Annotated in this window: 39 protein-coding genes; 12 read left to right on the forward strand and 27 right to left on the reverse strand. The window is 72.5% G+C overall.

Going from position 1 to position 44,244, the window contains the following annotated elements; genetic code table 11:
• The 3 genes from KBX37_RS18735 to KBX37_RS18745 all read right to left on the reverse strand — a co-directional run.
• On the reverse strand, window positions 1-933 hold a 933-nt coding region (locus KBX37_RS18735), incomplete at its 3' end, for an acyl-ACP desaturase (protein WP_210777238.1).
• A gap of 69 nt (window positions 934-1,002) precedes the next feature.
• Window positions 1,003-2,331: a histidine--tRNA ligase gene (gene hisS, locus KBX37_RS18740; protein WP_210777239.1), complete on the reverse strand. Its 1,329-nt coding sequence runs from the start codon at window positions 2,329-2,331 to the stop codon at window positions 1,003-1,005.
• A gap of 52 nt (window positions 2,332-2,383) precedes the next feature.
• A complete protein-coding gene (locus tag KBX37_RS18745; RefSeq protein WP_210777240.1) occupies window positions 2,384-3,103 on the reverse strand; it encodes an MBL fold metallo-hydrolase in 720 nt (239 codons plus the stop codon).
• Window positions 3,104-3,361: 258 nt separating this feature from the next.
• Between KBX37_RS18745 and KBX37_RS18750 the strand changes: the two genes are divergently transcribed.
• Window positions 3,362-4,249 carry a peptidylprolyl isomerase gene (locus KBX37_RS18750; RefSeq protein WP_210777241.1) on the forward strand — a complete coding sequence of 296 codons (888 nt, stop codon included), beginning with the start codon at window positions 3,362-3,364 and terminating at the stop codon, window positions 4,247-4,249.
• 60 nt (window positions 4,250-4,309) lie between these two features.
• Complete coding sequence (locus KBX37_RS18755; RefSeq protein WP_210777242.1) at window positions 4,310-5,149, forward strand: peptidylprolyl isomerase; 840 nt, start codon at window positions 4,310-4,312, stop codon at window positions 5,147-5,149.
• A gap of 62 nt (window positions 5,150-5,211) precedes the next feature.
• Here the strand turns inward: KBX37_RS18755 and KBX37_RS18760 are convergent, their stop codons facing one another.
• The 10 genes from KBX37_RS18760 to KBX37_RS18805 form a co-directional block, all read right to left on the reverse strand.
• The gene (locus KBX37_RS18760) at window positions 5,212-7,653 is read right to left on the reverse strand and encodes a bifunctional (p)ppGpp synthetase/guanosine-3',5'-bis(diphosphate) 3'-pyrophosphohydrolase (RefSeq protein WP_210777270.1); all 2,442 of its coding nucleotides are present in this window, start codon (window positions 7,651-7,653) and stop codon (window positions 5,212-5,214) included.
• Between the two features lie 193 nt (window positions 7,654-7,846).
• The gene (locus KBX37_RS18765; protein ID WP_210777243.1) at window positions 7,847-8,413 is read right to left on the reverse strand and encodes an adenine phosphoribosyltransferase; all 567 of its coding nucleotides are present in this window, start codon (window positions 8,411-8,413) and stop codon (window positions 7,847-7,849) included.
• Window positions 8,414-8,507: 94 nt separating this feature from the next.
• A complete protein-coding gene (secF, locus tag KBX37_RS18770; RefSeq protein WP_210777244.1) occupies window positions 8,508-9,698 on the reverse strand; it encodes a protein translocase subunit SecF in 1,191 nt (396 codons plus the stop codon).
• A gap of 1 nt (window position 9,699) precedes the next feature.
• Window positions 9,700-11,616 (reverse strand): protein translocase subunit SecD, encoded by a 1,917-nt coding sequence (secD, locus tag KBX37_RS18775; protein WP_210777245.1) that lies wholly within the window; start codon window positions 11,614-11,616, stop codon window positions 9,700-9,702.
• 226 nt (window positions 11,617-11,842) lie between these two features.
• Window positions 11,843-12,139, reverse strand: coding sequence for a preprotein translocase subunit YajC (yajC, locus tag KBX37_RS18780; RefSeq protein WP_374103793.1), 297 nt, complete (start codon window positions 12,137-12,139; stop codon window positions 11,843-11,845).
• A 193-nt stretch (window positions 12,140-12,332) separates the two neighbouring features.
• Window positions 12,333-13,397: a Holliday junction branch migration DNA helicase RuvB gene (gene ruvB / locus KBX37_RS18785; protein ID WP_088962775.1), complete on the reverse strand. Its 1,065-nt coding sequence runs from the start codon at window positions 13,395-13,397 to the stop codon at window positions 12,333-12,335.
• Between the two features lie 40 nt (window positions 13,398-13,437).
• Entirely contained in the window at window positions 13,438-14,040 is a 603-nt protein-coding gene (gene ruvA / locus KBX37_RS18790) for a Holliday junction branch migration protein RuvA (protein WP_210777247.1), read from the reverse strand.
• 17 nt (window positions 14,041-14,057) lie between these two features.
• Window positions 14,058-15,473 (reverse strand): RNA-guided endonuclease TnpB family protein, encoded by a 1,416-nt coding sequence (locus KBX37_RS18795; protein ID WP_210777248.1) that lies wholly within the window; start codon window positions 15,471-15,473, stop codon window positions 14,058-14,060.
• On the reverse strand, window positions 15,470-16,000 hold the full coding sequence (gene ruvC / locus KBX37_RS18800; RefSeq protein WP_210777249.1) for a crossover junction endodeoxyribonuclease RuvC: 531 nt from the start codon (window positions 15,998-16,000) through the stop codon (window positions 15,470-15,472). The genes KBX37_RS18795 and ruvC overlap by 4 nt, the downstream gene beginning before the upstream one ends.
• A 121-nt stretch (window positions 16,001-16,121) precedes the next feature.
• Window positions 16,122-16,493, reverse strand: a complete 372-nt coding sequence (locus KBX37_RS18805) for a DUF1905 domain-containing protein (protein ID WP_210777250.1) — start codon at window positions 16,491-16,493, stop codon at window positions 16,122-16,124.
• Between the two features lie 160 nt (window positions 16,494-16,653).
• Here KBX37_RS18805 and KBX37_RS18810 point away from each other — a divergent pair, with 160 nt between their 5' ends.
• From KBX37_RS18810 to KBX37_RS18820, 3 genes are read left to right on the forward strand one after another with little or no spacing between them, the layout of a single operon-like run.
• Window positions 16,654-17,436: a 3-hydroxybutyrate dehydrogenase gene (locus KBX37_RS18810; protein ID WP_154938166.1), complete on the forward strand. Its 783-nt coding sequence runs from the start codon at window positions 16,654-16,656 to the stop codon at window positions 17,434-17,436.
• 14 nt (window positions 17,437-17,450) lie between these two features.
• A complete protein-coding gene (locus KBX37_RS18815; protein WP_210777251.1) occupies window positions 17,451-19,367 on the forward strand; it encodes a helix-turn-helix domain-containing protein in 1,917 nt (638 codons plus the stop codon).
• Window positions 19,368-19,423: 56 nt separating this feature from the next.
• Complete coding sequence (locus tag KBX37_RS18820) at window positions 19,424-21,181, forward strand: hypothetical protein (RefSeq protein ID WP_210777252.1); 1,758 nt, start codon at window positions 19,424-19,426, stop codon at window positions 21,179-21,181.
• Between the two features lie 4 nt (window positions 21,182-21,185).
• Here the strand turns inward: KBX37_RS18820 and KBX37_RS18825 are convergent, their stop codons facing one another.
• Window positions 21,186-21,794: a TetR/AcrR family transcriptional regulator gene (locus tag KBX37_RS18825; protein WP_210777253.1), complete on the reverse strand. Its 609-nt coding sequence runs from the start codon at window positions 21,792-21,794 to the stop codon at window positions 21,186-21,188.
• Window positions 21,795-21,805: 11 nt separating this feature from the next.
• Window positions 21,806-23,374, reverse strand: coding sequence for an MFS transporter (locus KBX37_RS18830; protein ID WP_210777254.1), 1,569 nt, complete (start codon window positions 23,372-23,374; stop codon window positions 21,806-21,808).
• Window positions 23,375-23,990: 616 nt separating this feature from the next.
• Between KBX37_RS18830 and KBX37_RS18835 the strand changes: the two genes are divergently transcribed.
• Window positions 23,991-24,581, forward strand: coding sequence for a hypothetical protein (locus KBX37_RS18835; RefSeq protein ID WP_210777255.1), 591 nt, complete (start codon window positions 23,991-23,993; stop codon window positions 24,579-24,581).
• Window positions 24,582-24,641: 60 nt separating this feature from the next.
• Here the strand turns inward: KBX37_RS18835 and KBX37_RS18840 are convergent, their stop codons facing one another.
• The 9 genes from KBX37_RS18840 to KBX37_RS18880 all read right to left on the reverse strand — a co-directional run bounded on the left by KBX37_RS18840 (window position 24,642) and on the right by KBX37_RS18880 (window position 33,527).
• The gene (locus KBX37_RS18840) at window positions 24,642-25,271 is read right to left on the reverse strand and encodes a transcriptional regulator (protein ID WP_307849120.1); all 630 of its coding nucleotides are present in this window, start codon (window positions 25,269-25,271) and stop codon (window positions 24,642-24,644) included.
• 78 nt (window positions 25,272-25,349) lie between these two features.
• A complete protein-coding gene (locus tag KBX37_RS18845; RefSeq protein WP_210777256.1) occupies window positions 25,350-26,366 on the reverse strand; it encodes a branched-chain amino acid ABC transporter permease in 1,017 nt (338 codons plus the stop codon).
• On the reverse strand, window positions 26,363-27,244 hold the full coding sequence (locus tag KBX37_RS18850; RefSeq protein ID WP_154938178.1) for a branched-chain amino acid ABC transporter permease: 882 nt from the start codon (window positions 27,242-27,244) through the stop codon (window positions 26,363-26,365). Before KBX37_RS18850 ends, KBX37_RS18845 begins: the two co-directional genes overlap by 4 nt.
• A complete protein-coding gene (locus tag KBX37_RS18855; RefSeq protein WP_210777257.1) occupies window positions 27,241-28,491 on the reverse strand; it encodes an ABC transporter substrate-binding protein in 1,251 nt (416 codons plus the stop codon). Before KBX37_RS18855 ends, KBX37_RS18850 begins: the two co-directional genes overlap by 4 nt.
• 51 nt (window positions 28,492-28,542) lie before the next feature.
• Window positions 28,543-29,235 (reverse strand): ABC transporter ATP-binding protein, encoded by a 693-nt coding sequence (locus KBX37_RS18860; RefSeq protein WP_210777258.1) that lies wholly within the window; start codon window positions 29,233-29,235, stop codon window positions 28,543-28,545.
• Window positions 29,222-29,983: an ABC transporter ATP-binding protein gene (locus tag KBX37_RS18865; RefSeq protein WP_210777259.1), complete on the reverse strand. Its 762-nt coding sequence runs from the start codon at window positions 29,981-29,983 to the stop codon at window positions 29,222-29,224. The genes KBX37_RS18860 and KBX37_RS18865 overlap by 14 nt, the downstream gene beginning before the upstream one ends.
• A 330-nt stretch (window positions 29,984-30,313) precedes the next feature.
• On the reverse strand, window positions 30,314-31,390 hold the full coding sequence (locus KBX37_RS18870) for an alcohol dehydrogenase catalytic domain-containing protein (protein ID WP_210777260.1): 1,077 nt from the start codon (window positions 31,388-31,390) through the stop codon (window positions 30,314-30,316).
• A complete protein-coding gene (locus KBX37_RS18875) occupies window positions 31,387-32,829 on the reverse strand; it encodes an aldehyde dehydrogenase family protein (protein ID WP_210777261.1) in 1,443 nt (480 codons plus the stop codon). Before KBX37_RS18875 ends, KBX37_RS18870 begins: the two co-directional genes overlap by 4 nt.
• Before the next feature lie 44 nt (window positions 32,830-32,873).
• Window positions 32,874-33,527: a TetR/AcrR family transcriptional regulator gene (locus tag KBX37_RS18880; RefSeq protein ID WP_088962792.1), complete on the reverse strand. Its 654-nt coding sequence runs from the start codon at window positions 33,525-33,527 to the stop codon at window positions 32,874-32,876.
• A gap of 84 nt (window positions 33,528-33,611) precedes the next feature.
• Between KBX37_RS18880 and KBX37_RS18885 the strand changes: the two genes are divergently transcribed.
• Window positions 33,612-34,784, forward strand: coding sequence for an acyl-CoA dehydrogenase family protein (locus tag KBX37_RS18885; RefSeq protein ID WP_210777262.1), 1,173 nt, complete (start codon window positions 33,612-33,614; stop codon window positions 34,782-34,784).
• A 166-nt stretch (window positions 34,785-34,950) separates the two neighbouring features.
• Here KBX37_RS18885 and KBX37_RS18890 read toward each other — a convergent pair whose 3' ends face one another.
• Together KBX37_RS18890 and KBX37_RS18895 are read right to left on the reverse strand one after the other, a co-directional pair.
• Window positions 34,951-35,988 (reverse strand): aminotransferase class V-fold PLP-dependent enzyme, encoded by a 1,038-nt coding sequence (locus KBX37_RS18890; RefSeq protein ID WP_210777263.1) that lies wholly within the window; start codon window positions 35,986-35,988, stop codon window positions 34,951-34,953.
• 97 nt (window positions 35,989-36,085) lie between these two features.
• Window positions 36,086-37,528 carry an NAD(P)/FAD-dependent oxidoreductase gene (locus KBX37_RS18895; protein WP_210777264.1) on the reverse strand — a complete coding sequence of 481 codons (1,443 nt, stop codon included), beginning with the start codon at window positions 37,526-37,528 and terminating at the stop codon, window positions 36,086-36,088.
• Between the two features lie 241 nt (window positions 37,529-37,769).
• Here KBX37_RS18895 and KBX37_RS18900 point away from each other — a divergent pair, with 241 nt between their 5' ends.
• The 3 genes from KBX37_RS18900 to KBX37_RS18910 are packed head-to-tail and all read left to right on the forward strand — an operon-like array spanning window position 37,770 to window position 39,063.
• A complete protein-coding gene (locus KBX37_RS18900; RefSeq protein WP_210777265.1) occupies window positions 37,770-38,222 on the forward strand; it encodes an SRPBCC family protein in 453 nt (150 codons plus the stop codon).
• Window positions 38,219-38,572, forward strand: a complete 354-nt coding sequence (locus KBX37_RS18905) for a metalloregulator ArsR/SmtB family transcription factor (protein ID WP_210777266.1) — start codon at window positions 38,219-38,221, stop codon at window positions 38,570-38,572. The genes KBX37_RS18900 and KBX37_RS18905 overlap by 4 nt, the downstream gene beginning before the upstream one ends.
• A 47-nt stretch (window positions 38,573-38,619) precedes the next feature.
• A complete protein-coding gene (locus tag KBX37_RS18910; protein ID WP_210777267.1) occupies window positions 38,620-39,063 on the forward strand; it encodes an SRPBCC domain-containing protein in 444 nt (147 codons plus the stop codon).
• Between the two features lie 147 nt (window positions 39,064-39,210).
• On the opposite strand, the gene dnaE is transcribed toward KBX37_RS18910, so the two are convergent.
• Entirely contained in the window at window positions 39,211-42,744 is a 3,534-nt protein-coding gene (gene dnaE / locus KBX37_RS18915) for a DNA polymerase III subunit alpha (protein ID WP_210777268.1), read from the reverse strand.
• A 243-nt stretch (window positions 42,745-42,987) separates the two neighbouring features.
• Here dnaE and KBX37_RS18920 point away from each other — a divergent pair, with 243 nt between their 5' ends.
• Complete coding sequence (locus KBX37_RS18920; RefSeq protein WP_210777269.1) at window positions 42,988-43,527, forward strand: RNA polymerase sigma factor; 540 nt, start codon at window positions 42,988-42,990, stop codon at window positions 43,525-43,527.
• Window positions 43,520-44,083 carry a hypothetical protein gene (locus KBX37_RS18925; RefSeq protein WP_307849121.1) on the forward strand — a complete coding sequence of 188 codons (564 nt, stop codon included), beginning with the start codon at window positions 43,520-43,522 and terminating at the stop codon, window positions 44,081-44,083. The genes KBX37_RS18920 and KBX37_RS18925 overlap by 8 nt, the downstream gene beginning before the upstream one ends.
• The last annotated feature ends 161 nt before the right edge of the window (window positions 44,084-44,244 follow it).

Consider the following 44,244-nt stretch of genomic DNA (forward strand, 5'->3'; position numbering starts at 1 on the left):
GGTGGCGAGGCGGGCCTCGCGGGCGGCGCGCGTCTCCTCGTAGCGGGACGCGGCCCGCTCCAGGTCGTCGAGGTGGCCGGCGATCTGGTCGCGGGCGGCCTCGCCGTCGGCGTCCAGGCCGGTGACGTTGAAGACGTCCCACTGGCGCAGCACCGGCTGCACCACGTCGTCGCGGTGCTGGCGCAGGTCGTAGATGCCGGCCAGGGCGATCGCCACCGACTTTCGGGCGAAGCCCTCGATGCCGACGCCGGGCATCTGGAAGTCGGCCACCACGTCGGCGACCGCGCGCATCGCCTGGCTCGGGGCCAGCTCGAAGGCCGCGCCGAGCAGGTTGCGGTAGAAGACCATGTGCAGGTTCTCGTCGGCGGCCACCCGGGCCAGCAACGCCTCGCAGGCCGGGTCGCCGGTGACCCGGCCGGTGTTGCGGTGCGAGATCCGGGTGGCCAGCTCCTGGAACGACACGTACGCCAGCGAGTGCAGCACCTCGTCGCCGTGCACGTTCTCGTAGCCGGCCGACATGTGCGTCATCCGGGCCCGTTCCAGGGCGACCGGGTCCACCGCCCGGGTCACCGTCAGGTAGTCCCGGATCGCGGTGCCGTGCCGACCCTCCTCGGCGGTCCACCGGTGCACCCAGGTGCCCCAGGCCCCGTCCCGGCCGAAGAGGGTGGCGATCTCGTGGTGGTACGAGGGCAGGTTGTCCTCGGTCAGCAGGTTGACGATCAGCGCGGTGCGGGCCACGTCGGGAATCGTCGAGTCCGACTCCGACCAGGGCTCGCCGCCGAGCGGCCCGTCGAACGTGCGTCCCTCGCTCCACGGGACGTACTCGTGCGGGAACCACTCCTTGGCGATCGACAGGTGGCGGTCGAGGTTCTTCTCCACCACGGCTTCGAGTTCGAGGAGCAGGGCGGTCTGACTCAGCGGGGCGGTGCTCATGCGGATCTCCCTACGGTGGCGTAACTTACGCTACCGTAGGGCCCCGCGAGCGTACGCGCGAGTAGTACCTCAGCTGACCAGCGGTTTGAGGTCCTCCCGGGGCGGCGTCCACTCCCCCGCCGCGGCGGCGATCTGCTCGCCGGACCGGATGTCCTTCACCTCGTCCGCCGCCCCCTCCGCGCCGGGGAACCAGACGTACGGGATGCCGCGCCGCTCGGCGTACCGGATCTGCTTGCCGAACTTCGCCGCGCTCGGCGACACCTCGGTCGGCACCCCGCGGGAGCGCAGCGCCTCGGCGACCCGGTTGCTGGCCGGCCGCGCGTCCTCGCTGATGACAGCGACCAGGACGCAGGTTGGCACGGCCCGGGAGACCGAGAGCGCATCGGCGCCGAAGAGCAGCCCGAGCAGCCGGGTCACCCCGATCGAGATGCCCACCCCGGGGAACCGGACGGCCCCGGAGCTGGCCAGGTTGTCGTAGCGACCGCCGGAGCAGATCGAACCGAACCGCTCGTAGCCGATCATCTGCGTCTCGTAGACGGTGCCGGTGTAGTAGTCGAGGCCGCGGGCGATGCGCAGGTCGGCCACGCAGAGCCCCGGCGAGTGCGCGGCGGCGGTCTCCACCACCGCGACCAGCTCCTCGATCCCCTCGTCGAGCAGCGGGTCGGTGACCCCGAGGGCGCGCACCGCGTCGGCGAACGAGGCGTCCGGCGCGGAGATCTCGGCCAGCGCCAGGCACGCCTTGGCCTGCGCCTCGCTCGCCCCGGCCGTCTCGGCCAGCAGCTCGGCGACCCGGGCCGGCCCGATCTTGTCGAGCTTGTCGACCGCGCGCAGCGCCGCCTCCGGGTCGGTCAGCCCGACACCCCGGTAGAAGCCCTCGCAGATCTTGCGGTTGTTGACCTGGATGCGCACCGGCGGGATCGGCAGCGAGCGCAGCGCGTCGCCGATGACCAGCGGCATCTCCGCCTCGTAGTGCGCGGGCAGGGTGTCCCGGTCGACGATGTCGATGTCGGCCTGGAGGAACTCGCGGTAGCGGCCCTCCTGCGGGCGCTCACCCCGCCACACCTTCTGGATCTGGTAGCGGCGGAACGGGAACTGCAGCTTGCCGGCGTTCTCCAGCACGTACCGGGCGAACGGCACGGTCAGGTCGAAGTGCAGGCCGAGCGCGTCGTCGCCGGCCGGGTCGTCGACCGCGGCCTGCAACCGGCGCAGCACGTAGACCTCCTTCGAGGTCTCCCCCTTGCGCAGCAGCTGGTCCAGCGGCTCGACCGAGCGGGTCTCCAGCGGCGCGAAGCCGTACAGCTCGAAGGTGGCGCGGATCCGGTCGAGCACGAACTGCTCGATCATCCGCTGGCCGGGCGTCCACTCCGGGAAGCCGGAGATGGGCGTGGGCTTACTCATGGCGTACTCCTTGCGTCCCGCGCGCAGCGGCGCGCGGAGGTCGTGGGCGCGGCTACAGGCCGCGGGCGGGCGCGGCCGGGCGCGCGGCACCGTCCCCCGCCACCTCGGCGAGGTACGGGTTGGTCGCGCGCTCGCGGCCGATGGTGGTCGCGGGGCCGTGGCCGGGCAGGACGACCGTGTCGTCCGCCAGCGGAAGGACCTTCTCCCGCAGGCTGGTCAGCATCCGGGGCATGCTGCCGCCCGGCAGGTCGGTGCGGCCGATCGAGCCGGCGAAGAGCACGTCACCGGAGAGGCAGATCTGCTCGGCCTCCCAGGGCGAGCCGGCGCCGGGCAGCCGGAACAGCACCGACCCGCCGGTATGGCCGGGGGCGTGGTCGACGGTGATCTCCAACCCGGCCAGCGCCAGCGTCGCGCCGCCGGTCAGCTCGGCCACGTCGTCCGGCTCCGTGTACGGCAGCCGGCCGCCGAAGAGTTGGGCGAGGTCCGCGGAGAGCCCCTTGGCCGGGTCGGCGAGCAGCTCCCGGTCGTCCGGGTGGACGTACGCGGGGATGCCCCGCGCGCCGCAGACCGGCGCCACCGAGAAGGTGTGGTCGAGGTGGCCGTGGGTGAGCAGCACCGCGGCCGGGTGCAGGCGGTGTTCGGCGAGCACGGCGTCGAGCCGGTCGAGCACCCCGATGCCGGGGTCGACCACCACGCACTGCTCCCCCGGAGCGGTCGCCACCACGTAGCAGTTGGTGCCGAAGGCGTCCGCGGGAAAGCCGGCCACGAGCACGTCCGCTCCCCTTCCGTCGGTACGTCGTTCCCTCCGCAGCCTAGCCGCCGCGGCGAACCGATATCCGTGACCCACCGGTCCCGCACACCCCGTCCGGCACAGTGACGCACTCCGATAAACCCAGCCCCGACCTCGTACACCACTTTCCCAGCGGCTACCCGTACACTCTGGCGGGCGTGTGGCGTGGCGCACCTGCTTCACGGGGACGCGAGCGGCCCGACCGCCGGTGACGACCAGGGCAGAGGAAGGAAAGCACGAGTGGCTTCCAGCAGGGACCGGCAGCGCAAGCTGGCACGGGAGAAGCTCGACCGGCAGCTGGCCCGGCGGGCCGCCGCGACCCGGCGGCGCCGGCAGATCCAGGCCGGCGTGGGCGTCGCGGTCGTGCTGGCGCTGATCGTGGTCGGCTCCGCCTGGGCGCTGGGCGCCTTCGACCGCGACCCGAAGCAGCAGGCCGCCCAGGACGTCTGCCTCTGGACGCCGCAGGACGCCACCGCGAACACCAACCTCAAGGACGTCGGCACCCCGGCCACCAGCGGCCTGCCCACCTCGGGCAGCCGGCCGATGACGATCAACACCAACCAGGGCGGCCCGATCACGGCCGAGCTCGACCTCGCCGGCGCGCCGTGCGCCGGGGCGAGCATCGCCCACCTGGCGACCCGGTCGTTCTACGACAACACCACGTGCCACGAGATCACCACCGAGGGGGCGCTGCGCTGCGGCGACCCCAGCGGCACCGGCCTGGGCGGCCCGACGTACTCGTTCTACGACGAGAACGTCCCCACCGTGCCCGAGGCGAGCCCCTCGGCCAGCCCGGCCCCCGGCGAGCCGCCGGCGTACCCGAAGGGCACGATCGCCATGATCGGGAACCCGCCGGGCAACAACGGCAGCCAGTTCCTCGTCTTCTTCAAGGACTTCAACCCGGCCAAGCCGACCTACCCGGTCATCGGCCGGGTCACCGGCGGGCTCGACGTGATCGAGAAGATCGGCGCCCTGCCGACCGTGGACAATGGGACCGGGGCCAAGGTCAAGCCGAAGACCGACGTGCTGCTGCAGAAGCTCACCGTCGGCGAGCCGAGCACGGCGGCGGCCCCGGCCCCGACGAGCCCGGCTTCCGGCGCCCCGTCGGCCAGCCCCAGCGCCGGCTGAGCCGGACCACACCACCCGTACGCGGCGGCGACCGCGCCACATAGTCCAGGAGGAGTGACCGTGACGTCCACGAGAGAGCGGCAGCGCGCGGCGGCGCGGGCCCGGCTCGAGCGGGAGATGGCCGAGCGCGCGGCCAGGGCCCGCAAGCGCCGGCAGACGCAGGCGATCGTCGGGGCCGCTGCGGTCCTGCTGCTCGTGGTCGCCGGCAGCGTCTGGCTGGCGACGACCCTCGGCGGTGACGACGACCAGAAGCAGGACACCGCGGGCGCCCCGGGCTTCACGCAGTGCGCGTACACCGAGGCGCCGAAGGAGGGTCGGACCGCGCAGATCAAGGACGTCGGACTGCCGCCGGCCCAGCAGAAGAACATCGGCACCCAGACGATGACGATCGACACCAACCTGGGCCCGATCACCGCCAAGATCGACCGCGCGGCGGTGCCCTGCACCGCGGGCAGCTTCACCCACCTGGCCAGCAAGGGCTTCTTCGACAACAGCAAGTGCCACCGGCTGGTCACCGAGGGCATCAAGGTGCTCCAGTGCGGCGACCCGAGCGCGGCCGGCAAGGGCTGGCGGGAGACCGACGGCACCGGCGGCCCGGCGTACAACCTGGCCGAGGAGAACCTGCCGACCGACAAGCGCCCCGCGTACCCGGACGGCGTCATCGCGATGGCCAACTCGGGCCAGCCGGGCAGCACCGGCAGCCAGTTCTTCATCGTCTACGGCGACTCGCAGCTCGACCCGAACTACACCGTGCTGGGCACCGTCACCGGCGGCATGGACCTGGTCAAGCAGGTCGCGGCGGCCGGCGACGACAAGGCCTTCGCCCAGCAGGCCGGCGGCGGCCACCCCAAGAAGGAGGTCGTCATCACCAAGCTGGCGATGAGCGACATCCAGGGCTGACCCACCCGTACGACGAAGCGCCCGCCCGCCGGCCGAGCCGGCGGGCGCTTGTCGTTGCTGCCTCAGGCCCCCGAGGTGACCCGGTACGCGTCGAAGACGCCGTCGACCTTGCGCACCGCGGCCAGCAGGTGGCCCAGGTGCTTCGGGTCGGCCATTTCGAAGCTGAACCGGCTCACCGCCACCCGGTCGCGGGTGGTGGTGACGGTGGCGGAGAGGATGTTGACCCGCTCGTCGGAGAGCACCCGGGTGACGTCGGCGAGCAGCTTGTGCCGGTCCAGCGCCTCGACCTGGATGGCGACCAGGAACGTCGAGGCGGAGGTGAGTTTCCAGCTGACCTCGACCACCCGCTCGCTCTGCGCCCGCAGGTCCTCGGCGTTGGCGCAGTCGTCGCGGTGCACGCTCACCCCGCCGGAGCGGGTGACGAAGCCGAAGACCGCGTCCGGCGGCACCGGGGTGCAGCAGCGGGCCAGCTTGATCCAGACGTCGCTGACGCCCCGGACCACGACGCCCGGGTCCGCACTGCTCTGCCGGCTGGGCGGCGGCCGGGTGGCGACCGCGGTCTCGGCGATGTCCTCCGCCGCGCCCTCCTCGCCCCCGTAGGTGGCCATCAGCTTCTGCACCACCGACTGGGCGGAGACCTGGCTGTCGCCGACCGCCGCGTAGAGCGAGGCGACGTCGGCGAGGTGCAGGTCCCGGGCGATCGCCATCAGCGCGTCCGAGGTGAGCATCCGCTGCAACGGCATGCCCTGCTTGCGCATCGCCTTGACGATCGCGTCCTTGCCGGCCTCGATCGCCTCCTCGCGCCGCTCCTTGTTGAAGTACTGGCGGATCTTGGTGCGGGCCCGGGGGCTCTTGACGAAGCCCAGCCAGTCCTGCGTCGGGCCGGCCGTGTCGGACTTCGAGGTGAAGATCTCGATCACGTCGCCGTTGGACAGCGTCGACTCCAGCGGCACCAGCTTGCCGTTGACCCGCGCCCCGATGCACTTGTGCCCGACCTCGGTGTGCACCGCGTACGCGAAGTCCACCGGCGTCGAGCCGGTCGGCAGCGGGATGACGTCACCCTTCGGGGTGAAGACGTACACCTCCTGGCTGGACAGGTCGAAGCGCAGCGCGTCGAGGAACTCGCTCGGGTCCGCCGCCTCCCGCTGCCAGTCCAGCAGCTGGCGCAGCCAGGTCATCTCGTCGATGTGCGCCGGCGGGCCGACGATCTGGGTGCCCTTGTGCTCCTTGTACTTCCAGTGCGCGGCGATGCCGAACTCGGCGGTGCGGTGCATCGCGTAGGTGCGGATCTGCATCTCCACCGGCTTGCCGGTGGGCCCGATGACCGTCGTGTGCAGCGACTGGTACATGTTGAACTTGGGCATGGCGATGTAGTCCTTGAACCGGCCCGGCACCGGCTGCCAGTTGGCGTGGATGACCCCCAGCGCCGCGTAGCAGTCCCGCACCGTGTCGACCAGAATCCGCACACCCACCAGGTCGTAGATGTCGTTGAAGTCGCGACCCCGCACGATCATCTTCTGGTAGATCGAGTAGAGGTGCTTCGGCCGGCCGGTGGTCTCCGCCTTGATCTTGGCGGCCTTCAGGTCGGTCTGCACCTTCTGGGTCACCTGGCGCAGCAGCGCCTCGCGCTGCGGCTGGTGCTCCCCGATCAGGCGGTTGATCTCCTCGAACCGCTTCGGGAACAGCGTGCCGAAGGCGAGGTCCTCCAGCTCCCACTTGATCGTGTTCATACCGAGTCGGTGCGCCAGCGGGGCGAGGATCTCCAGCGTCTCCTTGGCCTTCTGCTCCTGCTTGGGGCGGGGCAGGAAGGTCAGGGTACGCATGTTGTGCAGCCGGTCGGCCAGCTTGATCACCAGGACCCGCGGGTCCTTGGCCATCGCCACGACCATCTTGCGGATGGTCTCCGCCTTGGCCGCGTCGCCGAGCTTGACCTTGTCGAGCTTGGTCACCCCGTCGACCAGCAGGGTGACCTCCGGGCCGAAGTCCGCGCGCATCTGGTCGAGGGTGTACTCGGTGTCCTCGATCGTGTCGTGCAGCAGCGCGGCGACCAGGGTGGTGGTGTCCATGCCCAGGTTGCCCAGGATGGTGGCCACGGCCAGCGGGTGGGTGATGTACGGGTCGCCGGACTTGCGGTACTGACCGGAGTGCCAGCGGGCAGCGGTGTCGAAGGCGCGCTGCAGCAGCCGCGCGTCGGCCTTGGGGTGGTTCTCCCGGTGGGTGGAGATCAGCGGCTCCAGCACCTCGCTGACCTGCGAACTCTGCCAGGGCGCGTTGAACCGGGCCAGCCGGGCCCGCACCCGACGGCCGGTCGGCGCGTTGGAGAGGGCGAAACCTCCGGTCGGCGAAGCTTCGCCGACGGTCGGCAGCGGCGCCACGGGCGCGCCGGCGTCGACGGCCTCGGCAACGGCGCCGTCAACGGCACCCGTCACACGGGCCGGCGGGTTGCTCTTCCGGTCGGTCACCGAGCCGTCAGCGTCGCCTGTCGGGTGCACCGTGCCCTCCACCGGAGGGACGACATCGTGGGACACCGGCCTCCTCACCGCTCGCCGGAAAACACCGGCCGTGGCTCCGGCCGGTCTGGTCCTTCGCCGCCGGACGGGGAACCGCCCGGTCAGCAAAGGGCAATGCTACCCGCACGGTGGGTGCGGTGCCGCTCCGCCGGACGGTCCGCACCGGGTCCGTCCGACGGCATGGGGGTCAAACGGTCAGCAGGGCATGGACCGGGCGCCCGGCGAGCTTCTTGCGGCCCTCCAGGAAGCCCAGCTCCAGCAGAACGGTGAAACCGGCCACCGTGCCGCCGGCCCGCTCGACCAGGTCGAGGGTGGCCTCGGCGGTGCCGCCGGTGGCCAGCACGTCGTCGACCACCAGCACCCGGTGCCCGGCGGTGAAGGCGTCCTGGTGCACCTCCAGGGTCGCCTCACCGTACTCCAGCGCGTACGAGGCGGCGTACGCGGCGCGGGGCAGCTTGCCGGCCTTGCGCACCGGCACCACGCCCACCCCGGTGGCGTACGCGATGGCGGCGGCGATCACGAAGCCGCGGGCCTCGATGCCGACCACGATGTCGAACGAGTCACGCCCGTGGTACTCGACGATCCCGTCGATCACCTCGCGGAACACCGCACCGTCGGCGAAGAGCGGCATCAGGTCCTTGAACATGACGCCGGGCTTGGGGAAGTCCGGCACGTCCAACACCCGGCTGGCCACCAGCCGGGCGACCTGCGGGCCGCTGTCCCCCCGTACCACGGTGCTGTGGGTCTCCGTCACGGTGCTCCCTCCAACGATGACGGCGTCCTCCATGCCGCTCGCACAGCATGAAGGACGCCGTCGGGTCGATTCCTACCGGGTGTCCCCGCCCGGGTCAGCGCCGCTTGGCGCCACCCGGCCGGTTGCCGCCGCCCCCGCTGGGACGGCCGCCCCGGGCGCCGGTCGGGCGCTTGCCGGCGGGACGGGCGCCCACCTTCGGCGCCGTGCCGGCCAGAGCCGCCGCGTCGGAGTCGATCGACTCGTCGGCGCCCTCGGCCGCGCGGGGCGCGCCCTTCGGGGCCAGCTCGCCCCGGGCGATCGCACCCCGCCGGGCCAGCACCCGCTTGTTGTGCGCCTGGATCCGCGGGTCGTAGTTCTTCAGCAGCACCAGCAGCGGGGTGGCCAGCAGGATCGAGGTCAGGAACGCCACCGCCATACCGACGAAGAGCACCAGGCCGAGGTCCTTCAGGGTGCCCGCGCCGAGCAGGCCGGCACCGATGAAGAGCAGGCCACCGACGGGGAGCAGGGCGACCACCGAGGTGTTCAGCGACCGCATCAGGCTCTGGTTGAGCGCCAGGTTGGCCGCATCGCCGTACGTCTGGTTGTTGTTCGCGGTGATGCCGCGAGTGTTCTCCTGCACCTTGTCGAAGACCACCACCACGTCGTAGAGCGCGAAGCCCAGGATCGTGAGGAAGCCGATGATGGTCGACGGGGTGACCTCGAAGCCGACCAGCGAGTAGATGCCCGCGGTGAGGAAGAGGTTCATGAACAGCGAGACGATCGCGGCGACCGCCATCCGCCACTCGAAACGCAGGATCAGGTAGATCGCCACCACCGCGACGAAGATGATCAGACCGAGCAGGGCGCGCGAGGTGACCTGCTCGCCCCACGCCTCGCTGACCTGGTTGCCGCTGATCTGGTCGGCGTTGATCCCGAACTCCCGGGCCATCTCGGCCTTGACCTCGGTGGCCTGCTCCGGGGTGAGCTGCGAGGTACGCAGCTCGTAGTACTCGCCGCTGGTGCTGCCGACCTTCTGCGCGGTCACCACCTCGGCGTCGCCGCCCTCGGCCGCGAGCGCGGCGCCGACCTTCTCCTCGGCCTGCTCCAGCGTGCCGACGCTGGCCGGCACCTGGAACGAGTTGCCGCCGGCGAACTCGATGCCGAGGCTGAACCCACGCACCGCGAAGCTGAGCACCGCGATCAGCACCAGCGCACCGGCCACGGCGAACCACAGCTTGCGCCGGCCGACGATGTCGAGCCCGGCCTCACCGCGGTAGAGCCGGCTCGCGAGACCACTCTTAGCCATCTCAGGCCTCCTTGACGCGCGGGGTGCGGGGCGAGTCCTGCTCGGCCGACCGGGCCGGCAGGGCCCGGCCGAGACCGCTGACCCGCGGGGACAGGAACGCCCGGGTACGGGCGAACATCGTCATGATCGGGTGCCGGAAGAGGAAGACCACGATCAGGTCCAGCACCGTCGCCAGGCCGAGGGCGAAGGCGAAGCCCTTCACCGTACCGACGGAGACGACGTAGAGCACCACGGCGGACATCAGGGTGATCGCGTTCGCCGAGATGATCGTCCGGCGGGCCCGGATCCAGGCGCGCGGCACCGCGCTGCGCGGGCTGCGCCCTTCCCGGATCTCGTCCTTGAGCCGCTCGAAGTAGATGACGAAGGAGTCCGCCGCCACACCGAGGGAGACGATCATGCCGGCGATGCCGGCGAGGGTCAGGGTGAAGCCGATCTGCCGGCCGAGCACCACCAGCGCGCCGAAGACCAGCGCCGCCGAGAGCACCAGGCTCAGGAAGATCACCGAGCCCAGCAGCCGGTAGTAGAAGAACGAGTAGACGATGACCAGCAGCATGCCGATACCCGCGGCGAGCAGGCCCGCGCGCAGGTGGCTGTCGCCCAGGGTGGCGGTGACGTTCTGCTGCTCCTGCGGCTCGAAGGTCACCGGCAGCGCGCCGTACCGCAGCTGGCTGGCCAGCTTGTTGGCATCGGTGCTGGTGAAGTTGCCGGTGATCTGCGAGTCACCGGTCAGCACGCCCTGGATCTCGGGCGAGGAGACGATCTCGTTGTCCAGCACGACCGCCACCCGGCACTTGCCGTCCTGGCCGAGCGCGGTCTGGTCGCAGGCGCCACCGGTGTTGTTGAACGCCTCGCGGGTCAGCTCGGTCCACTTGTCCTGGCCGTCGCCGGTGAAGTTCAGGCTGACCACCCAGGCGCTGGCCTCGTCGAGCACGGCGTTGGCGTCGTCGACGTCGGTGCCGACCACCTTCGCCACGTCGAGCAGGTACTTGGCCGCGCCGTCCTCACAGGCGACCGCCTGCTGCTTCTCGTCCTTGATCGACGCGGCCGGCCGCTTGTCCAGCTGGGCGCAGGTGATGGTCGGGACGTTGAACTGCATTTGCGGCGTCAGCACCGCGATCTCCTGCGGGGAGAGCGCGCCGAACGGCTTGAGCTTCTCCGCCAGGGACGGGTCGGCGGTGAGGTCGGCCGGGGCCTGCAGGGCGCTCGCGGCGGCCCAGGCCGCCGGTCCCACCTTCTTCTCGACGGCGTTGCGCTGCTCCTGGACGCTCTGCGGCACCGGGGCGGCGCTGGCGCTCGGCGAGGCGGCCGGAGCGCTCGGCGAGGCCGGGGCCGAGGGGGTGGCGCTGGCGCTCGGCGCGGGGGCGCCGCCGCCCTGGCCACCGGCGCTCGGCGAGGAGGTGACCTTCGGCGACGCACTGCCCGACGGCGCCGGCGACGCGCTGCCCGAGGGCGCCGGCGAGGCGCTGCCGGAGGGGGCGGGGGTCGGGGCCGCCGTCGGGGCGGTGGCCGCGCCGCTGCCGTCCGCGGCCTTGAGCACCTTGCGGAAGCGCAGCTCCGCCGCGCTGCCGACGTCGGTCAGCTCGCGGTTCTGACCGGGCAGGGAGATGACGATGTTCCGGTCGCCCTCGGTGACCACCTCGGCCTCGGCCACGCCGTAGGCGTTGACCCGGCTCTCGATGATCTGCCGCGCCTCTTCGAGGTTCTCCGAGGTCGGGGGCTTGCCGTCGATGCTGTTGGTGGCCTCGAGCGTCAGCCGGGTGCCGCCGATCAGGTCCAGGCCGAGCCGGGGCTCCAGCCGGTCCTTCCAGCCGCCGCTGGCGCCGCCCGAGAAGAACACCAAAAGATAGAGGACGACGAAGATGAACCCGAGTACGGCGAGCTGCCGCCCGGGGCGCATCTGTCCCTGAGGTGGTGCCACGGCTGTCCTGTCTCCCTGTAACGGTCGCGCCGCCGGTGGGGGCGGCGATGTCGGGCCGGGGGTCCGGGCCGACGTGCTCTGCGGGGTCGGCGCCCGGCGGTCGGCACGGCGTACCGCCACCGACGCGGGGGCGTCGGTCGGGGCGCGTGCCGGCGTCGGACGTCGACCCACCTGTTCAGTTGTCGCGGTCCGCCCGCCGCTCCGTCAGGAGGGCGGGCGGGGCGTTTCACTCCTTGACGGCGTCCGCCGGTTCCTCGGTGACCGGCTCGGTCGACTCGGTGCGCTCGGCCTGGTTGACGACCCGGGCGATGGCCGGCCGGGCGTAGCGGGTCTGGACGCCGGGGGCTACCTCGAGCAGCACGGTGTCGTCGTCCACACCGGTAACCGTGCCGTAGAGCCCGCCGATGGTGACGACCTCGTCGCCCGGGGCCAGCGCGGACTGCATGGCCTCGGCTTCGCGCCGCCGCTTCTGCTGCGGGCGGATCATCATGAAGTACATGACGCCGAAGAGCAGGGCGATCATGAGGATCGGCGTGAGACCGCCGACTCCCCCGCCGCCCGCTGCTGCGTAAACCACGGTGTGTGACCTTCCCATTGGCCTCCGGACCGGCACGAGGGGTGCCGGAGCGGAGGCGGATTCTCACGTCCTGTACAGACCGCGGCGAGTCTAATCCCTGCACCTGGGAACGCCGAATGCGGTACAGATCACGTTCACATCACGGCTGATCCGGTGCGGCGGAGAACAGATCGGGCACGGAAGGGGCCTCGGCACCAAATGTACCATTTGGCGGCGTGCGACCCAGATGGTGCCAGGCGGCCTCGGTGGCCACCCGCCCGCGGGGCGTCCGGGCGAGCAGACCGGCCCGGACCAGGAACGGCTCGCAGACCTCCTCGACCGTGTCCGGCTGCTCCCCCACCGCCACCGCGAGGGTGGAGAGCCCGACCGGGCCGCCCCGGAACGAGTCCACCAGCGCGGTCAGCACCGCCCGGTCCAGCCGGTCCAGGCCGAGGGCGTCCACGTCGTACACGGTCAGGGCGGCCCGGGCGGTCTCCAGGTTGACCACGCCCTCCGCCCGGACCTCGGCGAAGTCCCGCACCCGGCGCAGCAGCCGGTTGGCGATCCGGGGGGTGCCCCGGGAGCGGCCGGCGATCTCGGTCGCCCCGTCGTCGGTGATCGGCACGCCGAGGATCCGCGCCGAACGGTGCAGCAGCGCCTCCAGGTCGGCCGGGGCGTAGAAGTCCAGGTGCGCGACGAAGCCGAACCGGTCCCGCATCGGCCCGGTCAGCAGACCCGAGCGGGTGGTCGCGCCGACCAGGGTGAACGGCTCGACGTCCAGCGGGATCGCGGTGGCGCCGGGCCCCTTGCCCACCACCACGTCGACCCGGAAGTCCTCCATCGCGCTGTAGAGCAGTTCCTCCGCCGGCTTGGCGATCCGGTGGATCTCGTCGATGAAGAGCACGTCGCCCTCGGCGAGGCTGGTCAGGATGGCCGCCAGGTCGCCGGACCGCTCGATGGCCGGGCCGCTGGTCACCCGGATGCCGGCGCCCAGCTCGGCGGCGACGATATTGGCGAGCGTCGTTTTCCCGAGGCCGGGCGGCCCTGAGAGGAGGATGTGGTCCGGCGGGGAGCCGCGCCGCATCGCGCCCTGCAGCAGCAGGTCGAGCTGGTCGCGGACCCGGTGCTGGGCGATGAACTCCGCGAGCCGCTTCGGCCGGACGCTGGCCTCCGCGTCCAGCTCGGCGTCGTTGACGTACGCCGACACCAGGCCGTCGCCGGTCACCGGGTCACCTCCGCCCGCCGGGCCGGTGCGGTGGGCGCGCTCATCGGGTGCGGCCCAGCAGTCGGATCGCCTGCTTCAGCAGGACCGGCACCGGCGGGGTGTCCCCGTCGACGCTCTCCGCCACCGCCGCCACCGCCTGGTCGGCCTGCCCCGCCGTCCAGCCCAGCCCGACCAGCGCCTGGCGGACCTGCTCGGGCCAGGCCCCGCCGGTCACCCCGGCCGCGCCGTCGGCGCCGACCGGCACCGGGCCGATCCGGTCGCGCAGCTCCAGGACCAGGCGTTCGGCGCCCTTCTTGCCGATGCCCGGCACCCGGGTCAGCGCGGCGGTGTCGGCGTTGGCGATGGCCTTGCGGACCGCGTCCGGGGTGTGCACGGCGAGCACCGCCTGGGCCAGCCGGGGACCCACCCCGCTGGCCGTCTGGAGCAGCTCGAACAGCTGCTTGGCGTCGTCGTCGGGGAAGCCGTAGAGGGTGAGCGAGTCCTCCCGGACGACCAGGCTGGTGGCGAGTCGGGCCGGCTGGCCGACCCGCAGGTCGGCGAGGGTGCCCGGGGCACACTGCACCGCCAGGCCGATCCCGCCCACCTCCACCACCGCGTGGTCCGGACCGGTCGCGGTCACCGTGCCGCGCACGCTGGCGATCATCGCGTTCCTGCTTCCTACTAGTTGCTCGTCGCTGAGCGGTTCGGATTATTCGCTCTCCGCTCGGTGGTGGCCGGGCTGGAGTCCTGGACCGGCAGTCTGGTCCGGTGGCGATCGGTCCGGTCCTGCAAGATCTGCTTCACCCGGTGATGTGGGGTGTACAGGGCGATGTCGGGGTCGACTGCTCGTTGCAGGATGTTGATCGCGGCGTTCACGTCGGCCTGCCACACCACCCCACACGGGGTGCAGTGAAGCCGGTCCCCGTTGCGCCGGCCGAGCCGGCCGCAGCGGTGACAGGCTTGTGAGGTGTAGGCGGCGTTGACGTGTACGAGCGCAGAACCTCTGCGCTCCGACACGCTGGTCAGCGCCTCCGCGGTGACTCCTTTGGTCCACGCGGCGAGGCGCCGGTTGACGTTCTTGCCGAGCGTCTTGCGTCCGGCGAAGCGCTTGGTGAGGTCTTCGGCGACGACGGTGGCGGCCTTGTCGACGACCCGGTGCACGGCGGTGAAGATCTCCGTACGCACCCGCGCCCGGTGACGGGCAATCTGCCGGTCCCGTTTCACGGTCCCGAGGTTGTTGGCCGTGATCCGGTGCGCCTTCGCGTGGTCACCATGCAAGGCGGCGGTGTTCGCTATCGAGCGCAACTTCGCCCGGTGCCGGTTGCGCTCCTTCAGCCGGTCCGATTCGGCGGTCAGCAGCTCACCGAGGCGGGTGCCGTGGTGGGTACGGTCGGAGTCGGTCAGGACCTCCGTGTAGCCCTTGTCCACGCCGATCGCGCGGTCCCCGCACGGCCGCTGCGACGAGCGCATCCGAGACGCGTCGATCTGGTAGTGCACCTCGACCCGGCCGCCGCGCAGGATCAGCCGCAGCGTGCCGGTCGGGGCGACGGTCGTGGACAGCGGGATCTTGACCATCTTGCGGCGTTCGAGGCCCGGCACCGCCAGCCACAACAGGCCCCGCCCGTCGACGAACGTGTTGTGCTGGTCGGCGCGCACGACGATTTGATCGTGCGTGCGGTTCTTCCCACGCCCCCAGTGCTTGCGCATCTGCCGAGCCAGGAACGGGTCACTGGCCCACTGGTCAGCCTTCAGCGCGGTGAACATCCGCTTGCGCGCGCCCGTTTCGTTGGTGCGCCTCGTGATCGCCCGCCGGACCTCAACCTTGGCCGAGGCCAGGTTCGCCGCAATGTCGGCCATCGCGTCGCGGACGGTTTCCTTCCACGCATTCGCCAGCACGCCGAACTGGACGTGCGTGCCGTCAGCCAGCCAGCGGTCCCGCACCTGCCGGTCCGTCAGTCCGGACCCGACCCCGCCGATCGAGCCGTACCGCTGCCACACCTCGCTACGCACGCGACCCAACCGGCGGGCCTGCTCCGTTAGCGCGGCGCATTTGCCCGGGTTCAGTCGCCTGGAGTACGCGATCCGGGTGACCTTCACTGGTCACTCCTTCCTCGTCGTACCCGCTCGGCCGCAGCGGCCAGCTTCGACCGGGTGCCGCCGCGCCACACGTGACAGATGGCCAGGGCCAGGGCGTCGGCCGCGTCCGCCGGCTTCGGCGGCTCGGGCAGCCGCAGCAGCCGGGTCACCATCGTGGTCATCTGGCGCTTGTCGGCCTGACCGGAACCGGTCACGGCCGCCTTCACCTCGCTCGGGGTGTACGTCTGCACCGGCAGTCCGGCGCGCGCCCCGGCGAGCACGGCGATCCCGCTGGCCTGGGCGGTGCCCATCACGGTGCGGACGTTGTGCTGGCTGAAGACCCGTTCGACGGCGACGGCGTCCGGCCGGTGCTCGGCGACCAGGTCGGTCAGTGACCGGTCCAGGTGCAGCAGGCGCAGCGCCAGCTCGTCGGCCGGGTCGGTGTACACGACGTAGTAGGCAATCAGGGTGCAGGGCCGCCCCGGCACGCCCTCGACCACGCCGACTCCGCACCGGGTCAGCCCCGGGTCGACGCCGAGCACGCGCACGCCGCCTCCTCCCCCAGCCGCCAGCAGTACGTGTGTTCGACACCCTACTGGTCGGCGCGGCCCGGCATCCCGGGGGACACGCCGGCCGTACCGGCGCGTCGCGGTGGCCCGGAACACGCCGCTACAGCCGGGTGTGGTCGACCTCGACGGCGACGGTGACGACGTCCCCGTCGTCCTTGCCGGCGCGTATCCGCGCCGGCACCGCCAGCAGCCAGCCCGCCGCCCGGTCCCGCCAGACGCTGGTCGACCAGGTGCGGCCGTCCACGGTGGCGGTCACCGGCACCCGGCCGAACGGGCCGGCGGCGCCCGGCGCGTGGGCGTCGGGCACCGGGGCGAAGACCCACCCGCCCGCGCCCGGCCAGCGGACCAGCGTCGCCCGGAAGGCCGGCCGGCCCGTCGGGCCCTCGTCGGGGCCGCCCGGCGGCACGTGCCCCGCCATCTCCACCTCCCGTCCGCCGAGCCGGCCGAGGGGTGGCCGGCGCGGTGCTGTCACCCGGAGGCGAGGGTGCCACCCACCGCCGACAGTTCCGGCCCGCGACGGGGCCGGGTCGCCCGTTCCCGGGCAGGTGCCGGCACGCCCACACAGACCGACGGTCGAGTATGTGTCGCCGCCCCATGTGCCGGCGGCCACACAGCTCGTAACTTCTTGCGCCATGACGGCAGAACCCGTGGCGGTCCCCCACGTCGTACACGTCGACCTTTCCGGTCGTAGCGCCCTGGTGACCGGTGGTGGCAGTGGCATCGGGCGGGCCTGCGCCCTGCGCCTGGCGGAGGCCGGCGCGAAGGTGCTGGTGGTGGACCGCAACCTCGAGGCGGCCAAGGTGGTGGCCGCCGAGGCCGGCGCCCGCGCCGAGGGGGTCGACCTGTCGGACCTGGCGGCGGTGGACCGGCTCGACGCCGACGTCGACATCGTGGTCAACAACGCGGGGCTCCAGCACGTCGCGCCCGTGCAGGACTTCCCCCCCGAGCGCTTCTCCCACCTGCACCGGGTGATGGTGGAGGCGCCCTTCCAGATCATCCGGCGGGCGCTGCCACACATGTACGCCCGGGGCTGGGGCCGGATCGTCAACATCTCCTCGGTGCACGGGCTGCGCGCCTCGCCGTACAAGGCGGCGTACGTGTCGGCCAAGCACGCCCTGGAGGGGCTGTCCAAGGTCGTGGCCCTGGAGGGCGCGGCGCACGGCGTGACCGCCAACTGCATCAACCCGGCGTACGTCCGCACCGCGCTGGTGGAGAGCCAGATCGCCGACCAGGCGGCCAGCCACGGCATCGGCGAGGACGAGGTGATCGAGAAGATCATGCTGGCCCGGGCCGCGATCAAGCGGCTGATCGAGCCGGACGAGGTCGCCGAGCTGCTGGCGTACCTCTGCTCGCCGCCGGCGGCCTTCATCACCGGCGCCTCCATCGCCCTCGACGGGGGCTGGACGGCGAACTAGTGGCACCGCGCACAATGAGCGTCATGTCGTCGCCGGTCGAGTTCCTGGAGCTGCTCGCCCGGGAGGCGGCCGCGGTCGAGTTCGAGGGCCCGCTGGTCGCCGCCCGGGCCGCCGGGCTGCCCGCCGACCGGCTGGCCGAACTCGAACAGGCCAAGACGGTGGCGCTGCGCGTCCGCGCGCTGCTGGAACGCCGCCGCCGCCGGGAGACCGAACTCTCCGGCCTGTACGACACCGTCAGCGACCTGGCCGGCCTGCGCGACCTGGACGACGTGCTGCGGGCCATCGTGCACCGGGCCCGGCACCTGCTCGGCGCCGACGTCGCCTACATGACCCTCAACGACGACGAGCGCGGCGACACCTACATGCGGGTCACCGACGGCTCGGTCTCGGCCCGGTTCCAGCGGCTACGGCTCCCGATGGGCGCCGGCCTCGGCGGCCTGGTGGCCCAGTCCGGCGCCCCCTACGTCACCGCGAACTATCCGGAGGACGACCGCTTCCACCACACCGGCGAGATCGACGCCGGGGTGGGCGAGGAGGGGCTGGTGGCCATCCTCGGGGTGCCGCTGCGGCTCGGCTCGACCTCGATCGGCGTGCTCTACGCCGCGAACCGCTCGGCCCGCCCGTTCGTCCGCGAGGAGGTGGCCCTGCTGGTGTCGCTGGCCGCGCACGCCGCGGTGGCGATCGACACCGCGCGGCTGCTCGCCGAGACCCGCTCGGCGCTGGAGGAGCTGTCCGCGGCCAACACCACCATCCGGGCGCACAGCAGCTCGGTGGAGCGGGCCGCCGCCGCCCACGACCGGATGACCGCGCTGGTGCTCCGCGGCGGCGGGGTGGAGGACGTCGCGGCGGCGGTCACCGAGGTGCTCGGCGGCGCGCTGCTGGCGCTGGACGCCGAGGGACGGCTGCTGGCCCGGGTCGGCGAGATCGAGGAGCCGGACCGGGCGGACATGGTCGAGGCGGTGGCCGCGTCGCGTACCGAGGGGCGCAGCGTGCGTCGGGACCCGCTCTGGTACGCCGCCGTGGTCGCCGGCGCGGAGAACCTGGGCGCGCTGGTGCTGCGCCCGGACGACGACCTGGTCGACGCCGACCAGCGCATCCTGGAGCGGGCCGCGCTGGTGACCGCGCTGCTGCTGCTGTTCCGGCGTACGGTCGCCGAGGCCGAGGGGCGGGTGCGCGGTGAGCTGCTCGACGACCTGATCGCCCGGCCGCTGCGGGACACCGACGCGCTGCGCAGCCGGGCCCGCCGGCTCGGGATCGACCTGGACGCTCCGCACGTGCTGGTGGCGGTCGGCGACGACGCGATCGCCGCGACCGGCTCGGCCCGGCTGCGGGTGCTCTCCTGGGCCACCACGTACGCCTCGACTCGGGGTGGCCTGGCCGCGGCCCGCGACGGGCGGGTGGTGCTGATGCTGCCCGGCCGGGACGCCGGTGGCAGCGCCCGGTCGGTGGCCCGGGACCTGTCCCGGGTGACCGGCCGCCCGGTGACCGCCGGGGGGAGCGGCCCGGCGGGCGGGCCGACGGCGCTGGCCGCCACGTTCCCCGAGGCGGACCGCTGCCTCACCGCGCTGGGCGCGCTGGGCCGGGCCGGCGAGGGGGCGAGCACCGGCGAACTGGGCTTCGTCGGGCTGCTCCTCGGCACGGTCGGCGACCAGGGCGAGCGGGACGTCGCCCGGTTCCTGACCGCCACGGTGGGGCCGGTGCTGGACTACGACGCGCGGCGCGGCACCGCGCTGGTGCGGACGCTGGAGGCGTACTTCGGGGTGGGCGGCAGCCTGGCCCGCGCGGCCGAGCAGCTGCACGTGCACGTCAACACGGTGACGCAACGCCTGGAGCGGGTCGGGCAGCTGCTGGGTGCGGACTGGCAGAAGCCGGAGCGGGCGCTGGAGGTGCAGTTGGCGCTGCGCCTGCACCGGCTGCGCACGCCGAGCTGATCCGGGGCGGGCCCGACGGGGCGGCGCGGTGGATGATCATGGGGCATGATCGCGCCGTGACCGACCCCGACCAGGAGCCGTTCCGGCGGCTCGCCACGGCCGCCGACCGGGTGTGCCGGCTGGCCGACCACCCGGACGTGCAGGACGAGTACAACCGCAGCGACGAGTACGCGGCGTTCCGGGCGGCCCTGGCGGAGCTCGCCGCGGTGCTGCGCGCGGTGGACCCGGTTTCCCTGCCGTCCTCGCGCCGGGCCCCGACGGTCGCCGACGTGGCGGCCACGGTGCTCGACCTGCCCGGTCTGCCGGGACTGGAGGAGGTGGCCGACCGGCTCACCGACGCGCAGGTCGAGCGGGCCCTCATCGCCGCCCTGGCCCTGCTTGACCGGGACCGGCAGGCGGACCTGCTGGTCGCCGTCGCCGCCCGCCTCGACGCCGGGCAGGCGGAGCGGGCGCTGGCGGCGGTGCCCCACCTGGACCGGGCGTCGCAGCAGGCCCGGACGGTGACCGCGCTGCTGCCCCGACTGCCGGACGAGCGGCGGCCCCGGGCGGCCGCGTTCGCGTTGGCCGCCACGCGCCGGGCACACCCGTCGCTGATCCTGCCCACCGTCGGCGACCTGGCGCCCTGGCTGGACGTCACCGGGCGGGCCGAGCTCTACGCGATCGCCGCCGCCGAGCAAGATCCGGGGTGGCACCTGCACCTGCTGGCCGCGCACCAGCTGCCCGAGCGGCGGGCCGCGGTGCTGGCCACCGCGCTCGCGAACGAGCACGAGCCCAGCCGGGCCCGGTCGCTGGCCGGGCTGGCGCCCCACCTGGACGACGAGCAGCTCGCCACGGCCGTGACGGCCGCGCGGGGCATCGGTGACCCGACGTGGCGGGCCACGGTGCTGACCGGGCTGGCCACGGCACTGGCGGGTGAGTTGCGCCGCGCCGCGGTCGACGCCGCGCTCGACGCCGGTGCCCAGGGCGGCTGGCTCGACTGGCCGGAGCTGCTCCCGCTGCTCACGCCGCACCAGATGGACGCGGCGCTGGCGGCGGTGGCGGCGTCGCCCTACCCGGACGGGGCCGCCGCCGCTCTCGGCGGGCTGCTCCCGCTGCTGTCGCCGGCCCGGTTGCCCGTCGCCGTCGCGGCGGCCCACGCGATCTCCGACGACCCGACCCGTGCCGTCGCGCTGGCCGAACTGGTGCCGGTGCTGCCGGCGGAGCTGCGCGCGACGGCGGTGGCCGCGGCGACCGACGCGCTGGTGGCCAGCCCGGTGTACGGCTGGTTCAACCCGCTCGGAGCGCTGGGCCGGCACGCCACCCCGGCGCAGCTGGCCCGGCTGTGGGCGGCGGCGCTGGCCGAGGAGGACGACTACCCGCAGGGCGCCCTCGCCGCCCTCGCCCCGTACGTCGACGCGGAGCGGCGGGAGCAGGCGCTACGCCTCGCGCTGGACTATGAGCCCGCGCACCGGGCCGAGGCGCTGGGTGGGCTGGTCCCGCACCTGGACGAGGCGCAGCGGTCGCGGGCGTACCGGGCGGTGTCGGAGATCGACGACCCGTCCACCCGGGCGGTCGGGCTGGCCGGGCTGGTCGCGGACCTCTCCCCCGCCGACGCCGCCGAGGCGACCGAGGCGGCGCTCACCACGGCCGCCGGCCTGCGCGACCCCGTGGCCCGGACCCGGCTGCTGACCGACCTGGCGCGGCGGCTCGGCGGCCCGGCCCGGGACACGGCGCTGGCCTGGGCGTTCGCCGCCGCCCGAACGATCGGGGCGGAGCAGCGGGGGCCGCGCTTCCCGGCCCTCACCGATCTGGTCCCGCTGCTCGCCGACGGCTGAGCGGTCAGCGGGCCCGGATGCCCTCCAGCACCGCGTCGACGACCTTCTCGGGCAGGATCAGGTCGTCCAGCTCGGGATGCCAGCGCAGCATCCGCTGGATCAGCATCGGCCCGGTGAGCAGCGCCATCGTCACCTCGACGTCGAGGTCGGCGCGGAGCTCGCCGGTGCGGATCCCGCGCCGCAGCACCTCGCGCATCAGCTGCCGGCGGGGCTCGATGATGTTCTGGTAGAGCTGGAAGTGGTCCGGGCTGCGGTTCACCTCGGGCACCAGACAGGGCATGATCTTCGCGGCGCGCGGGTCGATGTTGTGCCCGACGGCGCCGACAATCAGCACCAGGTCGTCGCGGACGGAGTGCCCGGCCGGCTGCGGCAGGACCCCCTTGAGCCGGCGCAGCGCGTCGAGCAGCAGCGCGTCCTTGCCCGGCCAGCGCCGGTAGATGGTGGCCTTGCCGACCCCGGCGCGGCTGGCGATCGCCTCGATCGACAGCGCCTCGATGGTGCTGCCCTCGGCGAGCAGATCGAGGGTGGCCTCGATGATGGCCTCGTCCGCGCGGACGCTCCGCGGTCGCCCGGGCGACCGCGGAGCATCTGCGGTGGAAGTCATGTCGGACATTATCCCCGAACCTATGCCGTTCCGGCCAACTCCGGTTCGCCCACCACCGGCGCGGCGGCGGGCGCTTCCGCGGCCCGGCCCGGCATCCACCGCAGCACGATGAGGATGCCGAGAGCGGCCACCACCGCGGACAGCGCCGCCGCCCAGTGCATGGCCGAGACGAACGAGTCGTTGGCCGCCGCGATCAGCTTCGGCGCCGCCGGCCCGAGCTGTCCCGCCGCCGCGTACGCGCCGGAGATGGACTCGTTGGCCGCCTCGCGGGCCGGGGCGGGAAGCCCGTCGACCGCCGAGGCGATGTCCTCCCGGTAGACCGCGGAGAGCACCGAGCCGAGCACGGCCACGCCCAGCGCGCCGGCGACCTGCCGCACCGTGTTGCTGACCGCCGAGCCCACGCCCGCCTTTTCCCGGGGCAGCGCCGACATGATCGACTCGGTGGCCGGCGGCATGATGTTGGCCATCCCGGCGCCCTGTAGGAAGAAGAACACCAGCACCACCCAGATCGGCGTGCTCGCGTCGATGAAGGCGAACGCGCCGAGCGCCAGCACGGTCAGCACCAGCCCGACCACTGCGACCGCCTTGCCGCCGTACTGGCGGACCATGGCGGCGCTGCGCGGCGCGAAGATCAGCTGGGCGCCGGCGAAGGGCAGGAAGAGCAGGCCGGTCTGCAGCGGGCTGTAGCCACGGACCAGCTGGAGGTAGAACGAGCTGAAGAACATCACGCCCATCGCGGCGAAGAAGATCAGGCCGACGATGGCCACCGGCGCGGCGAAGCGCGGCACCCGGAACAGCCGGACGTCCAGCGACGGGTGCTCACTGCGCCGCTCGTGGGCGACGAACCAGGCCAGCACCGCCAGGCCGCCGACGATGGAAGCCCAGACCACCGGCCGGTCGAAGCCGTGCTCGCCGCCGTCGATGATGCCGTAGGTCAGCGCGACCAGACCCACCACCGACAGCAGCACGCCGAGCAGGTCCACCCGGCCCGGCCGGGGGTCGCGCGACTCCGGCACCAGCAGCGCCACCAGGACCACGCCGGCCGCCACCACCGGCACGTTGATCAGGAAGACCGAGCCCCACCAGTAGTGCTCCAGCAGGGCGCCGCCCAGGATCGGGCCGATCGCCACGGCGAGGCCGACGGCGCCGGCCCAGACGCCGATCGCCCGGCCCCGCTCGCGCGGGTCGAAGACGTTGGAGATGATCGACAGGGTCACCGGCATGATCGCCGCGCCGCCGACGCCCATCAGGGCGCGGGCCGCGATCAGCTGGCCGGGGTCCTGCGCGTACGCCGACAGCAGCGAGGCCAGGCCGAACAGCACCAGCCCGATCAGCAGGAAGCGGCGGCGACCGAAGCGGTCACCGAGCACGCCGAAGGTGAACAGCAGCCCGGCGAAGACCAGCGTGTAGGAGTTGATCGACCACTCCAGCTCGCCCTGGCTGGCGCCGAGGCCGTGCACCGGGTCGGCGAGGGTGCGCAGTGCGACGTTGAGGATGGTGTTGTCGAGGACGACGACGAGCAGGCTGATCACCAGCACCCCGAGGATCCCCCACCGCCTCGGATGTCCGGTGTTCTCGTGCGGTTCCATGTGTCCGGTTCTCCCCCCGGCGTGCCCGTACCGTGAATTACGATACGAGTTAGACTCGTAACGAGGCTGAGCGTACGGGCCCGAGTTTCGATACGGAACCGGATCGTTTCGTATGTGTCCGGCGTCACTCCCCCTCGCCGTGTCGAAGGCCGGCCGCGCCCTCGCGCTTTCGGGCACGATTTGCGGGTGTCGGGCTGTCCCGCGCCCCGTCGCCGCGACACGCCGCAAACCGCACGGCGAGAAATGGTTGCAGGCACGCAGCGCGGGATGTCCGGTTCCGGGGCCTACTCGGTGCGCCCGAGATGTCCGTTCTGAGCCCGGCGAGTGACGGGCCGTCCCGTGACCGGCGGCACCCCGGCGGTGGAATGGTGGCCGGGCCGGGGTCGTTACATCACCTGGACGATCGCAGCAGCAAGCCCGCTGGCCTGGCCCGATCACGTGGTGGGCCGCCGGTCGTTACACATGGACCCGGCACCCGAGCCCCCGCTCGTGAAGCCTGCCGGACAGAAGACTTTCCCCTTGTATGTGTGAGCGCCTGCTCGTGGTGCTTACGCCGCCTGTCATGTCGATCCTCCGATCCGACCGGCGGCGTCAACCCCCTGAAGGAGCTTCCCCCATGAACACCACCATTCTGCGCAAGAGCGTTCTGGGTATCGCTGGTCTGGCCTTCGCCGGTGGCGTCTTCGCCGGCCCCGTCACCGAGGCCCACGCCACCCCGGTCATGGACGCCAAGTCGGTTGCCGTGGTGCAGGCCGACAAGCCCGGCGTGGACAAGCTGATGCCGCACGGTGTGCAGGGCAAGCAGTCGCACATCGACCTGGGCGACGAGCAGACGGCCAACGTGAAGGCGATCATCGCCGCGACGAAGAAGTCGGGCATGGACGAGCGGGCCGCCGTGGTGGCGATCGCGACCGCCCTGCAGGAGTCGAAGCTGGAGAACCTGGGTCACCTGGGTGCCCGTAACGACCACGACTCGCAGGGCCTGTTCCAGCAGCGCCCGTCCAGCGGTTGGGGCACGGTTGAGCAGATCACCGACCCCGAGTACTCGACGATGGCGTTCCTGAAGGGTCTGAAGCAGGTCGACGGCTGGCAGGACATGCCGCTGACCAAGGCCGCGCAGACCGTGCAGGTCTCGGCCTACCCGGACCACTACGCCCAGTGGGAGAAGCAGGCCGCCGACCTGGTCGCCAAGCACTGGAACAACTGACCCACCCTGAACCAACACGCTGGCCGGCACCCCCGAGCGGGGTGCCGGCCAGCGGCATGTCTAGGGCGATCCACCCGCCCCGCAGGCGGCGACGGCGGCGGCGAAGGTGGTGAGGCGTACCGACGGCGGCGGGAACGGCTCGATCCAGCCCGGGCCCGCGCCGAAGAGGCGTACCCGGGGAAAGTCGCGCCCGAAGCGGACCAGGCGATACGCGCGGCCGGTGAGCGGGATCTGCGACCAGACCAGGACGGTGTGCGGACGGACCCGCGCCACGGCGGCGGCCAGCGCGGCCCACGGCAGCGCGGGCCCCAGCAGCAGGCAGCCCCGGCCCCGCTCGCGCAGCGCGGCGGCGAGCGCGTGCAGCCCGAGGCAGTGCGCCTCCTGTTCGGCCCCGGCGAGCAGCACCCCGTTCGGCGGCAGGGGCCGACCCCGGTCCCGGCGGTAGCCGTCCAGGCCGATCCGGACGCCCTCGGAGAGCGCGTGTTCGATCGCGATCTCGGTGGCGCTGTGCCCCCGCAGTCCGCCGAGCAGCGGTCGGCAGACCCGCTCCCAGACCGGCGCCACGCCGGCGCCAGCCGCGAGGTCCCGCACCAGCGCGGCGATCCGGTTGGCGTCGAGGTCCTCGGCGGCCACCGCGAGCCGCTTGCGGGCAGCCTCGACGACGTCGGCCGGCATCGGTTCGGTCAGCACCAGACGTACCCCCGGGTGTGCGATCACTACCAGGGGGTTCGCTGGGACGGCGCGGTTCGGATGCGCCGTCGCGGGACTTCATCTGCGGCGGGCGGCCATCCAGCGCAGCGCCAGGGCGGAGACGGTGCCCCACAACCCGCGGCGGAACAACAGCACGACCAGGACGAAGATGCTGCCGGTCACCAGGCCGATCGCCTCGAATCCGGAGAACGACAGCCAGTCCTCCAACCGCACCACCACGGCCGCGCCGAGCACCCCGCCCCACAGCGTGCCGATGCCGCCGAGCACGACGACGATGACCGCCTTGCCGGAGGTGGTCCAGTGCAGCACGTCGAGGGAGACGAACCGGTGCCCGACGGCGAAGAGCCCGCCACCGAGACCGGCGATGAAGCCGGAGAGCACGAACGCGGTCAGCTTGTAGCGGTGCACCGGGTAGCCGAGGGCACGCGCCCGGGCCGGGTTGTCGCGGATGCCGACCAGCACCCGGCCGAACGGCGAGTGCGTGATCCGCCAGGCGGCGGCCAGGCCGAGCAGCACGATCGGCAGGATCGCGTAGTAGAAGTAGTAGTCGTCGGTCAGGTCGAGGCCGAACAGCGACCGGGGCACGCCCTGCAGGCCGTTCTCGCCCTTGGTGACCGAACGCCACTCGTTGGCCACGTAGTAGACCATCTGCGCGAAGGCCAACGTGACCATGGCGAAGTAGATGCCGGTCCGCTTCACCGCGAGGTAGCCGATGGGCAGCGCGAGCACCGCCGCGCCGAGCGCCCCGGCCAGCACGGCGACCGGGAACGGCAGGCCGGCGTGGATGGCGACCAGGCCGGTGAGGTACGCCGAGGTGCCCCAGAACGCCGCGTGCCCGAAGGACATCAGCCCGGTGAAGCCGAGCAGCAGGTCCACCGACACGGCGAAGAGCGCCCAGCAGAGGATGTCCACCGCCACCGCCGGGTAGAGCCCGTTGGGCAGCCAGAGCGCGGCGGCCAGCCCGGCGGCGAGCAGCGCGTACCGGACCCAGCCGGGCGCGCGGGCGACGGCGAGGAGCCCGGACGGCGGGGCCGGCCGGCTCGCCTCGGCCGGGGTGTCGACGGTGCTGGTCATGCCGGTGCCTCCTCACGGCCGAACAGCCCGGCCGGCCGCCAGAGCAGCACGGCGGCCATCACGACGAAGACGATCGTCTGGGACACGATGGGGAACTCGGACAGGTACGCCTCGCCCCACGCCTGCACCAGACCGATGCCGAAGCCGGCGGCGACCGAGCCGAAGATCGAGCCGAGGCCGCCGATCACCACCACCGCGAAGACCACGATGATCAGGTCGGCGCCCATCAGCGGGTTCACCGCCCGCATCGGGGCGGCGAGCACGCCGGCGAGCCCGGCCAGGCCGATGCCGAAGCCGAAGACCGGGGTCACCCACCGCCCGACGTCGATGCCGAACGCCCGGGTCAGCTCGGGCCGCTCGGTCGACGCCCGGACCACCATGCCGATCCGGGTACGGGTGAGCACCCACCACACCGCGACGCAGAGCAGCACCGCGAAGCCGAGGATGAAGACCCGGTACGTCGGGAAGTCGAAGAGTCCGAAGTCGACCGAGCCGCTGAGCTCGTCCGGGGTGGCGTACGGGCTGGACTGCACGCCGTAGCGGGTCTTCACCAGGTCCTGCAGGATCAGCGTCAGGCCGAAGGTGAGCAGGAAGTTGTAGAGCGGGTCGAGTCGGGTGAGCCGGTGGATGACGGCCCGTTCCAGGATCATGCCCACCACGGCGAGCGCCACCGGCATGATCACCAGGGCCGCCCAGAACGGCACGCCCGCCTCGGCCAGCAGCACGTACGCGCCGAAGGCGCCGAGCATGTAGAACGCGCCGTGGGCGAAGTTCACCACCCGGAGCATGCCGAAGATGACCGCGAGCCCGAGGGCGAGCAGGGCGTAGAACGCCCCGCTCACCAACCCGTTGAACGTGTTCTGGAGAAAACCGGTCACAGCTTGCAGTCCGGGGACGGGGCGCGGAACGCCTCGGCGGCCGGGATGGTCTTGAGCACCTTCACGTAGTCCCAGGGCTCGGCGACCTCGGCCTGCGGCTTCACCTGGGCGAGGTACGCGTCGTGGATCACCCGGTGGTCCTCGGCGCGGATCTTGCCGTTGCGCAGGAAGACGTCGTTGACCTCCTTGCCCTCCAGCCCCTTGACCACGGTGTCCGCGTCGTCGGTGCCGGCGGCCTGCACGGCCTCCAGGTACTGCATCGCCGCGGAGTAGTTGGCGGCGTGCGCGAAGGACGGCCGGGTCCCGGTCTCCTTCTGGAACCGGTCGGCGAACTCCCGGTTCTGCTGGTCGAAGTTCCAGTACCAGGCGTCGGTGTAGGTGGTGCCGGCCAGCGCGGCCGGGGTGAGCGAGTGGATGTCGGTGATGAACATCAGGCCGACCGCCAGGCCGACGCCCTTGTCCCGCAGCTTGAACTCGTTGTACTGCTTGACCACGTTGACCAGCTCGGCGCCGGCCTGCATGGTGCCGAGCACCTGCGGCTTGGGGTTCAGCGTCGGCGCCTTGAGCAGGAACGTCGAGTAGTCGCCGGTGGTGTTCGGGAACGGCGCGCCGTCCTTGCCGACCACGGTGCCGCCGGCGGCGGTGATGGCGGCGGTGAAGCTCTTCTCCATGTCCTGGCCGAAGGCGTAGTTCGGGTAGAGGATGTACCAGTTCTTGCCGACCTGCTCGGTGGTGGTCTTGCCGGTGCCGTTGGCCAGCATGTACGTGTCGTACGCGTAGTGGAACGTGTACTTGTTGCAGCTCTTGCCGGTCAGGTCGGTGGTCGCCGCGCCGATGTTGAAGTAGAGCTTCTTCTTCTCCTTCGCCACGTCGGCGACCTTCAGCGCGGCCGACGAGGTGGGCACGTCGAGGATCAGGTCGACGCCCTTGCGGTCGTACATCTCCTGGGCCTTGGCGTTGGCCACGTCCGGCTTGTTCTGGTGGTCGGCGGTCTCCACGATGATGTCGGTGGTCACCGCCTTGTCGCCGTGCTTGGCCTTGAAGTCGGCGATGGCCATCTCCACGGCCTTGACCGAGTTCTTCCCGGACAGCTCCGAGTAGGCCCCGGACTGGTCGTTGAGCACGCCCAGCACGATCTTGTCGCCGGTCAGCTTCTGGTCGCCGCCGGACTGGGGCCCACCGCCGCCGCAACCCGCGGCCAGCACCACCGCCGCCGAGGCGGCGGCCACACCCACGCTCCTACGCATGTCAATCCCCTTCGTACCGCGCGGACACCGCGCGGGTCAGCCGTCGAAAATTCAGATACCGAGGTACGCCAGCAACTCGCGCTCCCGCGAGCGCACCTCGGAGTTCGCCATCGCCTCCACGACGCGTCCCTCGGCCAGCAGGTAGTGCCGGTCGGCGACGCCGGTGGCAAAGTGCAGGTTCTGCTCGACCAGCAGCACGGTCACCCCGTGCTTCTTGGCCTCCCGCAGCAGGTCGCCCACCTGCTGCACGAGCAGCGGCGACAGGCCCTCGGTGGGCTCGTCGCAGAGCAGCAGCCGGGCGCCCATCCGCAGCACCCGGGCCAGGGCGAGCATCTGCTGCTCGCCGCCGGAGAGCATGGTCGCCGCCGAGTCGCGCCGGGAGTACAGGGCGGGGAACGCCTCGTACACCCGCTCCAGCGGCCACGGGTCGGGGCCGACCCGCGGCGGCAGCGTCAGGTTCTCGGTGACGCTGAGGGTGGCGTACGCGCCCCGGTCGTCGGGCACCCAGCCGAGGCCGAGCCGCGCCCGCTTGTACGCCGGCAACCGGCTGATGTCCCGCCCGTCCAGCTCGACGGTGCCGCGCTGGCCGGGGTGCAGCCCCATCACGCAGCGCAGCAGGGTGGACTTGCCGGCGCCGTTGCGCCCGACCAGGGTGACCACCTCGCCGGCGGCGACCTCCAGGCTCACGTCCCGCAGGACCTGCGCCTCGCCGTAGAAGGCGGAGAGGGTGTCAATGCGCAGCATCAGCGGCTCCCAGGTAGGCGGTGATGACCCGCTCGTCGGCGCGGACCTGCTCGTACGGGCCCTCGACCAGCACCGTGCCGGCCTGCAGCACGGTGACGGTGTCGGCGAGGCGGCCGACGACGCTCATGTTGTGCTCGACCATCACCACGGTGCGGCCGGCCCGGACCCGGGCGATCAGCTCCACCGTGCGGTCGACGTCCTCCAGCCCCATCCCGGCAGTCGGCTCGTCGAGCAGCAGCACCTTCGGGTCCAGGGCGAGGGCGATGGCCAGCTCCAGGGCGCGCTTGCGCCCGTACGCCAGCGCCTCGGCCGGGGCCTCGGCCAGCGCGCCGAGCCCGACCATGTCCAGCAGTTCGTCGGCCCGCTCCCGGTAGCGGCCCATCAGCTTGGCCGACCGCCAGAACCGCCAGCCGAGCCCGCTCGAGCTCTGCAACGCCAGCTCGACGTGCTCGCGGGCGGACAGCTGCGGGAACAGGCTGGTGATCTGGAACGAGCGGGCCACCCCGAGCCGGGCCACCTGCTCCGGGGGCAGGCCGGTGACGTCCCGGCCGTCCAGTTCGATCCGACCCTCGGTCGGCGGCAGGAAGCCGGTGAGCAGGTTGAACAGGGTGGTCTTGCCGGCACCGTTGGGGCCGACGAGCGCGTGCACACTTTCCGGGGCGATGTCGAGGTCGACGTGGTCGACCGCACGGAAGCCCCGGAAGTCACGGGTCAGCCCGCGCGCCGACAGGAGCGCTTGCCCGGCCATCGCCTCATCCTCCGCAGGTCACTGGCGACGACCGGGTCGGTGACCGGGGTCACAGGGCCGTCGCGTGGAGGAAACCTACGGGGAACGGCCGGAGTGCAGCCATGTCGGTCCGCCACACTTTCCGACCGGTCGGCGCGGGGCCGGCCGACATGAGCACCGTTCGGGAGCCGTCCGCAGGGGATCGACAGGCGTGAGCGGATGGTCTGGGAGACCGCTCCCATGTGGCCCGGCCACCTGACCCACGGGGGCGTGGCTGGCGTGGCCGGCCACGCCCGCAGGGGGCGGCCGGCCACGCCCACGCTCCCGGGACTCCGACGGCGGCCCACCGGGTCAGTCGGGGAAGGTGACCACCCAGCGGGCGCCCTCGCCCCGGGCGAGCCGGTCGAACGCCTCCGCCGCCTCGTCGAGGGTGACCAGCCCGCTGATCAGCGGAGTCAGGTCGAGCGTGCCGTCGCCGACCTCGCGGGCCAGGCCCGGCACCTCCCGATCGGGATCGGACGAGCCGTACACCGAGGAACGCAGCGTCCGGGCGGAGTGGAAGATGTCCAGCGCGGAGAGGCTGACCAGGTCGTCCTTGCCGCCCATGCCCACCACGGTCACCGCTCCCCCGCGCCGGGCGAGCCGCCAGGCGGTCCGGATGGTGGCCGCCCGCCCCACGCACTCGAAGGCGTGGTCGACGCCGCGCCCCTCGGTGAGCGCCCGGATCTCCTTCGACAGCCGGTCGTCGGGCGCGAGGAAGTGCGTCGCCCCGGCGGCGAGGGCCAGGCCCCGCTTGGCCTCGGCCACGTCGATCGCGACGATCGGGGCGGCGCCGGCGGCCCGGGCGGCGGTGAGCACCGACAGGCCGACCCCGCCGAGGCCGATCACCGCGACCGACTCGCCGGCGGCGACGCGGGCGGTGTTGCGGACCGCGCCGGTGCCGGTGAGCACGGCGCAGCCGAGCAGCGCGGCCCGCTCCGGCGGCAGGTCGTCGGGGACGGCGACGACGGCGGCCTCGGGCACCACCACCTCCTCGGCGAACGCGCCGAGCCCGAGCGTGACGTGCAACGCCTCGCCGTCGGCGGTCTCGCCGCGCGGTACGGCCGGGGCGGTGTTGGCGGCGCAGAGCCACGGCTCGCCGTGCCGGCAGTGCCAGCACCGCCGGCAGGCGGGCGCCCAGTTGAGCACCACCTGCGTGCCGACCGGTACGGCGGCGCCGGGGCCGGCCTCGATCACCACGCCGGCCGCCTCGTGCCCCAGCACCAGCGGGTACGCGGGCGCGAGGGTGCCGTTGACCATGGACAGGTCGGAGTGGCAGACGCCGGCGGCGCGGACGCGGACCCGCAGCTCGCCGGGGCCGGGCGCGGGCAGGCGGATCTCCTCGACGCGCAGCGGCGCGCCGGGCGCGCGGGCGACCAGCGCCCTCACCGCTGGATCGCCTTGATCTCGCGGAACTCGTCGATGCCGTACGGGCCCAGCTCCCGGCCCAGGCCGGACTGCTTGTAGCCGCCGAACGGCGCCCGCGGGTTGAACCCGCCGCCGTTGACGTCCACCTGGCCGGTACGCAGCCGCCGGGCCACCGCCAGCGCCCGGTCGGCGTCGGCGGACCAGACCGCGCCGGCCAGGCCGTAGCGGGAGTTGTTGGCGATGGCGACGGCCTCGTCGTCGTCGCCGAACGGAATGACGGCGAGCACCGGGCCGAAGACCTCCTCCTGGGCGAGCGCGCTGTCGGGGTGCACGTCGGCCAGCACGGTCGGGGCGACGAAGTGCCCCCGGGGCGGCAGCGGGGCGTCCGGGCCGCCGCAGACCAGGCGCGCCCCGTCGGCGAGGGCGCGGTCGACGTGGCCGCGCACCCGCTCGGCCTGGGCGGCGGAGACCAGCGGGCCGAGCCGGGTGTCCGGGTCGAACGGATCTCCCGGCCGGTACGCCGCGGCGGCCCGGGCGACCAGGTCGAGTGCCTCGTCGTACCGGTCGCGGTGGACCAGCATCCGGGTCCACGCGGTGCAGGTCTGCCCGGAGTTGAGCAGCGCGTTGCCCACCCCGACCTTGACGGCGGTGGGCAGGTCGGCGTCGGCGAGGATCAGGTTGGCCGACTTGCCGCCCAGCTCCAGGGCCACCCGGGCGATCCGGTCGGCGGCGAGGTGGGCGATCCGCCGGCCGGTGGTGGTGGACCCGGTGAACGAGACCATGTCCACGTCCGGGTGGGCGGCCAGGGCCTCGCCGACCACCGGCCCGGTGCCGGGCACCAGGTTGACCACACCGGCGGGCAGCCCGGCCTCGGCGACCGCGTCGAAGAGCAGGTACGCCGTCAGCGGGGTCAGCTCGCTGGGCTTGAGCACCACCGTGCAGCCGGCGGCCAGGGCGGGTGCCAGCTTGGCGACGACCTGGTGCAGCGGGTAGTTCCACGGGGTGATCGCGCCGACCACGCCGACCGGTTCGCGAACGACGAGCGAGTTGCCGATCGTCTCCTCGGCGGGCGGTCGGGCGGCCAGCTCGACGCAGTCGCGCAGCACGGTCAGCGGCAGGCCGGTCTGCACCCGGGCGGCCAGCTTGAGCGGGGTGCCGAGTTCGAGCGCGACGGTCCGGGCGATGTCCTCGGCGCGGGCGGTCAGCGCGGCGAGCAGCCGGTCGAGGTGGGCGGCGCGCTCGGCCGGCGCGGTGGCCGCCCAGCCGGGAAAGGCGGCCCGGGCGGCGGCGACGGCCCGGTCGACGTCGGCCGGGGTGCCGGCCGGCACCCGCCCGACGGTCTCCCCGGTGGCCGGGTTCTCCACGTCGATCGGCTCGGTCTCGGACGGGTCGGCCCAGGCGCCGCCGAGATAGAGGTGACGGCGGACCAGGAGCGCGGGGGGCGCGGCGGCGAGATCCATGTCGTCCTTCGGGGGTGAGGAAACTAGCGCTGGGAGTTTTGACGCTACCCGTTCGCCCCGGGTGGTTCCACCGCGAGTACGCGCCGGTGTTCGGCGGCGAGGCCGTGCAGCAGCGCGTCGAGGCCGAGGGCGAAGGCACCCTCGTCCACGCTGCGCTGGTGCTCGGCGAGCCGGTGCGCCTGGCCCAGGTGCGGGTAGTGCGCGGCGTACAGCTCCGGGTCCTCGACGAAGCCGCGGGCGAATGAGCCGAGCGCCGACCCGGCGACGAAGTACCGCATCGCCGCGCCGACGTGGGTGGCCCGGGCCGGCGGCCAGCCGGCCTTGACCAGTGCCCCGTAGACGGCGTCGGCCATGGCCAGCGCGGCCGGCCGCCGCCCGGGGCCCTGGGCCAGGTAGGGCACGACGTTCGGGTGGGCGGTCAGCGCCGCCCGGTACGACCAGGCCCAGCGGCGCAGCGCCTCGCGCCAGTCGTGGCGGCCGAAGAAGCCGATGTCCACGGCGACGGTGACGCTTTCGGCGACCGCGTCGAGGATGGCCTCCCGGTTGGCGAAGTGGTTGTAGAGCGAGGGACCCCGCACGCCGAGCGCGGCGGCGAGCCGCCGGGTGGAGAAGGCGGCCAGCCCGTCGGCGTCGATCAGGGCCAGGGCCGCAGCGACGATCCGGTCCCGGGTGAGCACCGGCTGCGGGGGTCGGGGCACGTCGACTCCTCGGGGGTCTGGACGACAGAAAACTTACACCGCTAGTTTAAGCGGGACGCAGCCACGACGGCGGAAGGGATCAGCATGGACTTCTCACTGACCGACGAGGAGCGGGCGGTCCGCGACACCGTCCGATCGTTCATCACCCGCGAGGTGATGCCGCTGGAACAGGAGGTGCTGCGCCGCGAGCGCGCGCACCAGCCCGGCCTGGAGCACGCCGAGTTGCGCGAGCTCCAGCAGAAGGCGCGCAAGTTCGGCTTCTGGGGGCTGGCCACCCCCGAGGAGTACGGGGGGATGGACCTGCCCGCCGTCATGCAGTCGCTGATCTGGACCGAGCTGGGCCGCACCTTCGTGCCGTTCCGCTTCGGCGGCGAGGCCGACAACATCCTCTTCCACGCCACCGAGGAGCAGAAGCGGGAGTTCCTCATCCCCACCATCGAGGGGGAACGGATCTCCTGCTTCGCCATCACCGAGCCGGGGGCCGGCTCGGACGCGGCCAACATCCGGCTGTCGGCCCGCCGCGACGGCGACGACTGGATCCTCGACGGCGAGAAGACCTTCATCACCAACGGCAACGACGCCGACTTCGCCATCGTGGTCGCGGTGACCGACCGGGAGAAGGGCGCCCGCAACGGCGGGGCGACCGCGTTCCTGGTGGACCGGGCGATGGGCTGGCGCTCGGAGTTCATCCAGACGATGGGCGAGGGCGGGCCGGCGTCGCTGATCTTCGACGGCGTACGGGTGCCGCACCGCAACATCCTCGGCGAGATCGGGCAGGGCTTCACGCTGGGCATGGAGTGGATCGGCAAGGGCCGCTACACCATCCCGTCGCACGCCATCGGCATCGCCGAGCGGGCGTTGCAGATGGCCATCGACTATGCCAACACCCGGGAGACCTTCGGCGCGAAGATCGGCACCAACCAGGCCATCCAGTGGATGATCGCCGACTCGGAGACCGAGCTGGAGGCGGCCCGCTGGCTGGTGCTGCGCTCCGCCTGGACGGTCGACCAGGGCATGGACCCCCGGCACGCCTCCTCGATGGGCAAGCTCTACGGCGCCGGCATGGTCAACCGGGTGGTGGACCGGGTGCTCCAGATCCACGGCGGCATGGGCTACACCCGCGAACTGCCGGTCGAGCGCTGGTACCGGCAGGTGCGGCTCTACCGGATCTTCGAGGGCACCGACGAGATGCAGCGGCTGATCATCTCGCGGGACCTGCTGCGCGGGTACACGAAGATCGGCGGTCACCTGGCCTGAGTCCGCGCCGGCTCCTCGGTTCCCCGCCTGCCCCGGTGCCTGATTCGGCCAGGTCGAACCGTGACGAGGGTCGAGGAGTTGGCGGCCCGGTGAGCCGGACTGCTCGGGTGGGCGGCGATGACAGCCGCCCACCCGCACGCTCGCCCGCCACGTGACCTGAGCGGGCTCAGCCGGTCAGCGCCGTCAGGGCGGCGTCCACATCGGCCTCGCTGGAGTACACGTGGAAGGAGGCGCGGACCCGCCCGGCGCGCACCGCCGCCCGGATTCCGGCCCGCTCCAGCCGCTGCTCGGCGTCGGGCACGTCCACGGCGACGATGGCGCTCTCCCCCGGCGGCCGACCCAGCCCGGCCAGGAACCGGTTGGCCAGCGCCACGTCGTGCGCCCGGATCGCCGGCACGCCGATCTCGGCGACCACCTCCAGTGCGGGCGCCGCGCCGACCCAGCTGAACCAGGCGGGCGAGATGTCGAACCGGCGGGCGTCGTCCGCCAGCCGCAGCGGCGGGCCGTAGTAGGAGGCGTGCGGGTCGGCGCCCGCGTACCAGCCGGCGGCGTCCGGACGCAGCCGCTCGCGCAGCTCGGGCGCCAGGTAGGCGTACGCGCAACCGCGCGGGCCCATCAGCCACTTGTACCCGCCCACCGCCACCACGTCGGCCCGGCTCCCGTCGAACGGCAGCCAACCACACGCCTGGGTCGCGTCCACCGCGACCAGCGCACCGTGCGCCCGGGCCGCGGCCACGATCTCGTCGTACGCCGCCACGGCGCCGTCGGCGGACTGCACCAGGCTGAACGCGACCAGATCGGTGTCGGCGTCGATCGCGTCGACCAGCCCCGTCAGCGGCACGGTGCGGACCGTGACGCCGCGCTCCTGCTGAGCCAGCCAGGGAAACAGGTTCGAGGTGAACTCGACCTCGGGGACCACCACGTTCGCGCCCGCCGGGAGGGCCGCCGCGACCGGTGCGAGGAGCTGGGACACGGCCGCGCCGGCCGCCACGTCCCCGGCCGGTACGCCGACCAGGCCGGCGAACGCGGCCCGGGCCCGGTCCACCGACTGCCCCCAGCCCTCCCAGGAAGTGCTCCCGATCCGCCAGTCGGCCAGCGCCTCCTGCAATGCCGTCCAGGCCGGCTCGGGCGGGAGCCCGTAGGAGGCGGTGTTCAACCAGCCGGGCTCCGGCTTCCACAACTGCTGCGCCTGCTCGATGTCCACGGCACCGACGCTAGGCGGGGTGGCGTCGGATGGGCACGGCCAATCGGCGACCGGCGGCCTGCGGCACATCGGCACGCACTGACCGGTCTGGCGACTGCTAGGACTGCCGGAGGTTGCTGGCCGACCCGGTGGCGGCAGGGCGCCGGAACAGGCCGAGCCGGAGCGCCCGGAGCAGGGTGCCGGGCTGGCTCAGCGTCGCCGGATGGTCGAGCATGGTGGTGACCCGGCCCAGCCGGGCGCTGAGCACCGGATCGGTCAGCGAGGTCCGGAAGAGCAGGTCACCGAACCACTTGGTGACCCGGTACCCCGGCGGATACGGCCCGTCGACATGCGGAAGCTCGATGTCGGCGGTGGTGGAGGTCTGCCAGGCGGCATCGACGATCACCCGGACCCGCTCGAAGTAGGCCCGCGCCGGCTCCTCGTGCAGGTTCGGGCTGGACCGGAGGTACGCCGACAGGCAGGAGGCGTGCAGCATCGCGGAGGTCATGCCCTGGCCGTACACCGGGTTGAAGGAGGCGATCGCGTCCCCGGCGGCAACCAGTCCGGCGGGCATCCGGTCGAGCTTGTGGAAGTCCCGGCGTCGGCTGTCAGCCTGGTGGTACGTGACCACGCCGCCGAGCATCTCACCGTACTCCGCGATGTCACCGAACATCTGCGGATAGTGCTCCCGGCAGCGGGCGGTGAAGTCGGCGACGTCGCGGCTGGGCCGGTCCTCGTCGTAGCCGGCCACCAACATGATCCAGCGGTCCCCCTCGACCGAGTTGATCCCACCGATCCGAGCGGTACGACCCTTGCCGGCCATGGTGTGGTAGACCACCACCCAGGCGTCGCTGACCTTCTCGTCCTGCTTGAAGAGCGCGGTCGCGTAGTTCAGTTTGATCGGCATCCGCCGCATCGGCGGGCGGGGCCACCCGTTGTCGGCCAGCCAGTCGCTCAGCCGGCTGGACCGTCCCATCGCGTCGACCACCAGGTCCGCCGGTTCGACCACCGGCTCACCACCGCCCTCGGGCACGTACCGGGCGCCGGTGACGCGCCGGTCGGCGAGGACCAGGCCGTCCGCACGGCCGTACACCATCCGGATGTTGTCCACGGCGAGGGTCCGCCGCCGGACCAGCGCCTCGAGGAACGGTCGCGTGGTGATCAGCGTCGGACCGGTGCCGGACGGTGCCGGCGGCAGCCCCAGCACACCGTTCACGAAGATCTTCGCCGCGCCCTCGTCGCTGGGTGGCGGCGGGGCACCGAGCGCGTGCGCCTCGTCGACGATGCCGGGAAACCACCGTTCCAACTGGATCTGACCGGCGGGCAGCAGCGCGTGCACCTGGCTGCCCTGCGGCACGCCCGGCCGGGGCCCGTCCTTCACGTCGGACGGATCGCGCTCGATGATCAGCACCTCCTCGGCGTGGTCACTCAACACCCGAGCCGCCATCAGTCCGCCGATGCTGCCGCCCAGCACCACGGCACGACGCATGACCACTGTGGTCTGAGCCGGCCGCTCGGCGGTCGCGATCTCCGCGAAGAGCCGGGACGGAGAGGGGGGCATACGATCACTCCTCGAGTGGTCGGGAAACCTCGACACCCACGACCGTAGCCACCGGAGCCCCCGCCGTCATTGGTCAACCGACGTGCCGCGGCTCGCCTCGGTCCTTGGGTCGACCCGGTCGCCCGGGCCTGCCGCCGGGGCGGTTGCTCATCCCCTGAGAAGCAACCGATGGTTGCGCGATGACGGGCGGTCGGCTAGCGTGACGTGCAACCAAGGGTTGCATATCAAGGAGTGGCGGAGCATGGAGTACGGCAGCATCGAACGGGAGATCCACGTCGACGCCTCGCCGGAGGTGGTCTTCGAGGTCGTCAGCAGCCCCGAGCACATGTCGCAGTGGTGGACCGACGACGCCGACTTCGAGGCGACTCCCGGCGCGGTCGGTGAGCTCGTCTGGGGCGACCGGGCACAGGTCGTCCCGATGGTCGTGGTGAACGCCGAGCCCCCTCGACTGTTCTCGTTCCGCTGGTGTCACCCCGAGGGCCAGGTCGACGACCGGGCCAACTCGCTGCTGGTCACCTTCGAACTCACCCCGTCGGGCACGGGCACCAGGATCCGGCTCACCGAGACCGGGTTCCGGGAGATGGGCTGGGAGGCCGCGAAGCTGGAGGAGCAGTACCGCGACCACGTCGCCGGCTGGGACACCTTCGTCCCCCGGCTCGGGGAGTACCTGGCCCGGCTGGTGTCGACCCGGTGACCGCCGCCGTCGACGACGACCTGTGGTCCGCGGTGGGGGATCCGACCCGTCGGCGGATGCTCGACCTGCTCCTGGCCGATGGCGACGGCACGGCCACCAGCCTCAGCGAGCGGCTGCCCGTGACACGGCAGGCCATCGCGAAACACCTCGGCGTGCTCGACCGGGTGGGCCTGGTGCGCTCCACCCCCGCCGGGCGCGAGCGAAGGTACCGGGTGGACGAGGCGCAGCTCGCCCGGGCGGTCGCGCAACTGTCCTCGGTCGGAGCGGCGTGGGACGGCCGGCTCCGGCGCATCAAGCGGATCGCCGAGGCTGTCCAGCGCACGAAGGACCAGCGCGGCACCCAGCAGTGACGTCATGAGGGTCATCCGAGAACCGACACCAGAGAGAAGGATCGAACATGGTGGACATCCTGCACAAAGTCGGAATCACGTCGTCCACGGCCGAGGTCTACACGGCCCTGACCACCGTCGAGGGACTCGCCGGCTGGTGGACGACCAACACCGGGGGCGTCGGCGACGGCCCCGGCGGCGTGCTCCAGTTCCGGTTCGCAGCCGGCGGATTCGACATGAAGGTCCTCGAGCTCGACCCCGGCAGGCGCGTGCTGTGGGAGGTGGTCGACGGACCTGACGAGTGGATCGGCACGCAGGTGGACTGGCGCCTCGCTCAGGTCGACGACTACGCCGTCGTGCTCTTCAGCCACCGGGGCTGGAAGGAGCCGGTGGATTTCATGCACCACTGCAGCACCAAGTGGGCGGTCTACCTGCTGAGCCTGAAGTCGCTGATCGAGACCGGAAAGGGCGCTCCGCACCCCCACGACGTCAAGATCGACAGCTGGGACTGACGGTCCGCTCGGTCCTGACATCTCGCACCGGCGCGAAGCCACGACGCCACCTCCACCGGCAGCATCGCTACCGGTGGAGGTGGCGCCATGGTCAGGTAGATCGGCGAGCGGCTGCCCGCCACCCTGGCGCGACGTCCCCCGGCCGGGTCAGCTCACGTTGGCCGGGCCGAGCACGCTCTTCAGGTCGCCCATCAGCGCGGTGGTCGCCGCCACCCGGAACGGGCCCAGCCGCAGCGTGGTGGTCTTGCCGCCGTTGAGCAGCTTGACGTGCACCTCGGTGTCGCCGGGGTGCAGCACCAGGGTCTCCTTGAGCCGTTCCACCAGCGGCGGCGTGCAGCGGTGCACCGGGATGGTGAGGGTGACCGGCTTGTTGGCCGGGTTGCTGCTGACGTCCGGCATGGACATGTCCATCGCCATGATCCGCGGCGTGTCGTCGCGGCGGTCCACCCGACCCTTGACCACCACGATGGCGTCCTCGGCGATGTACTGCCCGATCACCTCGTAGGTGTTCGGGAAGAACAGCGTCTCCACGCCGCCGGCCAGGTCCTCCAAAGTGGCCGAGGCCCAGGCCCGGCCCTGCTTGGTGACCCGGCGCTGCACGCCGGAGAGGATGCCGGCCAGGGTGACCACCGCGCCGTCCGGGACGGTGCCCTCCTCGGAGAGGGAAGCGATGGTGCAGTCCGCCGCCGCATTGAGGACGTGCTCCAGGCCGAAGAGCGGGTGGTCGGAGACGTAGAGGCCGAGCATCTCCCGCTCGAAGGCGAGCTTGTCCCGCTTGTCCCACTCGTTGCCCGCGATGGTCGGCATGACCGTGGTGCTGCCGCCGGTGTCGGCGTCGCCGAAGCCGGCGCCGAAGAGGTCGTACTGGCCGACCGCCTCCTTGCGCTTGACGTCGGCGTACGCGTCGATGGCGTCGGCGTGCACGGCGAGCAGGCCCTTGCGGGTGTGCCCGAGCGAGTCGAAGGCGCCGGCCTTGATCAGGGATTCGATGGTCTTCTTGTTGCAGGCCACCGCGTCGACCTTGGCGAGGAAGTCGTAGAAGTCGGCGTACTCGCCCTTCTCCTCCCGGCACCGCATGATCGCGGCCACCACGTTCGCGCCGACGTTGCGGACGGCGGCGAGACCGAAGCGGATGTCCTGGCCGACCGGGGTGAACGGCCCGGCCGAGGTGTTCACGTCCGGCGGCAGGACCTGGATCCGCATCCGGCGGCACTCCGACAGGTAGAGCGCCATCTTGTCCTTGTCGTCACCGACCGAGGTGAGCAGCGCCGCCATGTACTCGGCCGGGTAGTGCGCCTTGAGGTACGCCGTCCAGTACGACACCAGCCCGTACGCGGCGGAGTGCGCCTTGTTGAAGGCGTAGCCGGCGAACGGGACCAGCACGTCCCACACCGCCTGGATCGCCTCGTCGGAGTAGCCGCGCTCGCGGCAGCCGTCCCGGAACGGGATGAACTCCTTGTCGAGGATCTCCTTCTTCTTCTTGCCCATCGCCCGGCGCAGCAGGTCGGCCTGGCCCAGGGTGTAGCCGGCGAGGATCTGTGCGGCGCGCTGCACCTGCTCCTGGTAGACGATCAGGCCGTGGGTGGGCGCCAGGATCTCCCGCAGCGGCTCCTCCAGCTGCGGGTGGATCGGGGTGATCTCCTGGAGGCCGTTCTTGCGCAGCGCGTAGTTGGTGTGCGAGTCGACGCCCATCGGGCCGGGCCGGTACAGCGCCAGCACGGCGGAGATGTCCTCGAAGTTGTCCGGCTTCATCAGCCGCAGCAGGGAGCGCATCGGCCCGCCGTCGAGCTGGAACACGCCGAGGGTGTCACCCCGGGCCAGCAGCTCGTAGGCGGCCTTGTCGTCCAGCGGCAGGGCCAGCAGGTCGAGTTCCCGGCCGTGGTTGAGCTGGATGTTCTTGACCGCGTCGTCGATGATCGTCAGGTTGCGCAGGCCGAGGAAGTCCATCTTCAACAGCCCGAGCGACTCGCAGGTCGGGTAGTCGAACTGGGTGATGATCGCCCCGTCGGCGTCCCGGCGCATCAGCGGGATGTGGTCGATGATCGGCTCGGCGGACATGATGACGCCGGCGGCGTGCACGCCGGTCTGCCGGATCAGCCCCTCGATGCCCTTCGCGGTGTCGATGACCTTCCGGACGTCCGGGTCGGACTCGTAGAGGCCACGGATCTCGCCGGCCTCGGCGTAGCGCGGGTGCTTCGGGTCGAAGATGCCGGAGAGCGGGATGTCCTTGCCCATCACCGCCGGGGGCATCGCCTTGGTGATCCGGTCGCCGACCGCGTACGGGAAGCCGAGCACCCGGGCCGAGTCCTTGATCGCGGCCTTCGCCTTGATCGTGCCGAAGGTCGCGATCTGGGCGACCTTGTCCTCGCCCCACTTGTCGGTGACGTACTTGATCACCTCACCGCGCCGGCGCTCGTCGAAGTCGATGTCGACATCGGGCATCGAGACGCGCTCGGGATTGAGGAACCGCTCGAAGATCAGGCCGTGCGGGATCGGGTCCAGGTCGGTGATGCCCAGGGCGTACGCGACCAGCGAGCCGGCGGCCGAGCCACGGCCCGGGCCCACCGCGATGCCCTGGCTCTTGGCCCACTGGATGAAGTCGGCGACCACGAGGAAGTACGAGGGGAAGCCCATCTGGTTGATGACGCCCAGCTCGTACTCGGCCTGCGCGACGTGCCCCTCCGGGATCCCGTTGGGGTAGCGGCGGGCCAGGCCGGCGAAGGTCTCCTTGCGGAACCAGGACTCCTCGGTCTCCCCCTCGGGCACCGGGAAGCGCGGCATCAGGTTGTGGAACTCGAACATGCCGGCCGGGTCGACCTTCTCGGCGACCAGCAGGGTGTTGCGGCAGCCCTGCTGCCACAGTTCCGAGGAGTCGACCGCGCGCATTTGCTCGGCGGACTTGATGAAGTAGCCGCCGCCCTCGAACCGGAACCGGTTCGGGTCGTCGATGTTGCTGCCGGTCTGCACGCAGAGCAGCACGTCGTGCGCGGTGGCCTGGGCCTCGTGGGTGTAGTGCGAGTCGTTGGTGACCACCGGCGGGATGTCCAGCTTGCGGGCGATCTCGGTGAGCCCGTCGCGGACCCGGCGCTCGATCGAGAGGCCGTGGTCCATGATCTCCAGGAAGTAGTTCTCCCTGCCGAAGATGTCCTGGTAGCTGGCGGCGACCTTGAGCGCCTCGTCGAACTGGCCCAGCCGCAGCCGGGTCTGCACGGCGCCGGAAGGGCAGCCGGTGGTGGCCATGATGCCCTCGGCGTGCTCGGCGATCAGCTCCATGTCCATCCGGGGCCACTTGACGTAGTGGCCCTCCATCGAGGCGCGCGAGTTGAGGGTGAAGAGGTTCTTCAGGCCGGTGGCGTTCTTCGCCCACATGGTCTTGTGGGTGATGGCGCCGTTACCCGAGACGTCGTCGCTCTTCTGCTCCGGCCGGCCCCACTTGACCCGCGCCTTGTGGAAGCGCGACTCCGGCGCGACGTACGCCTCGACGCCGAGGATCGGGGTGATGCCGGCGTCCATCGCCTGCTTGTAGAAGTCGTTCGCGCCGTGCATGTTGCCGTGGTCGGTGATCGCCACCGCCGGCATCCCGAGCCGGTTCGCCTCGGCGAAGAGGTCCTTGAGCCGGGCCGCCCCGTCGAGCATCGAGTACTCGGTGTGTACGTGCAGATGCGCGAACGAATCGCCCATGCGTGGCGCCCCCCCGGGTCGGTCTCATGGGTGGTCGGAAGTCGGTCGGCCCACCCTATCCCCGGGCCCACGGACGTCTCCAGCGCACCGCGCGGACAGACCGCCGCCGGGTGGTGTGGATCTCCCGGAGAGCCCGCCCGAGGGGGTCGCGGCCGGGTCGGCTGCCCGACTCGGGATCCCGGGAAGGCCGGCGCCGCCGTAGCCTGGACGGCACGGCGCACCGGCGGACCGGGGGACGGTGTGATGCTTCTCGCGGACGACATCGACGACCTGGCCAGGGCGGCCGCGCGCGGCGAACCGGGCGCGGTCGAGGCGCTGCTGGCGGCCGTGCGTCCCGAGGTGCTGCGGCTCTGCGCCCGCCTGCTGCCCCACCGGGAGGACGCCGAGGAGGCGTGCCAGGACGCCCTGCTCGCACTCGCCCGGGGCGTCGGCCGCTTCGAGGGCCGGTCGTCGTTCCACACCTGGCTCTACCGGCTCACCGCCAACCGGGCCCGGTCGACGTACCGGGCGCTGCGCCGGCGCTGGCTGGTCGAGTCCGGCGGCGTGCCGCTGCCCGATCCGCCCGACCCGAGGCGAACCAGCGTGGTTGCCGGCACCCGGCTGGACCTGCTCGACGCGCTGGACGCGGTGCGCCCCGAACTCGCCGAAGCGGTGACGCTGCGCGACGTGCTCGGGCTGAACTACCGCGAGATCGCCGCCCTGCTCGACGTGCCGGAGGGCACCGCGAAGTCCCGCGTCCACCTGGCCCGGAGGCAGGTCCGGCAGCGGATGTCCGGTGACTGAGACCCGGCACCGCCGGACCGTCGCGCTGCTCGCGGCCGCCCGCCGCTCGTCGGGTCCGGTGGCCACGCTGGCCGTGCTCGCGTCGGTGGCGGCCTGCGGGCAGACCCCGGTCGCGCCGCTGCCGGTGCGGCCGCCGACCCCGGCGGTCACCCCGTCGACCCCCGCCGCGCCGGCCCCGTCCGCACTCCCCGGCCCGGCCACCCTCGCCGCCACGCCGCGACCGCCCGCACCGGTCGGACCCGCGCCGACCCGCCGCAGGGGTACGCGCTCACCGTCGCCGAGCCCGCGGTCGAGCGCCTGTCTCGGCCCGGTCCGCTACGACCTGGTCCTCGCCGAGACCGAGGTGGCCCTGCTGAAGTCGCTGTGTCTGGCCGCCGGTGCGGTGCTGCGCATCCAGGGCATCGGCCCGGGCGAGGGGACCGTGGACCGGGAGGACCTGGTCTCCCGCAGCTACGAGGCCGGGGTGGTGGACATCCGGTTCCTGCGCGCCGGCACGGTCCGGGTGACCATCCCGCAGGGCGGCGAGGCGCACCCGGTCGCCGTGGTGGTGGTCTAGTCGCCGGTGGCGCGCACCCGCACCCCGGCCAGCAGCGCGTCCACGAAGTCGGTCCCGCCGCCGGCGGGCGGCGCGACCTGCACGTAGAGCAGGGCGTCCCGGCCGGCGGCGAGCCCGGCCGCCTCGACGAGCACCGGCCGGCCGGCCGGCCGGTGCTCGCC

Source organism: Micromonospora sp. U56 (assembly GCF_018070095.1).
GTDB classification, from domain to species: Bacteria; Actinomycetota; Actinomycetes; order Mycobacteriales; family Micromonosporaceae; genus Micromonospora; species Micromonospora purpureochromogenes.

Bases quoted from the DNA above. Each gene is read 5' to 3' on its own strand.
- KBX37_RS18825 (WP_210777253.1), bottom strand. From the start codon at position 21,794: ATGTCCGACATGACTTCCACCGCAGATGCTCCGCGGTCGCCCGGGCGA.
- KBX37_RS18875 (WP_210777261.1), bottom strand. From the start codon at position 32,829: ATGGATCTCGCCGCCGCGCCCCCCGCGCTCCTGGTCCGCCGTCACCTC.
- KBX37_RS18835 (WP_210777255.1), top strand. From the start codon at position 23,991: ATGAACACCACCATTCTGCGCAAGAGCGTTCTGGGTATCGCTGGTCTG.
- dnaE (WP_210777268.1), bottom strand. From the start codon at position 42,744: ATGGGCGATTCGTTCGCGCATCTGCACGTACACACCGAGTACTCGATG.
- hisS (WP_210777239.1), bottom strand. From the start codon at position 2,331: ATGAGTAAGCCCACGCCCATCTCCGGCTTCCCGGAGTGGACGCCCGGC.
- KBX37_RS18910 (WP_210777267.1), top strand. From the start codon at position 38,620: ATGGTGGACATCCTGCACAAAGTCGGAATCACGTCGTCCACGGCCGAG.
- KBX37_RS18855 (WP_210777257.1), bottom strand. From the start codon at position 28,491: ATGCGTAGGAGCGTGGGTGTGGCCGCCGCCTCGGCGGCGGTGGTGCTG.
- KBX37_RS18865 (WP_210777259.1), bottom strand. From the start codon at position 29,983: ATGGCCGGGCAAGCGCTCCTGTCGGCGCGCGGGCTGACCCGTGACTTC.
- KBX37_RS18860 (WP_210777258.1), bottom strand. From the start codon at position 29,235: ATGCTGCGCATTGACACCCTCTCCGCCTTCTACGGCGAGGCGCAGGTC.
- KBX37_RS18810 (WP_154938166.1), top strand. From the start codon at position 16,654: ATGACGGCAGAACCCGTGGCGGTCCCCCACGTCGTACACGTCGACCTT.
- KBX37_RS18815 (WP_210777251.1), top strand. From the start codon at position 17,451: ATGAGCGTCATGTCGTCGCCGGTCGAGTTCCTGGAGCTGCTCGCCCGG.
- KBX37_RS18920 (WP_210777269.1), top strand. From the start codon at position 42,988: ATGCTTCTCGCGGACGACATCGACGACCTGGCCAGGGCGGCCGCGCGC.
- secF (WP_210777244.1), bottom strand. From the start codon at position 9,698: ATGGCTAAGAGTGGTCTCGCGAGCCGGCTCTACCGCGGTGAGGCCGGG.
- yajC (WP_374103793.1), bottom strand. From the start codon at position 12,139: ATGATCGCCCTGCTCTTCGGCGTCATGTACTTCATGATGATCCGCCCG.
- KBX37_RS18830 (WP_210777254.1), bottom strand. From the start codon at position 23,374: ATGGAACCGCACGAGAACACCGGACATCCGAGGCGGTGGGGGATCCTC.
- KBX37_RS18895 (WP_210777264.1), bottom strand. From the start codon at position 37,528: ATGCCCCCCTCTCCGTCCCGGCTCTTCGCGGAGATCGCGACCGCCGAG.
- ruvA (WP_210777247.1), bottom strand. From the start codon at position 14,040: ATGATCGCCAGCGTGCGCGGCACGGTGACCGCGACCGGTCCGGACCAC.
- KBX37_RS18885 (WP_210777262.1), top strand. From the start codon at position 33,612: ATGGACTTCTCACTGACCGACGAGGAGCGGGCGGTCCGCGACACCGTC.
- KBX37_RS18845 (WP_210777256.1), bottom strand. From the start codon at position 26,366: ATGACCAGCACCGTCGACACCCCGGCCGAGGCGAGCCGGCCGGCCCCG.
- KBX37_RS18900 (WP_210777265.1), top strand. From the start codon at position 37,770: ATGGAGTACGGCAGCATCGAACGGGAGATCCACGTCGACGCCTCGCCG.